Source organism: Pseudomonas umsongensis, from assembly GCF_012647205.1.
Classification (GTDB): Bacteria; Pseudomonadota; Gammaproteobacteria; order Pseudomonadales; family Pseudomonadaceae; genus Aquipseudomonas; species Aquipseudomonas umsongensis.
This window is the reverse complement of the sequence record NZ_CP051487.1, coordinates 5,254,307-5,311,977: the sequence shown is the minus strand read 5'-3', so window position 1 is coordinate 5,311,977 and position 57,671 is coordinate 5,254,307. Positions and strand designations below refer to the sequence as shown.

Genomic DNA, 57,671 nt, shown 5'->3' with positions numbered 1-57,671 from the left:
TGCTTCGCCATTGACCTGGACGGTGCCTGGTACGGCTGCAAGGCCGTATTGCCGCAGATGATCGAGCAGGGCATCGGCAGCATCATCAACATCGCCTCCACCCATTCCACCCACATCATTCCAGGCTGCTTCCCTTATCCGGTAGCCAAGCACGGCCTGCTCGGCCTGACCCGCGCCCTGGGTATCGAATACGCACCCAAGGGCATTCGCGTCAACGCCATCGCGCCGGGCTACATCGAAACCCAATTGAACGTCGACTACTGGAACGGCTTTGCCGACCCCCATGCCGAACGTCAGCGCGCCTTCGACCTGCACCCGCCGCGGCGCATCGGCCAGCCAATCGAGGTGGCCATGACCGCGGTGTTCCTGGCCAGTGATGAAGCACCGTTCATCAACGCTTCGTGCATCACCATCGATGGCGGGCGCTCAGTGATGTACCACGACTAGGTCATCCGGGTCTCAGGTGCAAAACTGCGCCTGAAATTCAATCATCATACGATATGACTATTGGCACTACGCTCAACAAAAACAACAAGGAGTCAGCTTATGAATCGTCGTCATGCCATCCGTTCCCTATGCTGCGCCGCCGTGGCGGTCAGCGCGTTCAGCCTGAGCAGCACGCTGCTGGCGGCTGAGGAAGTGAAAATCGGTTTCCTGGTCAAGCAAGCGGAGGAGCCCTGGTTCCAGACCGAATGGGCCTTCGCTGAAAAGGCTGGCAAGGAAAAGGGCTTCACCCTGATCAAGATCGCCGTGCCTGACGGTGAGAAAACCCTGTCGGCCATCGACAGCCTGGCGGCCAACGGTGCCAAGGGTTTCGTGATCTGCCCGCCGGACGTGTCCCTGGGCCCTGCAATCATGGCCAAGGCCAAGCTCAATGGCTTGAAAGTGATCGCCGTGGATGACCGCTTCGTCGATGCCAGCGGCAAGTTCATGGAGGACGTCCCTTACCTGGGCATGGCCGCCTTTGAAGTCGGCCAGAAGCAAGGCAGCGCCATGGCCACCGAGGCGAAGAAGCGCGGTTGGGAGTGGAAAGACACCTATGCGGTGATCAATACCTTCAACGAACTCGACACCGGCAAGAAACGCACCGACGGCTCGGTCAAGGCGCTGGAAGATGCCGGCATGCCCAAAGACCACATCCTGTTCGCGGCCCTGAAAACCCTCGACGTACCAGGCAGCATGGACGCCACCAACTCGGCACTGGTGAAGCTACCGAGCGCGGCGAAGAACCTGATTATCGGCGGTATGAACGACAACACTGTGCTGGGCGGCGTGCGTGCCACTGAAGCCGCCGGCTTTGCCGCGTCGAACGTGATCGGCATCGGCATCAACGGCACCGACGCCATTGGCGAGCTTAAGAAACCCGACAGCGGCTTCTACGGGTCGATGCTGCCAAGCCCGCACATCGAGGGCTACAACACCGCCAGCATGATGTACGAGTGGGTCACCAGCGGCAAAGAACCGGCGAAATACACCGCCATGGATGACGTGACACTGATCACGCGCGACAACTTCAAGCAGGAACTGGAAAAGATCGGCCTGTGGAACTGAGGGCCGGTTGATTTCATCGGTAACCCTGGCAGCAGGGTTGCCTGATCTGTGCGATGAGGTGGTTATGGCGCAAACACAAGTACAACAACACACCGGCAGCTCTTTGAGTGGCAGTGGCAGCTTGCGCTTCAACGGGATCGGCAAAACCTTTCCCGGTGTGAAGGCGCTGGACAACATTAACTTCGTCGCCCATCCGGGGCAGGTTCATGCCTTGATGGGCGAGAACGGTGCCGGAAAGTCGACCCTGCTGAAAATCCTCGGCGGCGCCTACACCCCGAGCAGTGGCGACCTGCAGATAGGCGGCCAGACGATGGCGTTCAAGTCCACGGCCGACAGCATTGGCAGCGGGGTCGCGGTGATTCATCAGGAACTGCACCTGGTGCCGGAAATGACCGTGGCGGAAAATCTGTTTCTCGGTCACTTGCCGGCCAGTTTCGGCTTGATCAATCGCGCAACTTTGCGCCAGCAAGCCCTGGCCTGTCTCAGGGGCCTGGCCGACGAAATCGACCCGCAGGAGAAAGTCGGGCGCCTGTCGCTCGGTCAGCGGCAGCTGGTCGAGATCGCCAAGGCTTTGTCCCGTGGCGCGCATGTCATTGCTTTCGACGAGCCCACCAGCAGTCTTTCGGCGCGGGAGATCGACCGCTTGATGGCGATCATCGGTCGGCTGCGCGATGAAGGCAAAGTGGTGCTCTACGTCTCCCATCGCATGGAGGAAGTGTTCCGCATCTGCAACGCGGTGACGGTGTTCAAGGACGGCCGTTACGTGCGCACCTTCGAAGACATGAGCGAGTTGACCCATGATCAGTTGGTCACCTGCATGGTCGGTCGGGACATTCAGGACATCTACGATTACCGCCCGCGCCAGCGCGGCGCGGTGGCGTTGAAGGTCGACCGCCTGCTCGGGCCAGGCCTGCGCGAACCGGTGAGTTTCGATGCGCACAAGGGCGAGATCCTTGGCTTGTTCGGCCTGGTCGGCGCGGGGCGCACGGAATTGTTTCGCCTGCTTAGCGGGCTGGAACGCAACAGCGCCGGCCGTCTTGAACTGCGCGGCCATGAACTGAAACTGCGCTCGCCCCGGGATGCGATTGCGGCCGGGATCCTGCTCTGTCCCGAAGACCGCAAGAAGGAGGGCATCCTGCCGCTGGCAAGCGTCGCCGAGAACATCAACATCAGCGCCCGTGGTGCGCATTCAACCTTTGGTTGCCTGTTGCGTGGCCTGTGGGAGAAGGGCAACGCCGACAAGCAGATCAAGGCGCTGAAGGTAAAAACGCCACACGCCGGGCAACAGATCAAGTTCCTGTCCGGTGGCAACCAGCAGAAGGCCATTCTCGGTCGCTGGCTGTCGATGCCAATGAAAGTCCTGCTGCTCGACGAGCCCACCCGTGGCATCGACATCGGCGCCAAGGCCGAAATCTACCAGATCATCCATAACCTGGCCGCCAGCGGCATTGCGGTGATCGTGGTGTCCAGCGACCTGATGGAAGTGATGGGCATTTCCGACCGCATTCTGGTGTTGTGCGAAGGCGCACTGCGCGGCGAACTGAGCCGCGAACAGGCCAATGAATCCAACCTGCTGCAACTGGCTTTGCCGCGCCAACGCGCTGACGGCGTGGCGAACTGAGAGGTGACTATGATGACAACCCAAAACGAAACCCTGCCGACTGCACGCAAACCCCTGGACCTGCGGCGCTTTCTCGATGACTGGGTGATGCTGCTGGCGGCCGTCGGTATCTTCGTGCTCTGCACCTTGCTGATCGACAACTTCCTCTCGCCATTGAACATGCGCGGCCTGGGCCTGGCGATTTCCACCACCGGGATCGCGGCATGCACCATGTTGTACTGCCTGGCGTCCGGGCATTTCGACTTGTCGGTGGGGTCGGTGATCGCCTGCGCCGGGGTGGTTGCCGCCGTGGTGATGCGCGACACCGACAGCGTCTTTCTCGGTGTCAGCGCGGCGCTGGCGATGGGGCTGATCGTCGGCCTGATCAACGGCATCGTGATTGCCAAGCTGCGAGTCAATGCGCTGATCACCACGCTGGCGACCATGCAGATCGTGCGCGGCCTGGCCTACATCTTTGCCAATGGCAAGGCGGTGGGGGTGTCCCAGGAGTCATTCTTCGTGTTCGGCAACGGCCAGTTGTTCGGCGTACCGGTGCCGATCCTGATCACCATCGTCTGCTTCCTGTTCTTTGGCTGGTTGCTCAACTACACCACCTACGGGCGCAACACCATGGCCATCGGCGGCAACCAGGAAGCGGCGCTGCTGGCGGGGGTCAACGTTGACCGGACCAAGATCATCATCTTCGCCGTACACGGCCTGATCGGTGCACTGGCCGGGGTGATCCTGGCATCGCGCATGACCTCGGGCCAGCCGATGATCGGCCAGGGTTTCGAGCTGACGGTGATCTCGGCCTGCGTGCTCGGCGGCGTGTCGCTCAGTGGCGGGATCGGCATGATCCGGCATGTGATTGCCGGGGTGTTGATCCTGGCGATCATCGAGAACGCGATGAACCTGAAGAACATCGATACGTTCTACCAGTATGTGATCCGCGGATCGATCCTCCTGCTGGCCGTCGTCATCGACCGCCTCAAGCAGCGTTAACCCCACAACTGATCATTCCCACGCTCCGCGTGGGAATGCCTCAAGGGACGCTCCGCGTTCCAGCTCTCGAAAGGGACGCAGAGCGTCCCGGGCTGCATTCCCACACAGAGCGTGGGAACGATCAAGCCGCACTCCCTTCTGTCATCTCCCGTAAATATTTCTTGCCCGTCGCAACTCGTTTCGGGTATCAATTTGTACATGATTAGACAGGTACGATTCGACAAGAAACAACGGGTGGTCGACGAACTCATCCGGCGCATCGAAAGCGGCCTCATGGAGGACGGTTTTCATCTGCCGGGCGAGCATCAGTTGGCTCAAGAATTCAAAGTCAGCCGAGGAACCTTGCGTGAAGCGCTAGCCGAGTTGAAACGGCGCAACTACATTGCGACGCAAAGCGGGGTCGGTTCCATCGTCACCTTCGACGGGGTGGTACTGGATCAGCGCAGCGGCTGGGCGCAGGCCCTTGCCGACAGCGGCGCACTGGTCAATACCGAAGTGTTGCGGCTGGAAGCCGTGAGCCGTCCCGACCTGCTACCGCGTTTCGGCACTGACCAGTTCATCACCCTGGACCGTCGCCGCCGCTCCAACGATGGCACGCTGGTCTCCCTTGAACGCTCATTGATGCCTGCTACCGGCGGCCTGGAAAGCCTGCCGCGGGTTGGCTTGATCGATAACTCGCTGACCATCACGTTGGCCGCCTATGGCTATATCGGCGAGCGCGGTGATCAATGGATCGGCGCCGAGCCGTTGAACGCCACCGATGCCGAACTGTTGGGGCGGCCGGTCGGCACGGTTTTCCTTAAGGCCTTGCGCACCACCTATGACCGGAAAAACCGTTTCATGGAACAGGTGGAAAGCCTGCTCGATCCTGTGCATTTTCGCCTGCACCTGCAATTCGGACCATCGAAATGACTGCGCTCGATCGTGCGCTAGGCGCGTTTTACGGCCTGGCCCTGGGCGATGCGCTTGGCATGCCGACCCAATCCCTTAGCCGCAGCCAGATTCAGGCGCGCTTTGGCGAGATCACCGGCCTTGAAGATGCCGGTCCCGATCAGCCGATCGCCGCCAATATGCCCAAGGGCTCGATCACCGACGACACCGAACAAGCCATTCTGGTCGGTCAATTGTTGGTCGAAGGTCAAGGCAACATCCAACCCGCGGTACTCGCACAGCGCTTGATCGAATGGGAAGCCGTGATGCAGGCCAAGGGCTCGCAGGACTTGCTCGGCCCTTCGACCAAGCGCGCGATCGAAATGATCCTCGCCGGCCACTCGCCCGAAGAAGCCGGTCGGTACGGCACTACCAATGGCGCGGCGATGCGGATCACGCCGGTCGGGATTGCCGCGGATGTGTCCAAAGCCGAGCGCTTCATCGATGCCGTGGTGCAGGCCTGCCAGGTCACCCACAACACCACGCTGGGCATTTCCAGCGCGGCGGCGGTGGCGGCGGTGGTGTCCGCCGGCATCAACGGCATGGACCTGGGCGAGGCGCTGAACCTCGGCCAGCAAATCGCCCAGCAAGCCGAAGGCCATGGTCACTGGGTAGCCGGCGGACGAATCGCTTCGCGCATCAGTTGGGCGCGCAGCATCAGCGTCGACAGTGACAAGGCGTTGCTCGCCGATGTGCTGTACGACGTGATCGGCACCTCGGTGGCGTCCCAGGAGTCGGTGGTGGTGTCGTTTGCCCTGGCCCAGCAAGTGGCCATAGGCGAAATGAGTGCCTTTGATGCACTGTGCATGGCCGCCAGCCTGGGCGGTGACACCGACACCATCGCGGCGATTCTGGGGGCGATGCTCGGGGCTTGCCTTGGGTTGGAGAGTTGGCCGGTGGCGATGATCGAGAAGGTCAAGGCGGTCAATGATCTGGAACTTGAACCCCTCGTCAAAGGACTCCTCACCCTGCGCTGAGGAGCCCCTGTAGGAGCTGCCGCAGGCTGCGATCTTTTGATCTTGGCGGCCTTGAGGTCGCTGAAAATCAAGGTCAAAAGATCGCAGCCTGCGGCAGCTCCTACAGGGGATTGTCGCGGGCCACCCAATATCTGAATTGCCCACAACCACAAAAATGGCAACAGGAGCATTTTTCATGAGTTCATCGAACGCCGGGCAACTGGAAACCCGCGGCATCGAACCGGTGCCGGAGGCCGAGTGCAATGGCCATCCGCTGCAGCTGTTCTGGGTGTGGTTCGCTGCCAACATTTCCATTCTCGGCCTGCCGCTGGGCGCGACCCTCGTGGCGTTTCGCGGGTTGGCGATCTGGCAGGCAGTCATCGTCGCGATCCTCGGTGCCGCCGGTTCCTTCGCGGTGGTCGGGATCATATCCATCGCCGGTCGTCGTGGCCGCGCGCCAAGCCTGACCCTGTCCCGCGCCATCTTCGGCGTGCGCGGCAATATTGGCCCGACCCTGGTATCGCTGATGTCGCGCCTGGGCTGGGAAACCGTCAATACCACCACTGCCGCGTTCGTTCTGCTGTCGCTGTGCTCGATCCTTTTTGGTTCGCCGGTAGAGGCCAAAAGCGCGCCACTGCTGACCCTTGTGTTCATCGCGATTTTCGTGCTGCTGACCTTGTCGGTTTCCGGTCTCGGTCACGCCACATTGCTGGTGATCCAGAAGTGGGCGACCTACGTGTTCGGGGCACTGAATATCCTGGTCGGCGGCTTTCTTTGCGCCACCATCGACTGGAGCGCGGTGTTCAACGCCACACCGGCACCGATGAGCGCGATGATCATCGGTATCGGCACCATGGCGGCCGGCACCGGGATCGGCTGGGCCAACGCTGGCGCGGACATGTCGCGCTACCAGCACCGCAGCGTGAAGGCCGTGCGCCTGGTGGCGTCAGCGGCGTTCGGCGCGGGCATTCCACTGGTGCTGTTGATCACCCTCGGAGGCCTGTTGTCGGTGGGCAACAACGACCTGGCCCAGGCCGCCGACCCGATCATCGCCATCCGCGACATGCTGCCGACCTGGATGGCCGTGCCCTACCTGATCACCGCGTTCGGTGGCCTGCTGCTGTCGAACAACCTGTCGGTGTACTCCGCCGGCCTGACCACGCTGACCCTCGGTCTTAAAGTCAAGCGCGTCTACGCCGTGGTGGTAGACATCGTGGCGATTTTCGCCGGTTCGATTTACTTCATGTTGATCGCCGACAGTTTCTACGGCCCGTTCATCACCTTCATTTCCCTGTTGGCGGTGCCGATCACGGCATGGGTAGGGATCTTCGTGGTCGATCTGATTCATCGTCACTATTACAGCCCCAAGGACCTGCTGGACGTCAGCCCGCTTAGTGCCTACTGGTATCACGGCGGCGTCGAGTGGCGCGCGTTCGGTGCCTGGGCGGTGGCGATCGTGCTCGGTTTCAGTTTCACCACCATCGGCACCACGGCAGAAAACGTCTGGTTCAAAGGCTTCCTGTCCGACTCGTGGCTGGGGCATAACGGTCTCGGCTGGATCGTGACCTTCGTGGTCGCCGGTGGCATTTATCGGGTACTTGGCGGGGCGAAGGATCGTCGGGCCGCGTTGATCGAGAATGCTCATGCCTAAGTTGCTGCACACCGGCCAGGTCATCATCGACCTGGTGATGGCCGTGGATAAACTGCCGCAAGCGGGGGGCGATGTATTGGCGCAGTCCGCGAGTTTCCAGGCTGGCGGCGGTTTTAATGTGATGGCAGCCGCCCAGCGCAATGGTCTTTCGGTGGTCTACCTCGGTCGCCACGGCACCGGGCGATTCGGCGACCTGGCGCGTGAAGCAATGAACGCCGAAGGCATCCGGATCGGCATTGCTGAGCGCGCCGAGCGCGATACCGGGTTATGCGTCGCCATCACCGACGCCTCGGCCGAACGCAGTTTCGTTTCCTACATCGGTGCCGAAGGCGAATTGACTGCGCAAGACCTGGGCAGCGTGCCGGTCGAGGCGGGCGATTATGTCTATGTCAGCGGCTACAGCCTCCTGCAGGCGGGGAAGGCGCGGGCGCTGGTGGATTGGGTGCTGGCGTTGCCGAACGGGATCAATGTGGTGTTCGATCCGGGGCCGTTGGTGGATTCCCCGGATGCGCCGCTGATGCAGGCGTTGCTGGCGCGCATCGACGTGTGGACCAGTAACAGCGCCGAAGCGTTGAAGATTACAGGCGCGACGAAAATCGACCAGGCGTTGGATCGTCTGGTCGAATATTTGCCGCGCGATGTGCTCATGGTCGTTCGCGACGGGCCGCAAGGATGCTGGATTCAGCAGCCGGGCGAACGTCGACATGTACCAGGCTTCAAGGTGCAGGCGGTAGACAGCAATGGCGCCGGCGATGCCCATGCCGGGGTGTTCGTGGCGGGGTTGGCGCAGGGGTTGTCTGCGCTTGATGCCGCGCAACGGGCCAATGCGGCCGCGGCGCTGTCGGTGACCCGGTGGGGGCCGGCGACTTCGCCTGGGGCTGCTGAGGTGGATGAGTTGATCCGCAAGAGTATCGGCGCCTGATCTACCGCTTTCGTCGGAACGCCTTCGCGAGCAGGCTCGCTACCACATTTCGACCGGATTCTACCTGAAGAAACGCGATCAAATGTGGGAGCGGGCTTGTTCGCGAAGAGGCCCTGGAATTCAACATATATCAGCCAGCCTTGCGCAACGCCTCGATCAACTCCTGCTTGCGCATGCTGGACCGACCCGGAATATTCTTCGCCCGGGCTTCTTTCATCAGGCTTTCGACGGTCTGCACCTCGCGCGAAGCCTTGCTGTTGCGCGAATGACCTTCACGGCTGAGCACCGCACGTCGCGACGATTCCTCTCGATCTTGCGCTTTGGCGCGGGCCGGCTTCTTGCGCCCTGAACCACCGGCACGCTCACCACCGCCGGACTGTTTGTTCACGGTCGCCCAGGCACGCGCTTCGGCTTCGTCCTTAGACACGCCTTTGCGCTCGTAACTGTCTTCGATATGTTCAGCCTTGCGTTTCTGCTCGGCGGTGTATTTGTCTTTGCTTCCACGAGGCATGGGATTTCTCCTGGCTTCTTGGTGGGTTCAAACATCCAGCTTGCGTGCCGCTTCAACGCCGGCAGCGCTGAGTTTGATCGGCAGGTTCAGCGAGTGTTCGCCGGCTTCGTTGCATTGCACGTTGCCGTGCTGGATCAGTCCACGCTCCTGCAGTGCAGCGAGGGTACTGGCCACGACTTTCTCCCCACGGTAATTGTCCAGCACCTCCTTGCCCAGACCGCTGGGGTGGGCGTGCAGCAGGCGGGTCAGGACTTCTTTTTCCAGGTTTTTATCGGCGTTCATGGTTACCTCTTCGTTGTGATGAGTCGGTAGAGTGGCGAGCTACTGGCTTGCGCCACCTATTGAGCCCGGGCTTTCGGTGGTGGTAGAACCTATGCCGGGGCTGGCTTTATCGGGCGTCTTGGTATCGGGCAGGTTCAGGCCGCCCTGGCGGCCTGCATCGTTGCCTTGGATCCGCGGATCGGTGCCGGTCGACGGCGGCAAGTTGCTGTCGACGCCCGTGCCGTTGATGTTGATCACGGGGGCGCTCTGGAGGGCGGGAACTCTGGGTGTTTCGACCGGGTTGGTCGGGCCGGTGCCGGACGCGGTCGTGGCAGCGATGACAAGCGGGGACATCAGGACAGCGAGGGCGAGGGCGGTCAACCTGGTCGGGAGCATGGCGCGGTGTCTCCATTGATTAAGAGTCCTTACCTGATGTTGGTCCGCCCCCGTTTTGAATTGGTGCCTGATCAGCGACGAACGGTCTAGACTCGTTGCATCGCCTGGGTTGAGCAGACGTGACGCCAGATCAATCGGCCCAGGGTGATCAGCCAATTGAGCAGGGCGATCGCGATGACGGTAAGTAGCAGGTTGGCCATGCCTTGTTCGACGATGATTTTCCCGGCGAGCAACGGAAAGCCGAACACGCCGATGAAGTACGACAGGCTGAACAAAAGCAAGGATTGCGCAGTGGTCCCGGTCGGCGCTTCATTGGCGGCGAGGCCATTGATCACCGAGTAAGTCAGCCCGTAGCCGACCCCGAGCATGGCCGCCGCGACCACGTAGCTCAAGCCATCATCGACCACGAAGCCGAACAGCAGGATCGAGCCCAGCATCAGGCCTGACAGCAGGCAGGAAGCGCGCAACGGATCACGCTTGACCACGAAACCTGCGATCAGCATGCGGCTGCTGATCGCCGCGCCCATGAAGCCCAGGAAGAACAGCGAATAGTCGAGCGAGCGCGCCGCTGCGTAGCTGGTCTGGAAACTCGACAGGCCACCGAAAACGCAACCGCCGAGGCCGACCATGATGATTGGAAACACCGCTCTGGAGGACAGCACCTGGGCCGTTGCACGCCAGGAAATCCGCGAAACCGCCGTCGATTCCAGCGATGCATTTTTCAGATGCCGATCGAGCTGCCAGAACAGCAAAACCCCGATCAGGCTGGCCAGTGCAGCGAGATAAAACGCGGCTGTCACCGGGAAGCCGAGGGCGCTTGCGACGCGACCCAGCAAGGGCCCGCTGCCGATCCCGGTCATCATGCTGCCCGACAGCAGTGCGAAGTATTTGGCCCGTTGCACGGGAGTGACCAGGCTCGCGACAATGATCGGCCCGAGGGTGTAGAACACCCCCCAACCCAACCCCAGCAATAGCCCGAAAAACAGCAGGAGATGGCCCAAGCCCGGCGTCAAGGCGAAGCCCAGGCTGGCCACTACCAGCAATAGGCCGAACAGCGCGACCGAACGTGCGGCACCGAGCAGGTCGGACAAGTGACCGGACGCAATCACCGCAGCAAAGGTGCTCAGCATCGCCGCCGAAATTACACTGCCGGCGTCGTGTTCGTTGCCGCCGCGCGAGCCGATCAGCAGCGACAGCAAAAAGGTCGAACCGTAGGACAGCGAGAGCAGGTAACTGGCCAGGCAAAAGAGGCCGAACAATTTGCTGGAGACTGGGGGTGTGGCAGTGGACATGTCGCGGTTCCTTGACCCGATAAATACGCAGGTCATCTATCTATCATGCAAGGCGTTCATGTTAGGTCTCAGGTTCGCGATGCCAGGGTTAGCGTGGACCGGAGTAAGGTGCATGGGGGTCGAGGGAGCCTGCTCCCTCGCCACAATTCTCGCGGCGCCTTAGTATGGCGTTTTCAACTTCTGACAAGGCACGTCCATGACGATCGAAATCCGCCCGGCAACCCCCAGTGACGCGCCGCAAATCCTCGCGTTCATCACTGAACTGGCCGACTACGAACGTGCTCGCCATGAAGTCATCGCCAGTGTCGCCGACATCGAACGCAGCCTGTTCAGTGAAGGGGCGACGGCCCATGGCCTGATCTGCCTGCGCGAGGGTGTGCCCATCGGTTTTGCGGTGTTTTTTTTCAGCTACTCCACGTGGCTGGGCAGCAACTGCCTGTACCTCGAAGATTTGTACATCACACCTGAACAGCGCGGTGGCGGTGCGGGTAAAACCTTGTTGCGTCACCTGGCGAAAATCGCCTGTGCCAACGACTGTGGGCGCTTCGAATGGAGCGTGCTGGAGTGGAACACCCCGGCTATCGACTTCTACAAATCCCTAGGCGCGCAGCCGCAGGAAGAGTGGGTGCGCTACCGCATGGACGGGGCCGTCTTGCGGGATTTTGCCGAGGGTAATTGATACCGTTTAAAAGATCGCAGCCTTCGGCAGCGCCATGAATCGCGTGTAAACCCGATTCTGTAGCTGCCGAAGGCTGCGATCTTTTTTTGTCTTGTCTCAATATATGGGATTGATATTTATATATTGAGATTTTGCGGCACCAAGGTTTATAGTCCGCCTCACTCACTGCCAAAAACAGAACAGGTGAAGCGATGCAGGCGCAATTAATCGCGCTCGATTGGGGGACAACCTCATTACGTGCCTACAAACTTGCCGCGGGCGGCCAGGTGCTCGAACAGCGCTCGCTGTCGTCGGGGATCATGCAGTTGCCCAAGGCTGCGCGAATGATCAACGGCCGAGAGTGCGTCGATGGTTTTGAACTGGCTTTTGACCAGGCCTGTGGCGATTGGCTCGACGAACAGCCCGACTTGCCAGTGATCGCCTGCGGCATGGTGGGCAGCGCCCAGGGCTGGCGCGAGGCGGCTTATCGCGACACGCCGGCGAACGTCGCCAATCTCGGCACTTCCCTGCAAACCGTTCGCAGTCTTCGCGGTGTCGATGTACACATCGTGCCGGGGGTGATCCAGCGTTCGCACTTGCCGAACGTGATGCGCGGCGAAGAAACCCAAGTGCTCGGCGTACTGCAGAACATCGCAGGCGAGGCGGGCGCCGATCTACTGATCGGCCTGCCGGGCAGCCATTCGAAATGGGTGGAAGTGGTCGACGGCTGCATCGTGCATTTCGATACCTTCATGACCGGTGAAGTCTTCGCCGTGCTCAGCGAACACAGCATTCTGGGGCGTACCCAGCAGCGCGGCGCGTCATTCGATGGCGATGCGTTCGATCGCGGCGTACAGGTGGCGTTGTCGACAGACGGCGAAATAGGCCCCTTGTCGACCTTGTTCAGCGCCCGCAGCCTCGGCCTGACCGGCGAGCTCAGCGCCACGGCGCAAGCGGATTACTTGTCCGGCCTGTTGATCGGCCATGAACTGTCGGCCCTGGCCTGCGTGCAACGGCGTCGACGCAACAGCGTGCACCTGCCTTCGATCATCCTGATTGGCAATTCCCAACTGTGCAGCCGCTACAGCCGCGCGCTCGATGCCTGCGGTTTTGCGCGGGTGACGTTGGCCGAACAGGCCACCGAACGCGGGTTGTGGCAGCTGGCACTGGCTGCCGGCCTGATCTCGCCCACGCCACATCGTTAACCCTGACTGGAGTCCTGACATGCTCAAACACGCACTGGCGCAAAACGGGCTGATCGCGATCCTGCGTGGCCTGCGCCCGCAAGAAGCCGCTGCTATCGGCGAAGTCCTGTATGAAGCCGGATTTCGCGTCATCGAAGTGCCGCTCAACTCCCCGGAGCCGTATGAAAGCATTCGCATCCTGCGCAGTACGTTGCCCGCCGATTGCCTGATTGGCGCGGGCACGGTGCTGACGCCGCAACAGGTCGAGCAAGTGAAAGCGGCCGGCGGCCAGGTGATCGTCATGCCCCACAGCGATCCGAAGGTTTTGCGCGCGGCGAAAGCGGCTGGCCTTTATCTGTCGCCCGGTGTCGCCACCCCGACCGAGGCCTTCGCGGCACTGGCCGAGGGCGCTGATGTGCTGAAGATGTTCCCGGCCGAGCAAATGGGCCCGGCGGTCGTCAAGGCCTGGCTCGCGGTGCTGCCGGCGGGAACGATCCTGGCGCCCGTCGGTGGCATTACCCCGGACAACATGCAGGTGTTTATCGACGCGGGCGTCAAAGGCTTCGGCCTCGGGTCCGGGTTGTTCAAGCCGGGCATGACCCCTGAGCAAGTGGCGGCCAATGCCAAGGCCTACGTGGCTGCCTGGAAAGCCCTTCGCTAAGACTTTTTTGGCGCTGCGAGCGCTGGATCTAACAAGAGAGACCGACAGATGAAAATCACCAAACTGACCACCTTCATCGTTCCGCCACGCTGGTGCTTCCTCAAGGTCGAGACCGACGAAGGCGTGACCGGCTGGGGCGAGCCCGTAGTCGAAGGCCGCGCTCACACTGTCGCGGCTGCCGTTGAAGAATTGTCCGACTACCTGATCGGCAAAGACCCACGCAATATCGAAGACATCTGGACCGTGCTGTACCGCGGTGGCTTTTACCGTGGCGGCGCCATCCACATGAGTGCCCTGGCCGGCATCGACCAGGCGTTGTGGGACATCAAGGGCAAGGCGCTGGGTGTGTCGGTCAGTGACCTGCTGGGTGGACAGGTGCGGGACAAGATCCGCGTGTATTCGTGGATCGGCGGCGACCGCCCGGCAGACACTGCGCGAGCGGCGAAAGAAGCGGTCAGTCGGGGTTTCACCGCAGTGAAAATGAATGGCACCGAAGAGCTGCAGTTCCTCGATACCTTCGACAAAGTCGACCTGGCCCTGGCCAACGTCGCTGCCGTGCGTGATGCGGTCGGGCCGAACGTCGGCATTGGCGTCGACTTCCATGGCCGGGTGCACAAGCCCATGGCCAAGGTGCTGATGAAGGAACTCGATCCGTACAAGCTGATGTTCATCGAAGAACCGGTGCTCAGCGAAAACTACGAAGCGCTTAAGGAGCTGGCACCGCTGACCAGCACGCCGATTGCCCTGGGTGAGCGGCTGTTCTCGCGCTGGGATTTCAAGCGCGTGCTCAGCGAGGGCTACGTCGACATCATCCAGCCGGATGCTTCACATGCGGGCGGCATCACCGAAACCCGCAAGATCGCCAATATGGCCGAAGCCTACGACGTGGCGTTGGCGCTGCATTGCCCGCTGGGTCCGATTGCCCTGGCGGCGTGCCTGCAACTGGACGCTGTCTGCTACAACGCGTTCATCCAGGAGCAGAGCCTGGGCATCCATTACAACGAGAGCAACGACCTGCTCGACTATGTGAAGGATCCACGGGTGTTCGACTACGACCAAGGCTTCGTGAAAATCCCGAACGGCCCGGGCCTGGGCATCGAGATCAACGAAGAATATGTGATCGAACGCGCCGCCGTCGGCCACCGCTGGCGCAACCCGATCTGGCGCCATGCCGACGGCAGTTTTGCCGAGTGGTAATGCCTGCGCGGTGATTGTTCCCACACTCTGCGTGGGAATACCTCACTGGACGCTCTGCGTCCGCTTTTGGGACGCAGAGCGTCCCTGGCTGCATTCCCACGCAGAGCGTGGGAACGATCACGACCTCAATAAACATAAAAAGAGGCACTCCCCATGCAACCGCAAACCCTCACCGGGCAGGCGTCGTTGGCGGCGCCCAGCCGCAAGCGTTTTTTCATCATGGTCCTGTTGTTCATCACCGTGGTGATCAACTACCTGGACCGCAGCAACCTGTCGATCGCTGCGCCAGCGCTGACCAGCGACCTGGGCATCGATCCAATACACGTCGGCCTGATCTTCTCGGCCTTCGGCTGGACCTACGCCGCCATGCAGATTCCCGGTGGCTGGCTGGTGGACCGGGTGCCGCCGCGCATTCTGTATACCGCTGCACTCCTGTTATGGTCGATTTCCACGGTCATGCTCGGTTTCGCGGGCAGCTTCATCGCCCTGTTCGTATTGCGCATGGCGGTCGGTGCCCTGGAAGCGCCGGCCTATCCGATCAACAGTCGCGTGGTTACCACCTGGTTCCCGGAGCGTGAGCGTGCCACGGCCATCGGTTTCTACACGTCTGGACAGTTCGTCGGCCTGGCTTTCCTGACGCCGGTATTGGCCTGGCTGCAGCATGAATTCGGCTGGCACATGGTGTTCGTGGCCACCGGCGCAGTGGGCATTCTCTGGGCGGTGATCTGGTACGCGGTGTATCGCGAGCCCCGGGATTTCAAAGGCGCCAACGACGCCGAAATCGACTTGATCCGCGAAGGCGGCGGGCTGGTGGACATCCAGGCCGAACAAGCCAGGGTCAAAGCCAAATTCAGCTGGACCGACCTGGGAATTGTCCTCACCAAGCGCAAACTTTGGGGCATTTACCTCGGCCAATTCTGCCTCAACTCGACCCTGTGGTTTTTCCTGACGTGGTTCCCGACCTACCTGGTGAAATACCGCGGCATGGATTTCATCAAGTCCGGACTGCTGGCATCGCTGCCGTTTCTCGCGGCGTTCGTCGGCGTGCTGTGCTCCGGTTTCTTCTCGGACTTTCTGATTCGTCGTGGTTACTCCGTGGGCTTCGCCCGCAAGTTGCCGATCATCAGTGGCCTGCTGATTTCCACTTCGATCATTGGCGCCAACTTCGTTGAGTCGACGCCGCTGGTAATTGCCTTCCTCGCGCTGGCGTTTTTCGGCAACGGCCTGGCTTCGATCACCTGGTCGCTGGTGTCGACCCTGGCTCCGGCGCGACTGCTTGGGCTGACCGGTGGGGTATTCAACTTCATCGGCAACCTGTCGGCCATCGCCACGCCGATCGTCATCGGCTTCCTTGCCAGCGGTGATTCCTTTGCCCCGGCCATTACCTATATCTCGGTCCTGGCGTTGATCGGTGCACTTTCCTACATCTTGCTGGTGGGCAAGGTCGAGCGTATCAAGTTGTAGTCGGGACCCGCGGGCGACCATAATGCCGCCCGTTCACTCGCTCAACGGTAAAGGCTGGATATGCAGGAAGACGCCCCAAAAATCGCCAAGGACGCCGCACCGACTGGCACCCAGACCCTGCTTCGCGGGTTGGGTGTGGTTCAGGCCGTGGCCAGTGGCGCCCGCGATCTCAAGGAAATCGCCCGGTTGATCGGCACCACGCGCAGCACCACCCATCGCCTGGCCAGTTGCCTGGTGGACGAGCGATATCTGCGGGTGGTGCCGCAGGTCGGTTACCTGTTGGGGCCCAAGTTGATCGAACTGGGTTTTCAGGCGCGTGAGGAATTGCCGCTGGTGACCCTGGCCGGGCCATATCTGGATGAGCTGTCGGCGTTGACCGGCGATACCATTCACCTGGCTATCCGCGAAGGCGATGAGGTGCTGTACCTGCACAAGAATCCGGGGCGCAACGGCCCGGAAATGCGCTCGCGGGTCGGCCATCGCATGCCCTTGGCGCGCACGGGAATCGGCAAGGCATTGATGCTCGATGACTCGCCGCAAGAGTGGCAGCGCTTGTACGAAATCAGCCTGCCGGTGGGTGGGAAAAACCAGTTCTGGCCGCAGCACCCCGAACAGTCGTGGGAACAGTTCCAGCAGCGCATGATCGAGTACGTGGCCGGCGGTTATGCCTTCGACCTGGAAGACAACGAACCGTCGATCCGCTGCGTGGCGGCACCGATCCGCGATGCCAGCAAATGCATCGTCGCCGGCATCAGCATCGCCAGTACCGTGCCGTACATGCCGCTGGAAAAAATGGCCGAGCTGATTCCTTTGATCAAAGGGGTTACGGCCCGGCTGTCGGCGGAACTGGGCGCCAAAATCTGACGGTATGCGGTAATCCTTGTGGGAGCGAGCCTGCTCGCGAAAGCGATTTATCATTCGATATGGGTATCGACTGACACACTGCTTTCGCGAGCAGGCTCGCTCCCACATTGGTTTAATGGTGTTGCCTAAATTGCAGGCAACAAAAAGGCCCCCATTCGGGAGCCTTGATGTTCAGTGGTTCGGCTTACATGTTCGGGTAAGTCGGGCCGCCGGCACCTTCCGGTGTCACCCAGGTGATGTTCTGTGCAGGGTCCTTGATGTCGCAGGTCTTGCAGTGAACGCAGTTCTGGGCGTTGATCTGGAAGCGCTTCTCACCGTCTTCCTTGGTCACCACTTCATACACGCCGGCCGGGCAGTAACGCTGGGCCGGTTCGTCGTAAAGCGGCAAGTTCTTGCTGATCGGGATGCTCGCGTCGGCCAGTTTCAGGTGGCAAGGTTGCTCTTCTTCATGGTTGGTCCCGGAAATGAACACCGAGCTCAGTTTGTCGAAGCTGATCTTGCCGTCCGGTTTCGGGTAGTCGATCTTCTTGCAGTCGGCCGCCAGTTTGAGGCACGCGTAATCCGGCTTGGTGTCGTGCAGGGTGAACGGCAGTTTGCCGCCGAAGATGTTCTGGTCCAGCCAGTTGAAACCACCGCCGACGATGGCGCCGAACTTGTGGATCGCCGGGCCGAAGTTGCGGCTCGCGAACAGTTCTTCGTACAGCCAGCTGTTCTTGAAGCTTTCGACGTAATTGGTCAGTTCATCGCCACCTTCGGACTCGGCGAACAGGCGATCGGCCACGGCGTCAGCCGCCAGCATGCCGGACTTCATCGCGGTGTGGCTGCCCTTGATCTTGGCGAAGTTCAGGGTGCCGAGGTCGCAGCCGATCAGCGCGCCGCCCTTGAAGACCATCTTCGGCAGCGAGTTCAGGCCACCCTTGCAGATGGCGCGGGCGCCGTAGCTGACGCGCTTGCCGCCTTCCAGGTACTGCTTGAGCACCGGGTGATGCTTGAGGCGCTGGAACTCGTCGAACGGCGACAGGTAGGTGTTGCTGTACGACAGGTCGACGATCAGGCCCACGACCACCTGATTGTTTTCCAGGTGGTAGAGGAACGAGCCACCGGTGTTCTCGGTGCCCATGATGTCCATCGGCCAACCGGCGGTGTGCACCACCAGGCCTGGCTGGTGCTTGGCCGGGTCGACTTCCCAGATTTCCTTCAGGCCGATGCCGTAGTGCTGGGCGTCGGCATCGCTGGCGAGGTTGAAGCGCTTGATCAGTTGCTTGCCGATGTGGCCGCGGCAACCTTCGGCGAACAGCGTGTACTTGCCGCGCAGTTCCATGCCTGGGGTGTACAGGCCTTCTTTTGGGTTGCCTTCGCGGTCAACGCCCAGATCGCCGGTGATAATCCCGCGGACCACGCCATTCTCGTCGAACAGCGCTTCCTGGGCGGCGAAGCCTGGGTAGATCTCCACGCCCAGGTTCTCGGCCTGCTGGGCCAGCCAGCGGCACAGGTTGCCCAGGGAAATGATGTAGTTGCCTTCGTTGTGCATGGTCTTGGGCACAAAGAAGTCTGGAATTTTTTGCGCGCTTTCGGCGTTTTTCAGCACGAAGATGTCATCGCGGGTGACCGGCGTGTTCAGCGGCGCGCCGAGTTCTTTCCAGTTCGGGAACAGTTCGTTCAGGGCGCGGGGTTCGAATACCGCACCGGACAAGATGTGAGCACCGACTTCGGAGCCTTTTTCGACCACGCAGACGCTGATTTCCTTACCGGCTTCGGCGGCCTTCTGCTTCAATCGGCAGGCAGCGGAAAGACCAGCGGGGCCGGCACCGACGATGACCACGTCGAATTCCATGTATTCGCGTTCCACAGGTTATCTCCTACTCAAGGCTCAACAGTTTTTTTTCTAATATGGAGGTTGGGTGTCGCATCCATGAATCCCTGCGCAACGCCGGGAGAGGACAATCGATTAACCACCTTTCTCTTTGGTGGCGCATTATATCTACACCACTCTCAGCGTCCAATACAAACGTTTGTTTGAAATGGCTCAAAGCCAGAGAAATCAAAGTCACCCGCCTTATGAACGGCCATTTTGGCGTATTGACCGGAATAGGTGTTCCGGTCAAGATACGGGCGGTTTTGCGCTCGCCGTAGGCTGACTGTTGGTTTCAAGAGCACCTCTAAAGACAGGGCGATGGCAGTAGAAGGTGATGCGCCGCGCGGGTTTGATGCGCAGTCTACACGTCACGATATTGAATGACTCGTCAGTCACTGCTGACAAACGGTCATCAGCATCATGAACGATGGTCACTTGACACTTTTGCCGGCGTTTTTGGAGGTGCCCTTGCGCCCGATGAGCATTATCCGCCAGGTTCGCCTAGGCGACTTTCTTTTCACCGGAGAGTAACGAGGAATCCATGAAGGTTCTTGTAGCTGTCAAACGCGTTGTGGATTACAACGTGAAAGTTCGCGTCAAGGCGGACAATTCCGGCGTCGACCTTGCCAACGTCAAGATGTCGATGAACCCGTTCTGCGAGATCGCCGTGGAAGAAGCCGTACGCCTGAAAGAGAAGGGTGTTGCGACTGAAATCGTCGTCGTCTCCGTAGGCCCGTCCACCGCTCAAGAGCAACTGCGCACCGCGCTGGCTCTGGGTGCCGACCGCGCCATCCTCGTCGAGTCCGCCGAAGACCTGACTTCCCTGGCCGTTGCCAAACTGTTGAAAGCTGTTGTCGACAAGGAACAGCCTCAGCTGGTGATCCTTGGCAAACAAGCCATCGACAGCGACAACAACCAGACTGGCCAGATGCTGGCGGCACTGAGCGGTTACGGTCAGGGCACGTTCGCCTCCAAAGTCGAAATCAGCGGCGATAGCGTAGCTGTTACTCGTGAAATCGACGGCGGCGCGCAGACAGTTTCCCTGAAGCTGCCGGCCATCGTCACCACCGACCTGCGTTTGAACGAGCCGCGCTACGCGTCCCTGCCAAACATCATGAAAGCCAAGAAGAAGCCTCTCGAGACGCTGACTCCGGACGCTTTGGGCGTTTCCACAGCCTCCACCAACAAGACCGTGAAAGTCGAAGCGCCTGCTGCACGCAGCGCGGGTATCAAGGTCAAGTCGGTGGCTGAACTGGTCGAGAAACTGAAAAACGAAGCGAAGGTAATCTAAATGACTATCTTGGTTATTGCTGAACACGACAACAAAGTAGTGGCCCCGGCCACACTGAACACCGTTGCTGCCGCTGCCAAGATTGGCGGTGACATCCACGTGCTGGTTGCCGGCCAGGGCGCTGGCGCCGTGGCTGAAGCCGCTGCGAAAATCGCTGGCGTGGCTAAAGTGCTGCTGGCCGACAACGCCGCTTACGCGCATCAGTTGCCGGAAAACGTTGCGCCTCTGGTTGCAGAGTTGGGCAAGGGCTACAGCCACATCCTGGCTGCCGCTACTTCCAACGGCAAAAACATCCTGCCGCGCGTTGCCGCTGCACTGGACGTTGACCAGATCTCCGAGATCATCTCGGTCGAAAGCGCTGACACCTTCAAGCGTCCGATCTACGCCGGTAACGCTATCGCTACCGTTCAATCGAACGCTGCAGTGAAAGTGATCACCGTGCGTGCCACCGGTTTCGACCCGGTTGCAGCTGAAGGCGGTTCCGCAGCTGTTGAGGCCGTTGGCGCTGCCCACGACGCTGGCATCTCCAGCTTCGTTGGCGAAGAGCTGGCCAAGTCCGATCGTCCGGAATTGACCGCTGCCAAGATCGTCGTTTCCGGCGGTCGCGGCATGCAGAACGGCGACAACTTCAAGCACCTGTACGCCCTGGCCGACAAGCTGGGCGCAGCCGTGGGTGCTTCGCGTGCTGCGGTCGACGCAGGTTTCGTACCCAACGACATGCAGGTCGGTCAGACCGGCAAGATCGTTGCTCCACAGCTGTACATCGCCGTCGGTATTTCCGGCGCGATCCAGCACCTGGCCGGCATGAAAGACTCCAAGGTGATCGTTGCGATCAACAAGGACGAAGAAGCGCCGATCTTCCAGGTGGCCGATTACGGCCTGGTGGCGGACCTGTTCGAAGCCATCCCTGAGTTGGAGAAGCTGGTCTAATCCGGCTGCTTCACTTATAAAGAGCCCGACCCTTTGGTCGGGCTTTTTTTTGCCTCTGTACCTGTAGGAGCAGGCTCGCTCCTACAGGGATATAAACGGTCTCAACGGGAGTGTGCTGCTATGGATCTGCGTCTCGCGTGGAGTTTTCTGGGTCTGGCGCTATTGCCAGCACTGTCCATTGCCGCTGGCAAATGCGAACGCCTGGTGGTCACCGGCAGCCCGGATGCGCCACCGTACCTGTGGCAAGACCCGCAGGATCCCAAGCACTTGATTGGCGCCAGTGCCGATTTGTTGCAGCAGGTAGCGGGGCAGTTGGGCATCAAGGTCCAGGTGCTCTACGCCGGCAAACGTTCCCAGGCACTGGACGAAGTGCGCAGCGGGCGCATGGACATGCTGGCGGACGCGCCGTTGACAGTTGGCGAGCTGGAATCCCTGGACTACATCCATCCGCCGCTGCTGGAAAACGATTATCTGGTGTGGACCCGCAAGGATTCGTCGCTGGTCTACAACGACGTCCAGGACTTGCACGGTCATCCTGGGGCGTTGTCGGAAAAGTCTCGATTGACCTCGCAATTCGCCACTTTCGCCGAGCAGCAATTGACCCTCACCCGTACGCCAAACCTGACCCAGGCCTTGCAGAAATTGCTCCTGGGGGAGGTAGAGTTTGTCTTGGCAGGGCGCTACTCCGGCATGGCCATGGCGCAGACACTGGGCATGGCCAATGACCTGGTCGCCCGTGTGCAGCCGGTCGACAAACCCGGGCTGTTTCTGGCGCTTTCCCACAACTCCGCCTGCAACGATCCGTGGTTGCGCGGACAGTTGGCCAAAAAGATGACAGAATTGCCCGCGTCCGGACTGACGGAAGCCGTGCTGCAACGCAATATCGAGCTTTGGAATGCGCAGCAGAAGCAACCTGTCAGTACCCCAAAACAGTAGGGATTTTTAGTGAGTATTCGACCTCTTTTCGCTGCCCTGGCCGTTCTGGCTCTGGCGGGTTGTGCAGCCGATCCGGCGCCGAATGAACAAATGCGCCTGACCGCACAGGCCGTCGAGCAAGCCCGTGCCGTGGGTGCCACTGCCGATGAAGTGCCGGAGATGAAACTGGCCGAAGACAAATACAACCGGGCCAAGGGCAGCATGGCTGACCAGTCTTTCAGGAATGCGCGGATGCGCGCCGAGCAGGCCGAGCTGGACGCGCGCCTGGCCGAAGCCCGGGTCCTGACCCTCAAGAGTGAAGAACAGCTGAACGTGCTCAATACCCGCATCGCCCGCCTGCAAAAGCAGTTGGGAGCAGCCCAATGAGCCTCAAGTCCAACATTTTCGGCGCTTTGATCCTGGCAGGAACCGTCAGCCTTGTCGGCTGCGCCGGCCAGCAAGGCGAAGCGGCGCTGCAACAGGCGGGCGCCGACTTCCAGAAGGTCAAGGAAGACTCCAACGTGCTGCGCATCGCCCCCAAGGACGTGATTCGCGCCGGTGAGTCCCTGGCCCGCGCCGACCGTTTGTCCACCTATTGGGGCAGCGGCTCGGATGTGGTGCATTACGCTTACCTGAGCCAGCGCTACAGCGAGATCGCCCGGGAGCACACCAATCAGGTGCTCAATGAAGAGCGCGCCGCCAAGCTCGAGCTGGAACGTCAGCGCCTGCAACTGGCCTTGCGCGAATCCAAGTTGCTCAGCGTGCAGCAGCAGGGCAAATGGCTGGAAGAGCAGATCCTGGCCCTGGCCACCACCCAGACCGACCGTGGCCTGGTGATGACCCTGGGTGATGTGCTGTTCGACACCGGCGAAGCAGAGCTGAAAAACTCGGCCAACCGCGTGGTGCTGAAGATCGTGCAGTTCCTGCAACTCAACCCCAAGCGCGTGGTGCGCATCGAGGGTTACGCCGACAGTACTGGCGGCAAGCAGGAAAACCTCAAGCTGTCCCGCGACCGGGCCCAATCGGTCGCGGATGTGCTGATGGACCTGGGCATCGACGACAAGCGCATCCTGGTTGAAGGGTATGGCGACGAGTATCCGGTTGACGCGAACGCCTCCGAACGGGGGCGGGCACAGAACCGTCGGGTGGAAATTGTGTTTTCCGACGAAAAAGGCCAGCTCGGCGCTGCCCGCTAATGAAATCACGCACTCCGTAGGAGCCGGCTTGCTGGCGATGCCATCACTGCGATTCATCTGAAACACCGCGGTTTTGCCATCGCCAGCAAGCCGGTTCCTACAAAGCCCGGCCTGGCAGACAGCGCCGGGTTTTTTTTCGCCTGCCGATTAGCGCACAAAACAGTACAGTTTTTGCTGACACTGCACTGTACTGTCGACTATTGTGGCAACTGTCCCAGTACACTTCTAAACTGTTCCGGTATTGTTTTACACAAGAATAAAATGCCCGTGAAATCGAGTGCTGCGTCATGACCAACCTCTTGCTCTATCAACGTATTGCTCAGCAACTGGCTGAAGACATCCGCCGAGGTGTCTATCAACCGGGAGAGCGCGTGCCTTCGGTGCGCAAGATGAGTTCGCAGCTCAATGTCAGCCATGCCACGGTGTTGCAGGCGTATGCCAACCTTGAAGACCAGGGGCTGATTCGCGCGCGGCCGCAGTCCGGTTATTACGTGCACCAGACCCCGGCGCTGACTGCGCCGACCCCGGACATCGCCCGTGTCGAACGTCCAGGCCTGGTGACCCGCAGCAGCATCATTCAACAAGTGTTGGTCGAGTCCCGCCGCGAAGGCGTTTTCCCGCTGGGTGCCGCGGTGCCCAGCGTCGACTATTTGCCGGTGCGTGCCCTGCATCAGCAATTGGCCAAGGTCACCCGGTTCCATAGCCCGCGGGCTTTCAGCTACATGTTCAGCCCCGGTTTCGAGCCCTTGCGTCGACAGGTGGCGATCCGCATGCGCGATGCCGGCGTGGTGGTCGATCCTTCTGAGGTGGTGATCACCCACGGCTGCGTCGACGCCTTGCAGATGTCCCTGCGGGTGCTGACCCGGCCCGGTGACCTGATCGCGGCCGAATCGCCGACTTACTACGGTTTGTTGCAATTGGCCGATCTCCTGGGCCTCAAGGTCATCGAAATCCCCAGCGACCCGTCCACTGGCATGAGCCTTGAAGCGCTGCAATTGGCGGCCAACCAATGGTCGATCAAGGCGCTGGTGCTGACCACGCGCTTGAGCAATCCGTTGGGCGGCACCATGCCTGAAGAGCGGCAGAAGCAGCTGTTGCGCCTGGCGTCGGACTTTGACATCCAGATAGTCGAAGACGATATCTACGGTGAGCTGATGTTTGAGCAAGGTCGCACCAAATCGCTCAAGGCCTATGATCGGCTGGATCGGGTGATTTATTGCTCGAGCTTCTCCAAGACCCTGTCGCCAGGGGTGCGGATCGGCTGGATGATTGCCGGCAAGTACCAGCAGGAGATCCAGCGCTTGCAGACCTTCAGTACCCATTCGGCCTGCAGCGTCACGCAGATGGGCATTGCCGCCTATCTGGAAAATGGTGGTTACGACCGCCATTTGCGTTATATCCGCCAGGAGTACCGCAAGAACCTCAGCGCTTTCCAACTGGCGGTGCAGCAGTATTTCCCCGAAGGCACGCAGATGACCCGGCCAACCGGCGGTTTCATTTTGTGGGTGAGCCTGCCAGGGCGGGTCAATACCCAGGAGCTGCATGTGCGAGCGTTGCAGCAGGGCATCAGTATCGCGCCGGGGCTGATTTTCAGTAACACCGAGCAGTTCAATCACTGCATTCGGCTCAACTGCGGCATCCCGTGGAACCGCGAAGCCGAACGTGCGTTGATGACCCTGGGCATGCTTGCCACCCAGCTCTGCCAGGAGATGGCCGGGGGCTTTTGACCAGGCGGTCTCCGTCCGTGCTTGTCACGGAGCGCGCAACAGGGGAGCATAGGCACCTCTGTCGTTTTCGCCGTTTGCATCGTTGGGTACATGAAGCCGATTTTTCCTGCCGTCTGGCTGTTGATCTGCCTGTTAGTGAGTGTTCAGCCGGCGTCCGTCAAGGCTGAGTCCGTGCAGGCAAAGCCCGCCGCCAGCGATGCCAAGGCAACCTCGAAAAAAACCGCACCGGTCAAAAAGCCAACCGCGGTAAAAAAGCGCCCACTGAATGCCGCCAAGTCAAAACCGGCCAGTGCGGTGGTGAAAACCCCGGTACCTTCAGCCAACCTCGATTTGAGCCTGCCCAAGGACATGGTCGAGGAGCTGAAACCGGTCGGTACCGTTCCATTGCCCAAGCGTGAACCGGTGCTGCCGCAAATGTTCGGCGACAAAAGCAGCCAGTTCCAGCTCAATGGCAGGCTGATCAACAACGAAATGCAGTTGCAAATGCGTAACGAAGAGCGCCATGAAGTCGAAGGCGCCGCCCTGGAATTCGAGTTCAAGCGGTAAATCCCGCCTTTGGCTGACCTGCCAGCAGACAGTTGGTCGGAGACTGGCCGGTCACGCCCGTTTGCAGGTAAATACCCAGGTAAGGGTAATTTAAAACAACTGTTTTAGCGGTTACTCTGTGCCCGTCCTTTAATACATTGCTCGTCGCGAGGAGCTTTTCGTCATGAAATGCCGTGAGGGCTGTGGCGCCTGCTGCATTGCCCCTTCCATCAGTTCACCGATTCCCGGTATGCCCCATGGCAAAGCCGCCGGGGAACGTTGCCTGCAACTGTCTGCCGAAAACCTGTGCAAGATTTTCGGTAAGCCCGAGCGCCCGGCAGTGTGTTCGGCGTTCGAGGCTGACGTTGAGGTGTGTGGCAACAGCAGCGAAGAAGCTATCCGGTTGATTGGCTGGTGGGAGCAGATGACCGCCGCGTGATGTGTTTACAGAACGGAACTTCAACAATAAGGAATAAGATTATGGGTTCGCTGCATCGTATCGCTGTGTTGTGTGGTTTGACGGCTGTTCTGGCCACTTCAGTTGCCCAGGCCGAAGACTGGAAAGTCGCCAGGAACGAAGACGGCATCAAGATCTCCCTGAGTGAAGTGGCCGGCTCCGACTACAAGGCCTATCAGGGCGTCACCCTGATGAAGACCACCGTGGCCAAGCTGCGTGCCCTGCAGGAAGACGTGGTCGGTGCCTGCACCTGGATTCACGAGTGCAAGACCCAGAAGTTGCTCAAGCAGGAAGGCGATCAGAACTGGACCTACACCCAGTTCAATACGCCATGGCCGGTCACACCGCGAGATTCGGTGCTGCATATCACCACGATCGCAGGCGCCGATGGCAGCCTGACGCGCAAGCTCGAGGGCGTGCCCAAATACCTTCCTGAAGAAAAGGGCTTTGTCCGGGTCGCCAAGGTCGATGGTTTCTGGAAGTTCGTGCCCAAGGGCGATCAGGTTGAAGTGACCTATCAGGTGCATACCGAGCCAGGTGGTAGCGTGCCATCGATGGTGGCCAACAAGTTTGTAGTGGATGCGCCGTTCAATACCTTGAAGAACCTGAAGGCACTGGCCGAGAAATAAAAGCAGGTGCCACCTGTTCCTTGTAGGAGCGAGCATGCTCGCGAAAAACGCCAGGACAATCCGGGCATGCAGACAACCCGCGTAATCGTTGACGTCCATCGCGAGCGTGCTCGCTCCTACAGAAGCCTTTATTGTGTTACCTAATATTCGCTGCACAGAATTTTCACAAAGCCTCCAAGACAATTCCCCCCGCGCGGCCATCGACGAACAGTAATCAATGGCAATGCTGCGATTGATCGTGCAACATTTGCGCACCGCGCGAACCCCGGGGCCGAGTACTGGCCAACAGAGGGCAGGGCGCAGCTGTATTTTTGAAACTTCAACTTCCAATGGGTCCTAAAAACGACATGGCTATTCCGGACGCCCTGAGTCAGAAGCGAGCATCGAGTCGCTTGCTGCAACCGACCGTCAAATCGCATCTGGCCTACACACTGTTGTGCGCCCTGGTCATGATGGTGATGTTTTCCGTGCTGCGCCTCGCGCTGCTCGTCTACAACCGCGAAATGATCCTCGACACACCGGCCGCGACCTTTTTCGAAGCATTCGCCAATGGCTTGCGTTTCGACCTGCGCCTGGTGGTCTACCTCAGCGTTCCGCTGGTGCTGGCGCTGTTCAGTGCCCGGGCCATGGCGGCGCGGGGGATCTTCCGTCTCTGGCTGACGGTGACCGCCAGCATCGCGCTGTTCCTGGGCCTGATGGAGATGGACTTCTACCGTGAATTCCACCAGCGCCTCAACGGGCTGGTCTTCCAGTATGTGAAGGAAGACCCGAAAACCGTGATGAGCATGCTCTGGTACGGTTTTCCGGTGGTCCGCTACCTGCTGGCCTGGGCCTTGGGCACCTGGATCCTGAGCCTCGCCTTCAAGGGTGCCGACCGTGCCACGCGTCCTCGTGGACCTTTCAGCGGTGGTAGCATCGGTACTCGGCAGGTTGCCCCCTGGTACGCGCGTGCGATGGTGTTCGTGGTGTGCCTGTTGATCTGCGTGGTCGCGGCCCGCGGTACCTTGCGTCAAGGCCCGCCAATGCGTTGGGGTGATGTCTACACCACCGATTCCAACTTCGCCAACCAGCTGGGCCTCAACGGTACCCTGTCCCTGGTCGCTGCCGCGAAGAGCCGGATGTCTGAAGATCGCGACAACATCTGGAAAGCCACGTTGCCACAACCGATGGCTCAGCAGACTGTACGCGACCTGTTGGTCATGAAGGACGACAAATTGGTGGATGGCGAGACCGCAGCAGTGCGTCGCGACTACACGCCACCCGTCGACAAGACCCTGCCGATCAAGAACGTCGTCGTGATCCTGATGGAAAGCATGGCCGGTCACTCGGTAGGCGCACTGGGCGCACCGGGCAACATCACGCCGTACCTCGACAAGCTGTCGAAGGAAGGCCTGCTGTTCGACCGTTTCTTCTCCAACGGTACCCACACCCACCAGGGCATGTTCGCCACCATGGCTTGCTTCCCGAACCTGCCGGGTTTCGAATACCTGATGCAGACCCCGGAAGGCAGCCACAAACTGTCTGGCCTTCCGCAGTTGCTCAGCGCCCGTCACTACGACGATGTGTATGTCTACAACGGCGATTTCGCCTGGGACAACCAGTCGGGTTTCTTCAGTAACCAGGGCATGACCAATTTCATCGGTCGCAACGACTTCGTTAACCCGGTGTTCTCCGACCCGACCTGGGGTGTGTCCGACCAGGATATGTTCGACCGTGGCCTGGTGGAACTCAAGGCTCGCGACGGCAAGGACAAGAAACCTTTCTATGCCTTGCTGCAAACCTTGTCCAACCACACGCCCTATGCGTTGCCGACCCCATTGCCGGTCGAACGCGTCACCGATCGTGGCAGCCTGAACGAGCATTTGACCGCCATGCGCTATTCGGATTGGGCGCTGGGTCAGTTCTTCGAGAAGGCGCGTAATGAGCCTTACTTCAAGGAGACCCTGTTCGTCATCGTTGGCGACCACGGCTTCGGTAACGAACGTCAGATCACCGAAATGGACCTGGGCCGTTTCAATGTACCGATGTTGATGATCGCACCGGGCATCCAGGAGAAATTTGGCACGCTCGACCACACCGTGGGCACTCAAGTCGACATCGTGCCGACCATCATGGGCCGCATCGGTGGTGAAGTGCGTCATCAGTGCTGGGGTCGTGACTTGCTCAACCTGCCAGAAGGCGACACCGGTTTCGGTGTGATCAAACCGTCGGGCAGCGAGCAGACCACTGCGATCATCACCGCGGACCAGATCCTGGTATTGCCGAAGGACAAGGACATGGCGCCGAAGATGTACCAGTACGAACTGGGCGCTACGCCTCGGGCGGAAGTGATTCCGGATGCTCCGCGCACCGCCGAGATGAAGCTCAAGCTCGAAGCGTTCCTGCAAACGGCGACCAAGAGTCTGATCGACAACACCGCTGGTGTGGTCGACGGCGTACCTGACTGAGTATTCAGTCAGGCTTTGCTGCCTGACCTTGGGCTACAAAAAATCCGATGCCTGCACAGGCATCGGATTTTTTTATGCTCGCCGTAAGGCGCTGTGCCGCACCCAAGGGGAAAACCTGTCAACTTTGACAGTAGACACCTCGGGGGTTTGGGAATCTTATACAGGTGCTTCGAGTACCTGACCCAACGTTTGCAACCGCGACGTTGAGAGCGGGCAGCGTTGCAAGGATGATGTCTGCCTGTTCCTGTCTCTATGGCGTTCGTGCCATGTTTTGGCCATGCAGTGGAACCGCGCTGGAAGACATTTCAATAGAAATGCCGGGGTTGGCTTAGGCTCTTTTTCGGCCTGCCACTTCGGTTCAGGTGGTTCGCCGCAGGACACTGAATTAACAGATTTGTCCGAGGGGTTGAACACTTGGCTGACGAGTGAGGCTCGCTTCATGAATAAGTCTGTCGGTGTGCTTCGTTTGCTGTGGTTCGTGGGGTTTGCGGCGCTCGCCGCTGTCGTCGCTTTAGTGGTGTACACCCGATCGTCGGAGTCAGCTCCATCACCTCAGTCCTGTACAGCGCCTGCTTATGAAAAGGGCGCGCTCTACGAACAGGGGCAGCAGGTTCAGCACGCTGGCCAGCTGTTGGAATGCTGGAAAGATGACGAGGCCCCGCTTGGCGTCGGCAGTTGGCAGTGGTGCAAGCTGCCGGTCTATGAGCCATTGGTTGTCGGCGGTCCGTGGAAAGACGCATGGAAAGAACTTGGCGACTGTGGTGGCTTCGAGGGCAATCGCCTGACGCTGAGCTTCTCCACCCTCAGCGGCAAAGCCCCTCTGAAACCGGCGGTGCCAGGTGTTGCTCGCGCAGATCAGACGGTCACCGGGACGTTGCGTTGCAAGGCCGAAGAGATTGCGATCAGCGCAAAGGCCAACGAAACGATTCACCTCGATAATCTAAAAGCTTGCGACTACCAGCTTGTAATGAACAGCGCTGATGGATACATCCCGCTGAACACCCCGCGCATTGTTTCATTCACGCAGGCGCAAGGGGCGGAGCAAACCGTGGCGGTGAAGTATCGGCCTCCGGTTGAGGTGAGCAAGCTCAATGGCTTGCCGGGGATAAAAATCGAGTTGTTTGCCCAGGGCCTTATCCAGCCCAGGCAGATGGCCATGGGCAAGAACGTCCTGTATGTCGGCTCCAGTGCCATCCCGTCGTACGTCTATGACGGAAAAATCGGCGACATGATCTACGCGTTGCCGCTGGACGGAGAGGGTAAGCCGACCGGCATTCATGTCATCGCCAAGGGCCTGGAAGAGCCTCACGGCGTGGCATACCGCGACGGTGATCTGTATTACTCGACCACAGGTGGTCTGTATCGCTTGCGTAACGCGGACGATCATTACAAAGACCCAAAACCCGAATTGGTTTTCAACTTTCCGGCAGACGGCAAGCTGTTTCCCTTGCCCCCGCTGTCGTCCGGCTCGAAGACTCGCATCTGGCACATGAAACACCCCTTGCGCTTCAACCCAGTCGATCCGTCGGACAAGTGGCTTTATACGGCGGTCGGCACTCCGTGCAACCTATGCATGATTCCCGCCGACAAGCGCTATGGGACGGTCTTGCGGTACTCCCTGGAGACGGGGGAGTCGGAGATCCTGGCCATGGGGGTGCGTAACTCTGTGGGCTTCGACTGGAATCCCAAGGACGGCAAAATCTGGTTCAGCGACAACAATCGCCAAGGCTTCCCCAACCCTGACGAGGTCAACGTCATCCGGGGCCCCGGGTTGCATTTCGGTGTGCCTTATCGGTTTGGCAGGGACACGCCCGGTTTCACTCAAGAGGAGTACCAGAACCCGGGCGTGATCCAGCCGCCGCTGGTGCCCGGTGCCATTGTGTCCGATAAGTCGCTCGAACAGATCAGCCCCGCTGACTATGTGCCGGCCGCTTTTGAGTCGGGTACCAACACTGCACCGCTCGGCGTCAAGTTCTGGTCAGGTTACCCGGCTGCGGCGGGTACCCAACGATTGCTGGTGGCCGTGCATGGTGCCGGCTCCACCGCCCGCCCGGGCATGGACATACAAATGCTGACCATCCAGGGCGGTACGCGCGTGGTCAACCAGATCCCGCTGATCAATGGATTTGTGCAGGATCCGGATCGATTTGATGTCTATTGCCTGGACAACTCCTGCATTGGTCGTCCCGTCGAGTTTCTCGAACTGGCGGATGGCAGCCTGCTGATCAGCGACGATGTCGCCGGGGTCATCTATCGCGTGCGCTATGACGCAACCGGGCTGCCGCAGACAGAATTGGCCCTGCGTCCAATGCTGTCACCCCCGGGCCTGGAAGACGAAATGATCAGTGGCTACCTGATTGCCCCCGACGGCAATAGCCGACTGGTGCAACTGTCATGGGATCCGTTAAGCAATGAGTCCGCACTGGTTCTCAAAGGGCTGGCGTATGGTGAGTATCAGTTGCGCCTCAATGATGTGAAAAAATGGGTTCCTCTGGTGCGAAACACCTCCGTCACGCTATCGCCAACCAACAAGAGTCAGGCCATCAACCTGGGATATCGCGAACGGCCGATCAAGCTAGAGGTCAAGATCACGATCAACGCGCCGAGCAAGCCTGCTTCTGTCACCGATGACCAATGGCGCATCAGTCTGGTTAACGAGGATCAGAGTCATGCTGAGCCGCTGCTCATACAGATTCCGTGGGGGGCAAGCACGACGCGTAACCTCGACTATGGCAAGTACAAGGTGATCTACCCGTTTTACTCCAAGGAAAAACCGGAGCCGGAACTGGAGCCGGTGGTGATTGATGAGTCCAGCGAGGACCGGCAGCTACCCCTCATCGCCTATCGACATGTCGAGAACCTGGGCGAGTCGGTCCTGGCGGGGGCCTGTACCAAGTGCCATTCCGTCGAGTATTTCGACAGCGCGAGCAAGGCCTTGCTCTGGAGCGTGGCGGGTCGGGAAGCGTTGGTCAAACAGATCAAGAGCATGCCGGTTTCGGGGCACTGCGACACCACCTGTGCGACCGAAATCAGCAACCAGTTGTTCGACGTCATCTGGAAACCCTACCTGGACCATGGCGAGACCTATGGTGCGCGGCAGTTGCGATTGCTCACGCCCAGTGAGTATGCCGCCAGCATCTGGGACATCCTGGGGGTCGAGGTCAATCCCGAGAAACTACCGGCCGACAAGTCGGAAAAAGATTTCAAATACCCAGGGGAAGCGAGCAAGGGCATTCTGCAGGCCGAGGACGTCAAGCTGTATTACGACATGGCGTTGTCGGTGGCAGAGAAGGTGGCACCTGCGCGCTTGAGTGCGCTGGCAACCTCTCGCACAGGCACCGACCTGGTCACTTCCCTGGGCTATCAGATGTTCCGTCGTCCCGTGACTGATGCCGAGCGTTTGCGGTATCAGAAAATACACGATGAGCAAGGGGCCCCGGCTGTGATTGCGGCTCTATTGATGTCGCCGCATTTTCTCTATCGCTCGGAGCTGGGGGTGGAGTCAGCCAGGGCAAGCAAGGTGTATAAGCTCACGCCGTTCGAGCTGGTAACAGCACTTTCTTACGGGTTCCTGGGCACGACACCGGATGTTGAACTGTTGGCCAAGGCGCAGCGCAATGAACTGCAGACTTCACAACAGATCTCCGCCGAAATTCAGCGGATGATGCAAACGGACCGCGGCATCAAGCAGTTCAACCGTTTCGTCGGCTACTACATCAAAACCGCACGCGGCGTTCAGGAAAAGCCGGGGCTGACCAAGCCAATGATTGCGCTGATGGCACAGGAGCAATACTTGCTGAGCAAAAGCATGCTGCTCGATTCAGGCACCCTGGATAAGTTGTTCAACCCCGGTTACACCTATCTGAATCAGGACCTGGCTGCGCATTATGGCATCAGCGGTGTCACGGGCAGCACGATGCAAAAAGTCACGGTGGACGACAAGCGGGGCGGGTTGTTGCACCTGGGGCTGACTCAGGCAGCCACGTCGGATTTCGAGACCACCTCACTGGTCAAGCGCGGAATCATGATTCGCGAGCAGATGTTCTGTCGTGAGTTCGGTGCTCCGGTTGAGCCAGATCCTACAGGTCCGGTTTTTCCTGCTCAGCCCATCACCACCCGTGAACGCTGGGATCTGGTCAACGGTGAGCAAGCGTCAGGAGGGCGCTGCTGGCAATGTCACCAATTCATGAATGACACCGGCGCCGCGATGGAGCATTACGATGCAGCTGGCCGTTATCGTACCCAGGAAAAAGCCTACAACTTTGACCAATATCCTCAGATGTTGCCAATCAAGGCCTCCGGTCCCTTTTTAAGTTCGACCGGCTCAGAGACCGTAAATGACGTTCGCGGTATCGCCAAAATCGTTCCCCGCCATCCCGCCTCCCAGTTCTGTATGGCCGACAGTTATTTCCGGTTTGTGTTCGGCAGCAAATCGGATGCATCGACGTCGGGAGCTGTGAAGGCGATTGCCGATGGCTTGAAAACTTCCGGCTCCCTGGCAGAGATGTTGCGAACCCTGGGGACTTCCAACGCGTTCATCTACAAAACCGAGAGGAACTGATCATGGGCATCTTGAAAAGTCGCCGGCGTTTTCTCGCGGGACTGGCTGCGGCAGGTGTCTATGGTCCATTGACCCAATTCGGATTGACGCGCATGGCATTGGCGGGGCAATCCGAGCAACCCTTGTTGAAGGTCGTGATTGTAGTAATACCCGACGGAACGGCAGTGGACTCCTATCAGGGTGGACCGTTTGGCGATGGGCGCGGTTTGTGGCATCCCACTGCACAGGGGATGGATACCACGGCTTTTACATTGAATGAAGTCAGTAAAGAGCTGGAGGCTTATCGCAACCAATCGTTGTACCTGCGCGGGATTGTCTCGGGGCCAGGTAACTCGGGCCATAACAACTGGAACTATATATTGCGTGATAGCGCACAGAGTCAGTCATCAATCGACGTCCTCTTGGGAAATGCACTGCCGGGTAATGAACCCTCGCATCGCAGCTTGTTTGCCGGGCCCCACGCAGGGATCGACGGTACGCCCTGGTTCGTGTCGTTTCAGGGCAAAGCGATTCGCACGCCCTACCGCGACCCCATGCTGATGGCTGAATCGCTGTTCAAGACGCCTGCTCAAGCTCGGCGCGCACTGGAGCCTGGAGCTGGAAAACTGTTAGAGGCATCCCTGGCGGATATCCAGGACATCAAAAACCGGCTCTCCCCCGGCCAGAGGCAAAAGCTTGATACCCATCTGGATTCAGTAGAGCAGGTCATCAAGGACCTTGAGGAAGCGCGGCCGCCCGTGGGGGGATGCGAGCCTGTGATGCTCGAGCCCCTGGATTACCAGTCGGCGGAGCACCGCACACGCATACAGGCCGACCACCATAAAGTGGTGGCCACCGCCTTGAGTTGCGGGATTACCCGCGTTGCGACCGTTCAGATCGGACGCTCGGCGGAGTCACTCAATATCATTGATGTCAGTCGCGACAAAAATCCCCATGATTGCGCTCACCGTTACGCCGGGGAAGCAGTCTGGAGAGGAACACGGCAATGGTATGTCCGGCAGGTCAGGGAATTGATGGATGAACTGTCCAGGCATGCAGACCCGGACATGCCCGGTCACAACTTGCTCGAATCTGTCCTGGTCATTGTCACCAGCGAAATGGCTGATGGAGCCCCCGAGCACTCGATTGATATGCCGCTGGTCATGATGGGCGGCGCGTGCGGATTGTTGAAAAGCGGGGAGGGCGCAGGACGGTACCTGAATATCACGACGCAAGCCGATAAGTCGCATCACACGGGGAACCCGGTTATCGGCAAGAACTTCGTCGACATGCAGCGGATCTGGGCAACCGTTGCCAAGGCCGCAGGAACCAGCGTGCCTTATGCAGGCAATGTTGATCCTGTCAGTGGAATTTTCACTAACGTGTGACGCAAACTTTGGAAAAAACGATGCCAGTCAGTTTTATCTGACTGGCATCGAAATTTCTGCAGCCTTTATTGGCTACTCAGAACTTCATATCTTCCCGAGTAACAACAGGATCAATATCACCACCAACACCACGCCGATGATACCGGACGGTCCATAACCCCAACTTCTGGAGTGTGGGAAGACCGGTAGACCACCGATCAGTAACAGGATCAGAATGATCAGAAGTATTGTGCCCATATCTGTTTCCTTGCTGTAAGTATTCAGGAATGACCTAGCCGTTATCAGTCAGCGGGAACGTCATTTATTCGAGCTGCTTAAAAAATCCGACCGCGGTGCAGGGCAAAAAATTCCAAGTTTTTTGCGGTTTTTCAAATCATCTACCGATAAATCTGTTGCCGCGTTAGTTGGTTGAGCCACGATTGCGGTTTGCTCGGGGCATTCAACAATCTGATAGAGCGTGGGGCGGCCAATTTCCTTCGCTACACTCGACGCATCTTCCCCGGAACAACAAGGCTGTTTGCTATGCAAAATCGCATGATGATCACTGGCGCGGGCTCCGGCCTGGGTCGCGAAATCGCGTTGCGCTGGGCGCGCGAAGGCTGGCAGTTGGCCTTGTCGGACGTCAGCGAACCAGGTCTGCAGGAAACCTTGAAACAGGTGCGCGAAGCCGGTGGTGACGGTTTTATCCAGCGTTGCGATGTGCGTGATTACAGCCAACTGACCGCGTTTGCCCAGGCCTGCGAATCGAAGTTCGGTGGTATCGATATCATCGTCAACAACGCGGGGGTTGCCTCTGGCGGATTCTTCAGCGAACTGTCCCTGGAAGACTGGGACTGGCAGATCGCAATCAACCTCATGGGTGTGGTCAAGGGCTGCAAGGCCTTCCTGCCGTTGCTGGAGAAGAGCAAGGGCAAGATCATCAACATCGCCTCGATGGCGGCGTTGATGCAGGGGCCGGCCATGAGCAACTACAACGTGGCCAAGGCCGGCGTGGTGGCGTTGTCCGAAAGCTTGCTGATTGAACTCGCGCATCAGGAAGTCGGCGTGCATGTGGTTTGCCCGTCGTTTTTCCAGACCAATCTGCTGGACTCCTTCCGCGGCCCGACGCCGGCCATGAAAGCCCAGGTTGGCAAGTTGCTGGAAAGCTCGCCCATCAGTGCCACCGATATTGCCGATTACATCTTTCAGCAGGTCGCTGTCGGCGAGTTCATGATCCTGCCCCACGAACAGGGCCGCCAGGCCTGGGCGCTCAAGCAGAAGAACCCGCAACTGCTCTACAACGAAATGACCCTGATGGCCGACAAGATGCGCGCCAAGGCCAAGCAATCCGCAAACTGAACTTGCCCGCACACGACAGCCTCGTTAGGGTGGCCGCCATCGGCCATCCTCGCGAGACGTTCGCATGCTCAATTACCTGTGGTTTTTCCTCGCCGCGTTGTTCGAAATCGCCGGTTGCTTCGCCTTCTGGATGTGGCTGCGCCAGGGTAAAAGTGCCTTGTGGGTGGTGCCAGCGTTACTCAGCCTGACGTTGTTCGCGTTGTTGCTGACGCGCATCGAGGCGACTTATGCAGGCCGTGCCTATGCCGCTTACGGCGGTATCTACATCATTGCTTCGATTGGTTGGCTGGCGGTGGTCGAGCGGATTCGTCCACTGGGTTCCGACTGGCTAGGCGTGGCACTGTGCGTGATCGGGGCAAGCGTTATCCTGTTTGGCCCGCGCTTCTCGGCCTCCTGACGTAGCGGCCCTTGATTAAGGCGGCGTGTCAGGCATTTCCTTCAGCAAGGCAGCCGCGTGGCTGTAGGTTTGGTCTGGATTACCGTGGCTGTCTTGTAGGCCCGTCGTGCACCGGGCATCTTCAAGGCCCGGTAACCCTGAAGGACCAAAGCCATGCTTGTACTAAGTCGTGTAGTCGGCGAGATGATTTCCATCGGTGACACCATTTCAGTGCGCATTATTGCCGTCAATGGCGGTAACGTGCGCTTCGGCATCGAAGCCCCGAACCATGTCAATGTGCACCGCAGCGAGATCTACGAGCGAATCCAGCGCAAGCTTTCGCGAGACAAAAAATCAGTCGAATAAATGCTTGGGCACGTCATGCTTGAGCATCAGCTGGCACTGCTCGCTCTCCGGATCGAAGACAATCAGGGCCTGGCCCTTGATCAATGCCTGGCGAACACGCAATACACGGGTCTCCAGCGGCGTGTCATCGCCATTGTCGGTGCCGTCTCGGGTCACGAAATCTTCGATCAGGCGGGTCAGGGTATCGACTTCAAGTTGGTCGTGTGGAATCAGCATAGGCACCTCGGTCAAATCAATGACGAGATGCTACGGCGGTTATGACCACATCACCAGTAGGAGCTGCCGCAGGCTGCGATCTTTTGATCTTTGTTTTTTAAGATCAAAAGATCGCAGCCTGCGGCAACTCCTACTGGATCGCATTTCGTTAGATGTCGCTGCGTTGGCCCACCAGGCTATCCACCGACGGCACTCGCGTATCGCTTTCCATCTGCGTCTCGTGTTCGATCTGGTGACTGAACCGGTCCAGCGAGCCTTTGGCCGGCTGCGCGTCGCTGGCGAACACCGGCGGGCTGAGGATGTAGGCGCCGAGCAGGCGGCTGAGGGCGGCGAGACTGTCGATGTGGGTGCGTTCGTAGCCGTGGGTGGCGTCGCAGCCAAAGGCGAGCAGGGCGGTGCGGATGTCATGGCCGGCGGTGACCGCCGAGTGAGCGTCGCTGAAGTAGTAGCGGAACAGGTCGCGGCGTACGGGCAACTCGTTGTCACTGGCCAGGCGCAGCAGGTGGCGCGACAAGTGATAGTCGTACGGCCCGCCGGAATCCTGCATCGCAATGCTCACCGCGTGTTCGCTGGAGTGCTGGCCGGGAGCGACGGGCGCGATGTCGATGCCAACGAATTCACTGACGTCCCAGGGCAATGCCGCCGCGGCGCCACTGCCGGTTTCCTCGGTGATGGTGAACAGTGGATGACAGTCGATCGCCAGCTCTTCGCCGCTGTCGACGATCGCTTTCAATGCGGCCAGCAGCGCCGCGACACCAGCCTTGTCGTCCAGGTGACGAGCGCTGATGTGGCCACTTTCGGTGAACTCCGGCAGCGGGTCGAAGGCGACAAAATCACCGACGCTGATGCCCAGCGAGTCACAATCGGCGCGGGTCGCGCAATAAGCGTCCAGGCGCAATTCGATGTGGTCCCAGCTGATTGGCATTTCATCCACGGCGGTGTTGAACGCGTGCCCGGAGGCCATTAGCGGCAACACGCTGCCACGGATCACGCCGTTGTCGGTAAACAGGCTGACGCGGCTGCCTTCGGCAAAACGGCTGGACCAGCAACCCACGGGGGCCAGCGTCAGGCGGCCGTTGTCCTTGATGGCGCGCACGGCGGCGCCAATGGTGTCCAGGTGCGCGGAAACGGCGCGGTCCGGGCTGTTTTTCTTGCCCTTGAGGGTGGCGCGGATGGTGCCGCGACGTGTCATCTCGAAGGGAATGCCCAGCTCTTCGAGCCGTTCGGCGACATAGCGCACGATGGTGTCGGTGAAGCCGGTGGGGCTGGGAATGGCGAGCATTTCCAGCAGGACTTTCTGCAGGTAGGTCAGGTCTGGTTCCGGGTATTGGCGGGTCATGGAAACTCCTGATGAGTTGAGGGATCGTTTTCACGCGCAGCAAAGGAATGAATCAACGGACGCTCTGCGTTCGGCTCTTGAGGGACGCGGAGCGTCCCGGGCTGCATTGCCACACAGAGCATGGCAACGATCGGGCGCTACACGGCCGGCTGACTGTGCGGAAACAACAGGTCTACAAACCGCTCGGCCGTCGGCTGCGGTTCATGGTTGGCCAGTCCGGCGCGCTCGTTGGCTTCTATGAATACGTACTGCGGTTGATCGGCGGCAGACACCATCAGGTCGAGTCCGACCACGGGAATATCCAGCGCCCGCGCCGCGCGCACCGCGGCGTCCACCAACGTGGGATGAAGCATCGAGGTGACATCTTCGAGAATCCCACCGGTATGAAGATTTGCCGTGCGCCGCACGAAAAGGTGCTCGCCCGGCGGCAGTATGCTGTCGTAGTCGTAGCCCGCTGCCTGCACGGTGCGCTCGGTCTCAGGGTCCTGCGGGATCTTGCTTTCGCCGCCTGTAGCCGCCTGGCGCCGTCGACTCTGGGCTTCGATCAGCGCGCCGATGGAGTGCTGGCCATCGCCCACCACCTCGGCGGGCCGTCGAATCGCCGCAGCGACCACTTCAAAACCGATCACCAGAATTCGCAGGTCGAGACCTTCATGGAAGCTTTCCAGCAGCACGCGACTGTCGTACTGACGGGCGGCTTCGATGGCGTTCTGGACCTCTTCGATGGTCTGCAGATCCACCGCCACGCCTTGCCCCTGTTCACCGTCCAGTGGCTTGACCACCACTCGCTGGTGTTCGTCGAGAAACGCCAGGTTGTCATCGGCGTTACCCGCCAGTTGCTGCGCGGGCAGGTTCAGGCCTGCCGCCGTGAGCGCTTTATGGGTCAGGCTCTTGTCCTGGCACAGGCTCATGCTGATGGCACTGGTCAGGTCGGTCAGTGACTCGCGGCAACGTACCCGCCGTCCGCCGTGGCTGAGGGTAAACATCCCCGCCGCGACATCATCGACCTGCACATCGATGCCGCGACGATGGGCTTCCTCGACGATGATCCGCGCGTAGGGGTTGAACTTGGCTTCAGGGCCGGGACCGAGAAACAACGGCTGGTTAATGCCGTTCTTGCGCTTGATCGCAAAGGTCGACAGGTTGCGAAAACCGAGCTTGGCGTAAAGATTTTTGGCCTGGCGATTGTCGTGCAGCACGGACAAGTCCAGGTAACTCAGCCCACGGCTCATGAAGTGTTCAATCAGATGCCGCACCAGCACCTCACCGACACCGGGCCGCGAACAGTGCGGATCGACGGCCAGGCACCAGAGGCTGCTGCCGTGTTCCGGATCGTTGAACGCCTTGTGATGATTGAGGCCCATGACGCTGCCGACGACTGCGCCGCTGTCCTCGTCCTCGGCCAGCCAGTACACCGGGCCGCCCAGATGACGGGGGGTCAGCAAGCTGGCATCGATCGGCAACATGCCGCGTGCCTGATACAGCTGGTTGATCGCCTGCCAGTCGGCATCGCCTTGCGCGCGACGAATGCGAAAGCCGCGAAACACGCGGGTCGCCTGACGGTAATCGCTGAACCACAACCGCAAAGTATCGGAGGGGTCGAGAAACAACTGGGCCGGCTCCAGCCCCAGTACTTGCTGGGGCGCGGCGACATACAGGGCGATGTCGCGCTCACCCGGTCGTTCATTGAGCAACGCCTGGGCAAGGCTCGTCGGGTCGGGGAACGTATGGCCGATCAACAACCGGCCCCAGCCGCAATGCACGGCAATCGGCGCAGTACTGAGTTCACTGCCGTCTTCGGCCAGGCGTGCCTGCAAGCGTTCGTAAGAAGGCGCCTGACCGCGTAACAAGCGTTGGTTATACGCCGTGGCTTGAGGTTTCATCGATCAGATTCCTTGTTCACTGAGCCACAGGTTCAGCGCCGCCAATTGCCACAGCTTGGAGCCGCGCAACGGAGTCAATTGGCCTTGTGGGTCCGTCAGCAAGCGGTCGAGCATCGCCGGGTTGAACAGGCCACGATCCTGGCTCGGATCCAGCAGCAATTCACGTACCCAGTTCAGCGTGTCACCCTGCAAATGCTTGAGACCCGGCACCGGGAAGTAACCTTTTTTGCGGTCGATGACTTCGCTTGGAATGACCAGGCGCGCCGCTTCCTTCAGGACTTGCTTGCCTCCGTCAGGCAGTTTGAATTTGCCCGGCACCCGGGCTGACAATTCCACCAGGCGATAGTCGAGAAACGGCGTGCGCGCCTCCAGGCCCCAGGCCATGGTCATGTTGTCGACGCGTTTGACCGGGTCATCCACCAGCATCACCGTGCTGTCCAGACGCAAGGCCTTGTCCACCGATGCATCGGCGCCGGGTTGTGCGAAATGTTCCTTCACGAAGTCACCAGCGGCGTCATTCGCGGTCAGCCATTTCGGCTGGACGGTGGCGGCGTAGTCCTCGTAGCTGCGGTCGAAGAACGCATCGCGATACGCCGTGTAGGGATCGGCTGCGCCATCCACTTGCGGATACCAGTGATACCCGGCGAACAGTTCGTCCGCACCCTGGCCGCTTTGCACCACTTTGCAATGCTTGGCCACTTCGCGCGATAACAGATAGAAAGCGATGCAGTCATGACTGACCATCGGCTCGCTCATCGCGCGGAAGGCGGCGGGCAGTTGCTCGATGATCTCTTTTTCGTCGATGCGCAATTGATGGTGTTGGGTGCCGTAATGCCTGGCGATCAAGTCCGAATACTGGAACTCGTCACCGCGCTCGCCACCGGCATTCTGGAAGCCGATGGAGAAGGTCGACAGGTTTTCCACACCGACTTCACGCAACAGGCCGACGAGCATGCTCGAATCGACACCACCCGACAGCAGCACGCCAACATCCACCGCCGCCCGTTGACGAATCGCCACCGCATCGCGGGTGCTGTCGAGTACGCGGTCACGCCAGTCCTCGAGCGTCAGATTGATCTCGTCGGCACGTGGGCCGTAGGGCAGGGTCCACCAGGTTTTCTGTTCGGTTCGGCCATCCGCGTCAATGCGCATCCAGGTCGCCGGTGGCAGTTTTTCGATGCCGGCCAGCAGAGTGCGTGGCGCTGGGACCACGGCATGGAAATTCAGATAATGATTCAGGGCCACCGGATCGAGAATCGGGTTAATGTCGCCGCCCTTGAGCAGCGCTGGCAAAGCCGAAGCGAAGCGCAGGCGCTGGCCGGTGCGCGACAGGTACAGCGGCTTCACACCGAGACGGTCACGGGCGATGAACAGGCGCTTGGCGTCGCGTTCCCAGATAGCGAAGGCAAACATGCCGTTGAGCTTGGGCAACAGCGCTTCGCCCCAGGCGTGGTAGCCCTTGAGCAACACTTCGGTGTCGCCGCCGGAATAGAAGGCATAACCGAGGTTTTCGAGTTCGCTTCGCAGCTCCGGGAAGTTGTAGATCGCGCCGTTGAAGGCCAGGGACAGGCCCAGTTGGGTATCGATCATCGGCTGTGCCGAGCCGTCCGACAGGTCCATGATTTTCAGGCGACGATGGCCCAGGGCAATCGGCCCTTGGCTATGAAAACCCCAGGCGTCAGGGCCTCGAGGCGCCAGGTGATGGGTGATTCGCTCAATGGCTGCAAGGTCTGCAGGTTGATTGTCAAAACGTAACTCGCCAGCTAATCCGCACATAAATTCCTTACCGGTTTTTCCGTTGGGGAGGGTCAATCCGCACCATGCCAGAAGGGCAGGTACTCAGAAACTGACCCGCCTCGCTTGTGGGAGTTTTAGAACGATAAGTTATAAGAAGGAATTGCGGGACGAATGGCAGGCACGGCAGAAACGCTCTTGGCCGTGGCGGTAACTATTGATGGGATGCATAGAAGTAGCTGCTTGGATGGGGGGCGATCCAACCCGGTATTCGAATTATCAATTGCCTGCGGTGCTTCCTAAACTGAGCGTCTTTTAACGCAATAAGGATATTGCTCATGCAGGCTACGACTTCCAAACCCGCCCCCGTCGCGGTGCCACTGACATCGGCACAACGTCTCGAAGCCTTGTTGGAACACACGGGCGACCTGGACAAGGCGCAAGTGCTGCAAGCGTCTATCGCCCCTTGGTTGGCAACCGCGGATTTGAGCGTGGTGCAGGCTTTGAAGGCGGCGTTCGAGCAGTCTTTTGTTACCCAGGGCAAGGTCACGGAGGCGCTCAAAAAGCTCAAGCCTCTGGACGAATTCTGCAAAGAGCAACTGACCGCATTCCTCAAGGGTAAATGGACGGTCGATTTCGACGTCGAGCGGGACATGCTGGACATTACGAAAACACTGTACACGTCCACAGGCGTGCTCCCCGTCTTCGGATCCGCTGGTCGAGTAACCACCACATCACGCAGCTTGCTTCAGGCCGCCATGGAAAACTTTACGGCTAAGGAAGCCACGAGCGGCGGTTTTTCAGCGGACTCGGTTATACGCATCAATGAACAAGCCCAATCAGGCGCTGAAATCATCCCTGTAAAATTCGCCGCCCTGTCGCGTGAGCTCGACCTGGGCGCCCGCTATCAGCGCCATATTGACCAGGCTTTGGCCTTGCCGCCCAGACCCGCCAATGATGCGCCTGCCGATGATCGGCCCAGCATCGCGGATATCCGGCGGCTGAAGATGCTGGATATGCGCGTCGCCCTGCACATGGCCTCCCTGAAAAAGGACATCACTGCCGCTGCCTACACGATGCTGCTGAGTGTGATCGATCAGGATCTCCCGGCAGCTCAAGCCAGCGGCGTGCTATTCGATGGTGGGCCTGTGCAGTGGCAGGGCTTGATGATTCATGACGCCTGCATCTGTGGGGCACTGGTCTTCAGCAAAGTCTCCATCGATACCGAGCCGAAGGCCCGGTGTGTGGTTTACATGCCGAACGAACCCCGACGACCGCTGTATGAATACGCTTCGCTGGATGACTTCAAGGTCTACCTGACCCTCCACTTGCAAAGCAAAAGCTACAGAAAGTCTTTCGCCGAGCAGTACCTGCATGGCCAGGATAAAACCGGTTTTTTTACCGAGTTTGACAAGGATAAGACCCTGGGCACACTCGTTGCCGCGCCTGGCGACACTTGCCTTGGTGATTTTTTCTTCAGCACTTTTGTCAGTACGACTCAAAAAAATGCACGAATGCTTGCGGTGCCGACTGCAGACGTCGATGAGCAAGAGCGGGAAAAAAACCTTCAGGCATTGCTCGATGGTGGTCTTCTGCTGTTGAACGCAGCCGCTTTTTTTGTACCGGTGATCGGCCAGTTCATGCTGGCTACGGCTGTCGTCGACATCATCAGTGAAGTGTATGAAGGCGTGGTTGAGTGGACGCACGGAGAGCGGACCGCTGCTTTGTCCCATTTGCTGAGCGTTGTGGAAAACGTCGCGCAGTTGGCAGCGTTTGCCGTCGGCGGGAAAATTATCGCGACCACTATCGGTAAGGGCGTAAAGGAGCAGGGAGCATTCTTCGACGGTTTCGAGGCCGTCACTTGCGCTGATGGTCGAGCCAGATTGTGGAAGCCCAACCTCGACACCTATGAACAGACCACGACTCTGCCAATCGGCGCGCAACCTGATGTGCAAGGCCTCTACCGGCATGCCGGGCAGACGTCGATCGTCATCGAGGGAGTTCCTTATCGAGCCACCCGCAACGCCGCCGGATCGGCATGGACGCTCAATCATCCTGTGCGCACCGACGCATTCGCGCCTGCCGTCGAGCGAAATGTGGAAGGGGGCTGGCGGCATGTTCATGAGCACGCGCACGAGTGGCACGACGGTGCTTATGCATTGGGGCGCACGGATCCGCGCCTGAGTGATCTGGGCAGTGATCTGGAAGCGATTGCCGACATCATCGACATGACGCCTGACACGTTGCACCAGCTTCATCAAAGCAACCTCAAGTTACCGCAGCGGCTGAAGGACTGTGTCGAGCGCTTCAGGATTGACCGGCGCATCACTGCGATGGTCACGGCAATGGAAGAGGGAGAGAGCGCAAACAAGGACTTCATCCAGGAGCAACTGCATACACTGCCGAGGTTGCCAGGCTGGCCGGCGGAACGCTTCATCGAAGTGCGCGACGAGGCGGACCTGGTAGTGTCCCGCTTCCCCGAGACAGGGCCACACGAGGATGAAAACGTCAACAGCGTGCTTGTTTATCAGTCGGATCTGGAGTCTGGGAAACTGCTCGACAAAGTCATCGGTGGTCTCTATCCGGCAGAGGTGCAGGGCATCATCGCAAGCACAACCACGGAATCGAAATCGCAGCTGTTGGCGAAGAAGATCGCGACGAGCCTCAAGAGTAATCGCCAACCGCTGTTTGACTGGCTCTATAAAACCTGGGACGGCACCGCCACCGGTGACGTTGCGACGCTGGGTGAACACGCCGCAGACCTTCCCGTTCGCGTGCGCCAGGAATTGCTGGATAACGCCTCTGGCAACGATCGCAGCTTTCTGCGTGACCGCAAGATCCTCGGCATGGATCTCGCGGGGCAGGTCAGCGAGGCACAGGCACTGCTCAGGCAGGACCGTGCGCTCACCGGGTTACACCTGCCGCATTTGGCTAATGCCGATACCAACAGACTGACGCTCTGGCTGATGGAAAGGGTGCACGGCTGGGATGAAAGCTGTCGGCTTGAAGTGCGACAGGGGCGAGCAACCGGCACCTTGCTGGACAGCGTCGGTGCAGTGGATGCAGAGTCGCTCGGTATCATTGTAAAGACGCCCACCGGCTACCAGGTCACTCAAACCAATGGCAATTTTTCCTCCACGTTGATGAGCGACACGCTGGTCACGTCGATACTTGACGCTTTGCCAGCCACCCAGCGCACTCGCATGGGGCTCACGGGCGATGGTGTGCAGGACGTCCGTGCTCTTCGTTCAAGACTGTCGAAGGCCGGCGCCGGCGATCCGGCGCGTACCGGGCGCGTGTTACGGGGAGAGCGCAGTGATACTCCCAAACACCTGGCTGCCTGTGTACTGGCAGATCCTCCCGCTGCGGGCACTTATGCAAGGGGCTTGATTCGTAAAGTCAAAAAGCTTTATCCACTGTTCTCCGATGCCCAGGCTTCGGTGTTTCTCGACAGCGCCGGCACTACCCAGCTGCAGCGGGTGAATCGAATCAAGGCGCTGGAGCTGCAACTGAAAAAACTGCTCGATGTGCTGCACGCCTGGCGTGACGATGAAGTGGCAATGAAGAAACTGCCGGGGCAGCTCAATGACATCCGTGTCAGCCGTCGACAGGTGGCCAATGCCATCGAACGATGCTGGCGCCGGATAGCATGGTCCACTCAGGGTTCTACAACGCTCACGCTGGAGCGCAACTTTGTAGGCCCATTGCCGACGCTGACCGAGCAAGATGTCGCCCATGTGCGCAGTCTTTCCGTCAAGGACATGCAGGCTGGCGATGAGTTGGCGTACTTCCTCAAGCCTTTTAAAAAGCTGGTCACTCTGAAACTGGACCGCAATAAGCTCACACGATTGCCTGAAGTGCTGTCGCACATGCCCGATCTCAGGCATTTGAGCCTGGAGGATAATCAGATACAGCTGACCGAACACACCTTGCGCAAACTGGCGGACATGCGCAATTTGCGTGCGTTGGGGCTCAATGGCAATCGCCTGGGGGCCACGATTGACATCAGCAAAATGCTGAACCTGAAAGAGCTGTTACTGCGCGATACTCATGCGACGGAATTGCCTGTCGGACTTTCCCGTTTGCCGTATCTGGACTTTGTGGACCTGCGGGGAAACCTGATTCGGGAACTGCCGGAGTTGCTGTTTCAACTCCCTCAGCGATTCGCCCTGGCGATCAACTTGCGCCATAACCCCGTATCCGCGTCTAGCCGAACGAGGCTTGCGGCCTATCATGTTCGTACGGGCATCGGGATGGGGCTGCTGCCAAATGATACCGCTGTGCTCAATGATCAAAGGGCTCGAGACCTGTGGATGCCCAAACTGGTTGAAGAGACCTATGCCAGTCGTAATCGTGCTTGGCTGGCGTTGAAGCACGAACCCGGATCGAAAGCATTCTTTGAGTTGCTGGCAGAAGTTGGAAATTCGGCCGATAGCCGTTATGTGAATGAAGACATGACCCGGCGGGTCTGGAGTGTCATTGAGGCGACCCAGGCTCACTCGGCATTACGTACTCAATTGCTGTCAATGGCAGTCAAGGCCCATTGCGCTGATGACGCGGCGACGATCTTCAGTAATCTCGAGGTCGCCGTCGAAATTGACAGGGTGGTTCGGCTGTCCGCCAACGCCCATGATCAGGCCGCTCGGTTATTGAGACTCGGGCGAAGTCTGTTTCGCCTGGATTACCTTTCCAGAATTGCTCGGGAAAAGTCCCAGGTCAATCCAGCACTCGATGCGGTGGAAGTGGAGTTGGCTTATCGCACCGGCCTGGCCGACAGGCTTGACCTGGTCGGCCAGCCCCAGCACATGCGTTATGCATCGCTCAGTGGCGTCAAGGCAAATGACCTGGAGTTGGCCTACAACAAAGTCCTTGCCGCGGAAATTTCACCTGAGCTATCGACCTATATCACTGGCCGTACGTTCTGGAGCGACTTTTTGCGACAGCAACATGGCAAACAATTCACCGACCTGACCGCCCCCTTTCACGTGCGGATGGAAACGGCCTTTGAAAACGAGGCAACGCTGGGTGCGGATTATCGCGCCACAGTCGACGGCATCGCCGATGAGTTGCACAACGCCGAGGCCGCTTTGTTGAAGCGTCTGACCGAGGCGGCCATGGAAGCTGACGAGTCAAGGACTTGCTTTGCGCTGGATTGATCGCTTTACGCCTTGCCTCGAATCAATCGGCGCAAGGCGAAACGGTTCGGATGGCAAGCCTCGGCGACGGTCCTGGGCAATGGCAGCGGTTCGTTATCCAGCCACGCGGCGATCAATTCGCCTGACAGTGGCGCTGTGATCAGTCCTCGCGATCCGTGGCCGCTATTGACGTACAAGCCATCCAGCCAGGGGCAAGGGATGTCCGGGGTTTGTCGGGCATCCTTGCTCAAGGCGCTGTAGGCGTCGGCGAATGCCTGGCTGTCGGCCAGTGGCCCGACAATCGGCAGGTAATCCGGGCTGGTACAGCGAAACGCTGCACGACCTTCAAGTTCATCGGCTTGCAAGGTGTGCGCACCGAGCCGAGCGACCAGATCCAGCGAGATTTCTTCGAGCATCTGCAAGTTACCCAAATGCTCGGCAGTGGTCGGGGTCAGGTCGTCGCTGTTGAAATCGAAACTCGCCCCCAGCGTGTGTTCGCCCAGGCGTGCCGGCGCGATATAGCCTTCGGCGCACACCACGGTATTCAGCGTCCGGCTTTCGGTCGTTTGGGGCAAACGGGTGATTTGTCCGCGAATGCGTTTGAGCGGCAACTCGCTGCTGTAGGTGAATCGCTTGATCTCGGCGGCACCGGCCAGCACCACGGTGGGTGCGTCGGCCAACAAGCTGTCGCCATCCCACGCTTGCCAACCGCCGTCCACGCGGCGCAGCTCCAGCACATCGTGATGGGTTAGCAGTTCAACGTTCGATTGCCCAGCCTGCCATTGGCACAGCGCAGGCGGGTGTACCCAACCGCCTTCGGGGTAAAACAGGCCCCCCGATGGCAGTGCGATACCGGCGCGAGCCTCGGCGTGTGCCTGATCGAGTGTGTGCAGTAAGTCACTGGGGAACGCCGTCGCCAATTGCGCCTGACGCTCGGTTTCCTTGGCATTGAAGGCCAGTTGCAAGACGCCGCAATCGTCCCAGTCAACGCCCCGTTGCAAATGCTCAAGCAAGCGCCGGGTGTAACCGAAGCCGCTGACAATCAATTGCGACAGCGCTGTGCCGTGGGCGGAAAGCTTGAGGTACAGCACGCCCTGGGGATTGCCCGAGGCTTCCTGCGCCAGCGCATCGTGACGTTCCAGCAGACTCACCTGCCAGCCGCGAGCAGCGAGGCTGGCAGCCGTGGCACAACCGGCCAACCCGGCACCGATCACCAGCGCGCGACGCTCAAAGGTGAGCGAGGCCGGGCGGGCAAACCAGGGTTTCGCCGCAGCGGGTGCCGTGTTTTCCGCAGGCCAGCCGAGGAAGGTGCCGCGCAGGATTTCCCATTTGTGGCCGATGCCAGGCGTTCGTTTCATTTTGAACCCGGCGGCATTCAACAGACGACGCACCCAACCCGTGCTGGTGAAGGTGCTGATGGTTGAACCGGGCGCCGCCAGTCGGGCCAGCTCGGCAAACAGTTCGGCGGTCCACATGTCGGGGTTTTTCGCTGGGGCGAAGCCGTCGAGAAACCAGGCGTCGATCTGCGCGTCCAATTGCGGTAGCAACGCCAGTGCATCGCCAATCAGCAAGGTGAGCGTGACGCGGCCGTTATCCAGGACCAGGCGCTGGAAGCCCTGGTGGATCGCCCTGTATTGCGCCAGCAGTTGATCGGCCAACGGCTTGAGTTCCGGCCACAACGCCAGCGCTCGTTGCAGGTCGGCAAGACTCAGCGGGTACTTTTCGACACTGACAAAATGCAACCGTGCACCGGCCGCAGCGTGCTGCTCGAACAACTGCCAGGCGCACAAGAAATTCAATCCGGTACCGAACCCGGTTTCGCCAATCACCAATCGACCGCCCGCTGGAAGCGCCGCGAAACGCTCCCCCAAGGCATTCTGTTCCAGGAACACGTAGCGGGTTTCGTCCAGCCCTGACAGGTCGGAAAAATACACATCGTCGAACACCCGCGAGCGCGGGAGCCCTTGTTCGTCCCAGTCGATCTGGGCGTGGGGCATTACAGGTTTCATGGCAGGCTCGGTAACGGCAAGGTCGCCATTCTATCCGATCGCGGCAGGGGGCATGATCCATGGCAAGACCTGCAATCACCCATGCGATGAAAATGGGATTTCTCCCCCGCAGGAGAGCTCAATCCACTAGTCTTGCTCACATCTGCCAGGGAGCCGCTCATGTTCGAATCCGCTGAAATCGATCACGCCATTGATAAAGAAACTTTCGACGCCGAAGTGCCGGCCTTGCGTGAAGCCTTGCTTGAAGCGCAATTCGAACTGCGCCAGCAGAGCCGGTTTCCGGTGATCATCCTGATCAACGGCATCGAAGGCGCCGGCAAGGGCGAGACGGTCAAGTTGCTCAATGAATGGATGGACCCGCGCCTGATCGAGGTCCGCACCTTCGATCAGCAAACTGACGAGGAGCTTGCGCGGCCACCGGCCTGGCGCTATTGGCGGATGCTTCCGGCCCAGGGCCGCATGGGCATTTTCTTCGGCAACTGGTACAGCCAGATGCTGCAGGCCAGGGTTCACGGCGTGATCAAGGACCCCAGGTTCGATCAAGGCATCAACGGCGCCGAACGCCTGGAAAAAATGCTTTGCGACGAAGGCGCATTGATCTTCAAATTCTGGTTCCACCTCTCCAAGAAACAAATGAAGGCACGCCTCAAGGCGTTGGCCGACGACCCGCTGCACAGCTGGCGCATCAGCCCGCTGGACTGGCAGCAGTCCGAAACCTACGATCGCTTCGTGAAATACGGCGAGCGCATCTTGCGGCGCACCAGCCGCGACTATGCACCGTGGCATGTGATCGCCGGAAAGGATGCGCATTATCGCAGCCTGGTGGTGGGGAAGATTTTGCTCGAAGGCTTGCAGAACGCCCTGAATCGACCGCAAATCCACCCGGAAAAAGTCAACGTCGCGCCTGTGTTTCCCAGCGTTGATCAATTGAGCCTGCTGGACAGCCTTGATCTGACCTTGCAGTTGGCCAAGGGCGATTATGAAGAGCAACTGATTACCGAGCAGGCCAGGTTCTCCGGCTTGATGCGGGACAAACGCATGCGCCGACACGCATTGATGGCAGTGTTCGAAGGCAATGACGCGGCGGGCAAGGGTGGGGCGATTCGCCGCGTGGCTGCGGCCCTGGACCCGCGCCAATACAGTATCGTGCCGATTGCCGCGCCCACCGAAGAGGAACGGGCGCAGCCGTATCTCTGGCGTTTTTGGCGGCATGTTCCTGCCCGGGGCAAATTCACCATGTTCGACCGTTCCTGGTACGGCCGGGTGTTGGTGGAACGCGTCGAAGGATTCTGCTCCCAGGCCGACTGGCTGCGTGCCTACGGTGAAATCAACGACTTTGAGGAGCAACTGAGCGACGCCGGGGTGATTGTGGTCAAGTTCTGGCTGGCCATCGACAAGCAGACGCAACTGGAGCGTTTCCAGGAGCGTGAAGAGATTCCGTTCAAACGCTTCAAGATCACCGAAGACGACTGGCGCAACCGTGAAAAGTGGGACGACTATCGCAGCGCCGTCGGCGACATGGTCGACCGCACCAGCACCGAGATCTCGCCCTGGACGCTGGTGGAGGCCAATGACAAGCGCTGGGCGCGGGTCAAGGTGTTGCGCACCATCAACCGCGCCCTGGAAGAGGCGTTCGAAAAATCGGGCAAGCGCAAGGGCAAGTAGTCAGGCGATGGTTGCGCATACGCGAGGTGAATGATTGTCGCGGTCGGTTATTGGGTGGGCTTATGCTCGATCCACTCTCAACCGACAACAACAATGAGGTATGCCATGCGTGAAGTGGTGATCGTCGACAGCGTGCGGACCGGCCTGGCCAAATCCTTTCGCGGCAAGTTCAACATGACCCGTCCCGATGACATGGCGGCGCATTGTGTCGACGCCTTGCTGGCGCGCACCGGCATCGATCCGGCCAGTGTCGAGGACTGCATCGTCGGTGCCGGCTCCAACGAAGGTTCCCAGGGCTATAACATCGGGCGTAACGTCGCGGTATTGTCGCGCCTGGGCATCGGCGTCGCCGGCATGACCCTCAACCGCTTCTGCTCCTCGGGCTTGCAGGCGATTGCCATTGCCGCCAACCAGATCGCCTCCGGTTGCAGCGACATCATCGTTGCCGGTGGCGTCGAGTCCATCAGTCTGACGATGAAAAGCATCAACACCGATCACCTGATCAATCCGCTGCTCAAGGAGCAGGTGCCGGGCATCTACTTTCCGATGGGCCAGACCGCCGAAATCGTCGCTCGACGTTACAACGTCAGCCGTGAAGAACAGGATTTGTACGCACTGCAAAGCCAGCAGCGCACAGCCCAGGCACAGGCGGCGGGGTTGTTCGACGATGAAATCGTGCCAATGCCGGTGAAGTACCGGGTTGAAGACAAGGCCACAGGCGAAGTGCAGATTCTTGAAGGGGTCGTGGATCACGATGACTGCAACCGTCCCGATACCACCCTGCAAAGCCTGGCCGGGTTAAAGCCGGTATTCCTCGAAGACGGCTCGGTCACCGCCGGTAACTCCTCGCAGTTGTCCGACGGTGCCTCCATGACCCTGGTGATGAGCCTGGAGAAAGCCCTGGCGCTGGGCTTGCAGCCCAAGGCGTTCTTCCGCGGATTCACCGTGGCCGGTTGCGAACCGGACGAGATGGGCATCGGCCCGGTGTTCTCGGTACCCAAACTGCTGAAGGCCAAGGGCTTGCACCTGGGTGACATCGATTTGTGGGAACTCAACGAAGCATTCGCCTCGCAGTGCCTGTACGCGCGCAATCGGCTGGAGATCGATAATGACAGGTACAACGTCAATGGCGGCTCGATCTCCATTGGCCACCCATTCGGCATGACCGGTTCGCGTCAGGTCGGGCATATCGTTCGCGAGTTGCAGCGGCGCAATCTGCGCTACGGCGTCGTCACCATGTGCGTAGGCGGTGGGATGGGGGCTACCGGGTTGTTCGAGGCGGTACGTTAGTCGCCTGCTCGACTGGCCAGCGGCATGCTGCGACCTGCACAGTTTCATTCGCGGCCAAGTGGTAACTGTCCCTGTGTGCGACGCGGCACAGCGCCTAGAATGGTGCGACTTGTTTCCGGATTGGGGTTCGCATGCACATTTCATCGGGTCGCTGGGTTTATGGGCTGTTGCTGGCCTTGCTGACCGCGCTGTTGTGGGGAATCCTGCCGATCAAACTCAAGCAGGTGCTGCTGGTGATGGACCCGGTCACGGTGACCTGGTTTCGCCTGATGGTGTCCGGTGGCTGCCTGTTCATTTACCTCGCGGCGACCGGGCGCCTGCCGAGCCGCAAAGCGCTCGGGCCACGGGGCGGCTGGCTGGTGCTGATGGCAGTGCTTGGCCTGGTGGGCAACTACGTGCTGTACCTGATGGGGTTGAACCTGCTCAGCCCAGGCACCGCGCAACTGGTGGTGCAGATGGGCCCGATCATGTTGCTGATCGCCAGTGTGTTCGTGTTCAAGGAGCGGTTCAGCCTGGGGCAGGGGATTGGCTTGTTGGTGTTGTTGATCGGCTTTGCGCTGTTTTTCAACCAGCGCCTGAGTGAGTTGCTGACCTCGTTGAGCGACTATACCGCCGGTGTGCTGCTGGTGTTGCTGGCCTCCACGGTCTGGACATTTTATGCGCTGGGGCAGAAGCAGTTATTGACCGTGTGGAATTCGTTGCAGGTGATGATGGTGATCTACCTGTTTTGCGGGCTGTTGCTGACGCCTTGGGTGCATCCGCTGGAAGCCCTGCAACTTAACCCGTTGCAAGGTTGGCTGTTGCTGGCGTGCTGCATGAACACCCTGATCGCCTATGGCGCCTTTGCCGAGGCGCTGGCGCATTGGGAGGCGTCGCGGGTGAGTGCGACGCTGGCCATTACACCCTTGGTTACTTTTGGCGCAGTGGCACTGGCCGCCTGGTGGTGGCCGGAGTACGTGCACGCCGAAACCATCAATGGCCTGGGTTACGGCGGGGCGGTGTTGGTGGTACTGGGTTCGGCATTGGTGGCGTTGGGGCCCTCGTTGATGGCCGGGCTCAAGGCTCGCAAGGTGCGCATGGCGGCCAGTTAGACCGCGTTATCATTCTTCGCGAGCAGGCTCGCTCCCACAAGGATTGGCGCCGGTAACAAATATTGCAGTCGACACAAAACCTGTGGGAGCGAGCCTGCTCGCGAAAGCGGACTATCAGGCACTAAAGAACTCAACCCTTGGCCCCGGCCTCCAACATGTTCTCCGGCCGCACCCAGGCATCGAACTCTTCATCGGTCAGATACCCCAGCTGCAACGCCGCCGCACGCAATGTCAGCCCTTCGCTGTAAGCCTTCTTGGCAATCTCCGCCGATTTGTCATAACCAATGTGCGGGTTCAACGCTGTCACCAGCATCAACCCTTGTTCCAGATGCTCAGCCATTTTCCCCGCGTCCGGTTCCAGGCCGGCGATGCAGTGCTGCTGGAAGTTGCTGCAGCCATCGGCCAGCAAGCGGATCGATTGCAGCAGGTTGTGGATGATCACCGGCTTGAACACATTGAGCTGCAAGTGACCCTGGCTCGCCGCGAAGCCGATGGTCACGTCGTTGCCCAAGACCTGGCAGGCCAGCATCGACAGTGCTTCGCACTGGGTCGGATTGACCTTGCCCGGCATGATCGAGCTGCCCGGTTCGTTGGCCGGCAGTTTCACTTCGGCGAAGCCGGCGCGCGGGCCGGAGCCCAGCAAGCGCAAGTCATTGGCAATTTTCATCAGCGTCACGGCGAGGGTTTTCAGCGCGCCGGACAGTGAAGTCAGCGGCTCATGGCCGGCCAGGGCCGCAAACTTGTTGGGCGCGGTGATGAACGGCAAGCCGGACAGGGCGGCAATTTCCGCGGCGATGGCTTCACCGAAGCCGTGGGGGGAGTTCAGCCCGGTGCCGACCGCCGTACCGCCCTGGGCCAGTTCACAGACCGCAGGCAGCGCGCTGCGGATCGCCCGTTCGGCGTAATCGAGCTGGGCGATGAACGCCGAGACTTCCTGGCCAAAGGTGATGGGGGTGGCGTCCATCATGTGGGTGCGGCCGGTCTTGACCAGTTTCATGTGGCGGGCTGACAGCTCGGCCAGGCCACCGGACAGCTCACTGATCGCCGGCAGCAAGTGTTGTTGCACCGCCTGTACGGTGGCGATGTGCATGGCTGTGGGAAAACAGTCGTTGGAACTCTGGGAACGGTTGACGTGATCGTTGGGATGCACCGGGGACTTGCCGCCGCGCGGGTTGCCGGCCAGCTCGTTGGCGCGCCCGGCGATCACTTCGTTGACGTTCATGTTGCTCTGGGTGCCGCTGCCGGTCTGCCAGACCACCAGCGGGAATTGATCGTCATGCTCGCCGTCGAGCACTTCATCGGCCGCCTGTTCGATCAGCCTGGCAATGTCGGCGGGCAAATCGCCGTTACGGTCGTTGACCCGTGCCGCCGCTTTCTTGATCAGTGCCAAGGCGTGCAGTACCGCCAGCGGCATCCGTTCGTCGCCGATGGCGAAGTTGACCAGCGAGCGTTGCGTTTGAGCACCCCAATAGGCCTCATCCGGGACTTCCACCTGGCCCAGGCTGTCGGTTTCGATTCGGCTCATCATGCACACTCCTGTAGGTCTGATTGCGCAGTTTAGGCCGTGATCGCCGGCCGTGGTTCCATCAGTCTGGAATCTGCTGATTCAACCCCTCTAAATCAGGCGCGACAAGGCTTGGGGTTGAGCGACAGAGTTTTTTAGGCGCAGAATGGACGTCCTTGGGGTTTTACCTCGCCTGCTAGAAAAGGAAACTCGATGACTCGTCTTCGTGCCATCTGTACCGCGGTTGCACTGGTCTGCGCCAGCGGCCCTGTTTTTGCCGATACCGCCAGCCACAACGCCAGTGCCGAGGCTTTCCTGACCCTGGCGCATGCCGACAAACTGGGTACTCCGGTGTACATGCAAGTACAGCAGATGTTTGCCCAGCGCTTCCAGCAAACCAAAGCCCCCGAATCGAAAAAAGCCGTACTGGAAACCTACCAGGCCAAGGCCAACGCTGCTCTGGACCAAGCCATTGGCTGGAACAAGCTGAAACCGGACATGGTCAAGCTCTACACCACCAACTTCACCGAGTCTGAGCTCAAGGACCTGGTCGCGTTCTACCAGTCGCCACTGGGCAAGAAAGTCCTGGAGAAAATGCCGCAGCTGACCCAGCAGTCGGCCCAGATGACCCAGGCCAAGCTGGAAAGCGCGGTGCCTGTGGTCAACAAGCTGCTGGCTGACATGACCGCCGAGCTGGAGCCTAAAGGCGCCGCTCCCGCCAAGAAAAAGCCTTGAGCCGGAGTTGGGAATGACCATGCAACAACGCATTGAATCGACACTGGGTTTGCTACAGCCCGAGTATCTGCAGGTGCTTGATGAAAGCCACATGCACAGCCGTGGTTTGCAAACACACTTCAAGGCCGTGGTGGTCAGTGCGCAGTTCGAAGGCTTGAACCGGGTCAAGCGCCACCAGAAGGTCTACGGCACGCTTGGCGAGCTGATGGGCGAGTTCCATGCCTTGGCGCTGCATACCTACACGCCTGAGGAATGGGCGCAAATCGACGCGGCCCCGGCCTCGCCGACTTGTGCCGGTGGCAGCAAACACTGATACCCCCCTTGTAGGAGCCAGGCTTGCCGGCGATAGCATCACCGCGGTTCTGCTGAATCACCGCGGTGACGCTATCGCCAGCAAGCCGGCTCCTACAGGGATTGCGTTATTTTTGTTAGAATGTTCAGCGCGTCGCTCCTGCGGCGCGTTTTTTTTCGCATCCGGTTCACCCCTTACGAGGGTAGCCACCTGGAGATTTACCCATGACACAACAGATTGTCGTGGCGGCACTGTATAAGTTCGTCACCCTGCAAGATTACGTCGCCATGCGCGAGCCCCTGCTCAAGGCCATGGTCGACAACGGCATCAAAGGCACGCTGCTGATCGCCGAAGAAGGCATCAATGGCACCGTGTCCGGCAGCCGCGAAGGCATCGACGGGCTGATGGCCTGGCTCAAGAACGACCCGCGCATGGACGACATCGACCATAAAGAGTCGTACTGCGACGAGCAGCCGTTCTACCGCACCAAGGTCAAGCTCAAGAAAGAGATCGTGACCCTGGGCGTTGAAGGCGTGGACCCGAACAAGAAAGTCGGCACCTACGTCGACCCGCAGGACTGGAATGCGCTGATCAGCGATCCGGAAGTCCTGTTGATCGATACCCGCAACGACTATGAAGTCTCGATCGGCACCTTTGAAGGTGCAATTGACCCGAAAACCACCAGTTTTCGCGAATTTCCCGACTACATCAAAGCCAACTTCGACCCGGCCGTGCACAAGAAGGTGGCGATGTTCTGCACCGGCGGCATTCGTTGTGAAAAAGCGTCGAGCTACATGCTCAGCGAGGGCTTCGATGAGGTCTACCACCTCAAGGGTGGCATCCTGAAATACCTCGAGGAGGTGCCTCAGGAAGAAACCAAGTGGCAGGGCGACTGCTTCGTGTTCGACAACCGCGTGACGGTTCGCCACGACCTTAGCGAAGGCGACTACGATCAATGTCATGCCTGTCGCACACCGGTCAGCGTCGAAGATCGCGCCTCCGAGCATTATGTGGCCGGGATCAGTTGCCCGCATTGCTGGAATACGCTGAGCGAGAAAACCCGTCGCAGCGCCATCGACCGGCAAAAGCAGATCGAACTGGCCAAGGCACGCAACATGCCGCACCCGATCGGCTACAAATACAAGCAAGCATCCACCGAGGCCTGAACCATGTCTGCACGCCTGCTCTATGTGATGGACCCGATGTGTTCCTGGTGCTGGGGCTTCGCGCCGGTGGCCAACGCGTTGGTCGAGCAGGCGCAAGCCGCAGGCGTGGACGTGCACCTGGTGGTAGGTGGTTTGCGCACCGGCAGTGGTTCGGCCCTGGAGCCGACCACCCGCCGTTATATTCTGGAGCACTGGCAGGCGGTCAACGAGGCCACGGGGCAACCCTTCAAGCTCGACGGCGCGTTGCCCGACGGCTTCGTCTATGACACCGAGCCGGCCTGCCGGGCGTTGGTGACGGCACGCGGCCTGGCACCGGATTGCGCGTGGAAGCTGCTGGGATTGATCCAGCATGCGTTTTACGCCGAAGGCCGCGATGTCACCCACGCCAGCGTTCTGGTGGAGTTGGCGGAACAGGCCGGGCTGCCGCGCATCGAGTTCGCCGCCGCTTTCGACCGTGCCGATACGCACGCCGCGACGGCTGCCGATTTCACCTGGGTCCAGGACCTGGGCATCGCCGGTTTCCCGACGTTGC

Annotated in this window: 49 protein-coding genes (2 of these 49 running past the window's edge); 37 read left to right on the top strand and 12 right to left on the bottom strand. The window is 59.7% G+C overall.

What is annotated here, in order from left to right; translation table 11 throughout:
- The 8 genes from HGP31_RS23855 to HGP31_RS23820 form a co-directional block, all read left to right on the top strand.
- Positions 1 to 447, top strand: partial view of an SDR family oxidoreductase gene (locus tag HGP31_RS23855; RefSeq protein WP_020799948.1) — the 3' portion only. 372 nt of this gene lie to the left of the window's left edge; the window shows 447 of its 819 coding nt (coding positions 373–819); its start codon lies beyond the left edge, outside the window; the stop codon is at positions 445 to 447.
- 99 nt (positions 448 to 546) lie between these two features.
- Complete coding sequence (locus HGP31_RS23850) at positions 547 to 1,551, top strand: substrate-binding domain-containing protein (RefSeq protein WP_083349643.1); 1,005 nt, start codon at positions 547 to 549, stop codon at positions 1,549 to 1,551.
- A 64-nt stretch (positions 1,552 to 1,615) separates the two neighbouring features.
- Entirely contained in the window at positions 1,616 to 3,172 is a 1,557-nt protein-coding gene (araG, locus tag HGP31_RS23845; RefSeq protein WP_033043754.1) for an L-arabinose ABC transporter ATP-binding protein AraG, read from the top strand.
- Positions 3,173 to 3,184: 12 nt separating this feature from the next.
- Complete coding sequence (gene araH, locus HGP31_RS23840) at positions 3,185 to 4,153, top strand: L-arabinose ABC transporter permease AraH (protein ID WP_032832152.1); 969 nt, start codon at positions 3,185 to 3,187, stop codon at positions 4,151 to 4,153.
- 198 nt (positions 4,154 to 4,351) lie between these two features.
- Positions 4,352 to 5,065, top strand: a complete 714-nt coding sequence (locus tag HGP31_RS23835; protein ID WP_020799951.1) for a GntR family transcriptional regulator — start codon at positions 4,352 to 4,354, stop codon at positions 5,063 to 5,065.
- Positions 5,062 to 6,060 carry an ADP-ribosylglycohydrolase family protein gene (locus tag HGP31_RS23830; protein ID WP_168758792.1) on the top strand — a complete coding sequence of 333 codons (999 nt, stop codon included), beginning with the start codon at positions 5,062 to 5,064 and terminating at the stop codon, positions 6,058 to 6,060. Before HGP31_RS23835 ends, HGP31_RS23830 begins: the two co-directional genes overlap by 4 nt.
- A 175-nt stretch (positions 6,061 to 6,235) precedes the next feature.
- Entirely contained in the window at positions 6,236 to 7,690 is a 1,455-nt protein-coding gene (locus HGP31_RS23825; RefSeq protein WP_168758791.1) for a purine-cytosine permease family protein, read from the top strand.
- The gene (locus HGP31_RS23820; RefSeq protein ID WP_020799954.1) at positions 7,683 to 8,612 is read left to right on the top strand and encodes a PfkB family carbohydrate kinase; all 930 of its coding nucleotides are present in this window, start codon (positions 7,683 to 7,685) and stop codon (positions 8,610 to 8,612) included. Before HGP31_RS23825 ends, HGP31_RS23820 begins: the two co-directional genes overlap by 8 nt.
- Positions 8,613 to 8,742: 130 nt before the next feature.
- Here the strand turns inward: HGP31_RS23820 and HGP31_RS23815 are convergent, their stop codons facing one another.
- The 4 genes from HGP31_RS23815 to HGP31_RS23800 all read right to left on the bottom strand — a co-directional run bounded on the left by HGP31_RS23815 (position 8,743) and on the right by HGP31_RS23800 (position 11,072).
- A complete protein-coding gene (locus HGP31_RS23815; protein ID WP_033044174.1) occupies positions 8,743 to 9,123 on the bottom strand; it encodes a Rho termination factor N-terminal domain-containing protein in 381 nt (126 codons plus the stop codon).
- A 27-nt stretch (positions 9,124 to 9,150) separates the two neighbouring features.
- The gene (locus HGP31_RS23810) at positions 9,151 to 9,405 is read right to left on the bottom strand and encodes a hypothetical protein (RefSeq protein ID WP_020799956.1); all 255 of its coding nucleotides are present in this window, start codon (positions 9,403 to 9,405) and stop codon (positions 9,151 to 9,153) included.
- 39 nt (positions 9,406 to 9,444) lie between these two features.
- Positions 9,445 to 9,780 carry a hypothetical protein gene (locus tag HGP31_RS23805; protein WP_033044175.1) on the bottom strand — a complete coding sequence of 112 codons (336 nt, stop codon included), beginning with the start codon at positions 9,778 to 9,780 and terminating at the stop codon, positions 9,445 to 9,447.
- An 86-nt stretch (positions 9,781 to 9,866) separates the two neighbouring features.
- The gene (locus HGP31_RS23800) at positions 9,867 to 11,072 is read right to left on the bottom strand and encodes an MFS transporter (protein ID WP_020799958.1); all 1,206 of its coding nucleotides are present in this window, start codon (positions 11,070 to 11,072) and stop codon (positions 9,867 to 9,869) included.
- Positions 11,073 to 11,268: 196 nt separating this feature from the next.
- Here HGP31_RS23800 and HGP31_RS23795 point away from each other — a divergent pair, with 196 nt between their 5' ends.
- From HGP31_RS23795 to HGP31_RS23770, 6 genes are all read left to right on the top strand, one after another.
- Positions 11,269 to 11,751, top strand: coding sequence for a GNAT family N-acetyltransferase (locus HGP31_RS23795; protein WP_008065853.1), 483 nt, complete (start codon positions 11,269 to 11,271; stop codon positions 11,749 to 11,751).
- 191 nt (positions 11,752 to 11,942) lie between these two features.
- Complete coding sequence (locus HGP31_RS23790) at positions 11,943 to 12,935, top strand: 2-dehydro-3-deoxygalactonokinase (RefSeq protein ID WP_168758790.1); 993 nt, start codon at positions 11,943 to 11,945, stop codon at positions 12,933 to 12,935.
- A 19-nt stretch (positions 12,936 to 12,954) separates the two neighbouring features.
- Positions 12,955 to 13,575: a 2-dehydro-3-deoxy-6-phosphogalactonate aldolase gene (locus tag HGP31_RS23785; RefSeq protein ID WP_020799960.1), complete on the top strand. Its 621-nt coding sequence runs from the start codon at positions 12,955 to 12,957 to the stop codon at positions 13,573 to 13,575.
- A 48-nt stretch (positions 13,576 to 13,623) separates the two neighbouring features.
- On the top strand, positions 13,624 to 14,772 hold the full coding sequence (gene dgoD / locus HGP31_RS23780; protein WP_020799961.1) for a galactonate dehydratase: 1,149 nt from the start codon (positions 13,624 to 13,626) through the stop codon (positions 14,770 to 14,772).
- 153 nt (positions 14,773 to 14,925) lie between these two features.
- Positions 14,926 to 16,236, top strand: a complete 1,311-nt coding sequence (locus tag HGP31_RS23775) for an MFS transporter (protein ID WP_168758789.1) — start codon at positions 14,926 to 14,928, stop codon at positions 16,234 to 16,236.
- Positions 16,237 to 16,296: 60 nt separating this feature from the next.
- Positions 16,297 to 17,100 (top strand): IclR family transcriptional regulator, encoded by an 804-nt coding sequence (locus tag HGP31_RS23770; RefSeq protein ID WP_168758788.1) that lies wholly within the window; start codon positions 16,297 to 16,299, stop codon positions 17,098 to 17,100.
- Positions 17,101 to 17,284: 184 nt separating this feature from the next.
- Here HGP31_RS23770 and HGP31_RS23765 read toward each other — a convergent pair whose 3' ends face one another.
- On the bottom strand, positions 17,285 to 18,949 hold the full coding sequence (locus HGP31_RS23765) for an electron transfer flavoprotein-ubiquinone oxidoreductase (RefSeq protein ID WP_020799964.1): 1,665 nt from the start codon (positions 18,947 to 18,949) through the stop codon (positions 17,285 to 17,287).
- Positions 18,950 to 19,496: 547 nt separating this feature from the next.
- Between HGP31_RS23765 and HGP31_RS23760 the strand changes: the two genes are divergently transcribed.
- The 12 genes from HGP31_RS23760 (at position 19,497) to HGP31_RS23705 (ending at position 35,000) form a co-directional block, all read left to right on the top strand.
- On the top strand, positions 19,497 to 20,246 hold the full coding sequence (locus HGP31_RS23760; RefSeq protein ID WP_008017740.1) for an electron transfer flavoprotein subunit beta/FixA family protein: 750 nt from the start codon (positions 19,497 to 19,499) through the stop codon (positions 20,244 to 20,246).
- Positions 20,247 to 21,176, top strand: a complete 930-nt coding sequence (locus tag HGP31_RS23755) for an electron transfer flavoprotein subunit alpha/FixB family protein (protein ID WP_020799967.1) — start codon at positions 20,247 to 20,249, stop codon at positions 21,174 to 21,176. It abuts the gene before it with no gap.
- Positions 21,177 to 21,296: 120 nt separating this feature from the next.
- The gene (locus HGP31_RS23750; protein ID WP_020799968.1) at positions 21,297 to 22,112 is read left to right on the top strand and encodes a substrate-binding periplasmic protein; all 816 of its coding nucleotides are present in this window, start codon (positions 21,297 to 21,299) and stop codon (positions 22,110 to 22,112) included.
- A 9-nt stretch (positions 22,113 to 22,121) separates the two neighbouring features.
- Positions 22,122 to 22,478, top strand: coding sequence for a DUF4398 domain-containing protein (locus HGP31_RS23745; RefSeq protein ID WP_008060823.1), 357 nt, complete (start codon positions 22,122 to 22,124; stop codon positions 22,476 to 22,478).
- Positions 22,475 to 23,287, top strand: a complete 813-nt coding sequence (locus tag HGP31_RS23740; protein ID WP_020799970.1) for an OmpA family protein — start codon at positions 22,475 to 22,477, stop codon at positions 23,285 to 23,287. Before HGP31_RS23745 ends, HGP31_RS23740 begins: the two co-directional genes overlap by 4 nt.
- A 287-nt stretch (positions 23,288 to 23,574) precedes the next feature.
- On the top strand, positions 23,575 to 25,014 hold the full coding sequence (locus HGP31_RS23735; RefSeq protein ID WP_020799971.1) for an aminotransferase-like domain-containing protein: 1,440 nt from the start codon (positions 23,575 to 23,577) through the stop codon (positions 25,012 to 25,014).
- Between the two features lie 90 nt (positions 25,015 to 25,104).
- Positions 25,105 to 25,560: a translation initiation factor 2 gene (locus HGP31_RS23730; protein WP_168758787.1), complete on the top strand. Its 456-nt coding sequence runs from the start codon at positions 25,105 to 25,107 to the stop codon at positions 25,558 to 25,560.
- A gap of 163 nt (positions 25,561 to 25,723) precedes the next feature.
- Positions 25,724 to 25,978 carry a YkgJ family cysteine cluster protein gene (locus tag HGP31_RS23725; protein ID WP_020799973.1) on the top strand — a complete coding sequence of 85 codons (255 nt, stop codon included), beginning with the start codon at positions 25,724 to 25,726 and terminating at the stop codon, positions 25,976 to 25,978.
- Between the two features lie 41 nt (positions 25,979 to 26,019).
- A complete protein-coding gene (locus HGP31_RS23720; RefSeq protein ID WP_151143118.1) occupies positions 26,020 to 26,625 on the top strand; it encodes an START domain-containing protein in 606 nt (201 codons plus the stop codon).
- 347 nt (positions 26,626 to 26,972) lie between these two features.
- Positions 26,973 to 29,072, top strand: a complete 2,100-nt coding sequence (locus HGP31_RS23715) for an LTA synthase family protein (protein WP_020799975.1) — start codon at positions 26,973 to 26,975, stop codon at positions 29,070 to 29,072.
- A gap of 439 nt (positions 29,073 to 29,511) precedes the next feature.
- Positions 29,512 to 33,633 carry a DUF1592 domain-containing protein gene (locus HGP31_RS23710; RefSeq protein ID WP_240963506.1) on the top strand — a complete coding sequence of 1,374 codons (4,122 nt, stop codon included), beginning with the start codon at positions 29,512 to 29,514 and terminating at the stop codon, positions 33,631 to 33,633.
- 2 nt (positions 33,634 to 33,635) lie between these two features.
- A complete protein-coding gene (locus HGP31_RS23705) occupies positions 33,636 to 35,000 on the top strand; it encodes a DUF1552 domain-containing protein (protein WP_168758785.1) in 1,365 nt (454 codons plus the stop codon).
- An 84-nt stretch (positions 35,001 to 35,084) separates the two neighbouring features.
- Here the strand turns inward: HGP31_RS23705 and HGP31_RS23700 are convergent, their stop codons facing one another.
- Positions 35,085 to 35,237, bottom strand: a complete 153-nt coding sequence (locus HGP31_RS23700) for a DUF3309 family protein (protein WP_008060837.1) — start codon at positions 35,235 to 35,237, stop codon at positions 35,085 to 35,087.
- A 285-nt stretch (positions 35,238 to 35,522) separates the two neighbouring features.
- Between HGP31_RS23700 and HGP31_RS23695 the strand changes: the two genes are divergently transcribed.
- The 3 genes from HGP31_RS23695 (at position 35,523) to csrA (ending at position 37,080) form a co-directional block, all read left to right on the top strand.
- The gene (locus HGP31_RS23695) at positions 35,523 to 36,338 is read left to right on the top strand and encodes an SDR family oxidoreductase (RefSeq protein WP_020799978.1); all 816 of its coding nucleotides are present in this window, start codon (positions 35,523 to 35,525) and stop codon (positions 36,336 to 36,338) included.
- Positions 36,339 to 36,402: 64 nt separating this feature from the next.
- A complete protein-coding gene (locus HGP31_RS23690; RefSeq protein ID WP_020799980.1) occupies positions 36,403 to 36,735 on the top strand; it encodes a YnfA family protein in 333 nt (110 codons plus the stop codon).
- Positions 36,736 to 36,888: 153 nt separating this feature from the next.
- On the top strand, positions 36,889 to 37,080 hold the full coding sequence (gene csrA / locus HGP31_RS23685) for a carbon storage regulator CsrA (protein ID WP_020799981.1): 192 nt from the start codon (positions 36,889 to 36,891) through the stop codon (positions 37,078 to 37,080).
- Here csrA and HGP31_RS23680 read toward each other — a convergent pair.
- The 4 genes from HGP31_RS23680 to HGP31_RS23665 form a co-directional block, all read right to left on the bottom strand.
- Complete coding sequence (locus tag HGP31_RS23680) at positions 37,069 to 37,296, bottom strand: YheU family protein (RefSeq protein ID WP_008060849.1); 228 nt, start codon at positions 37,294 to 37,296, stop codon at positions 37,069 to 37,071. The genes csrA and HGP31_RS23680 overlap by 12 nt on opposite strands.
- A gap of 148 nt (positions 37,297 to 37,444) precedes the next feature.
- Positions 37,445 to 38,635 carry an osmoprotectant NAGGN system M42 family peptidase gene (locus HGP31_RS23675; RefSeq protein ID WP_033043117.1) on the bottom strand — a complete coding sequence of 397 codons (1,191 nt, stop codon included), beginning with the start codon at positions 38,633 to 38,635 and terminating at the stop codon, positions 37,445 to 37,447.
- A gap of 137 nt (positions 38,636 to 38,772) precedes the next feature.
- Positions 38,773 to 40,518, bottom strand: a complete 1,746-nt coding sequence (gene ngg, locus HGP31_RS23670; protein ID WP_168758784.1) for an N-acetylglutaminylglutamine synthetase — start codon at positions 40,516 to 40,518, stop codon at positions 38,773 to 38,775.
- Between the two features lie 3 nt (positions 40,519 to 40,521).
- The gene (locus HGP31_RS23665) at positions 40,522 to 42,294 is read right to left on the bottom strand and encodes an N-acetylglutaminylglutamine amidotransferase (RefSeq protein ID WP_168758783.1); all 1,773 of its coding nucleotides are present in this window, start codon (positions 42,292 to 42,294) and stop codon (positions 40,522 to 40,524) included.
- A 296-nt stretch (positions 42,295 to 42,590) separates the two neighbouring features.
- Between HGP31_RS23665 and HGP31_RS23660 the strand changes: the two genes are divergently transcribed.
- A complete protein-coding gene (locus HGP31_RS23660) occupies positions 42,591 to 47,408 on the top strand; it encodes an NEL-type E3 ubiquitin ligase domain-containing protein (RefSeq protein ID WP_168758782.1) in 4,818 nt (1,605 codons plus the stop codon).
- A gap of 5 nt (positions 47,409 to 47,413) precedes the next feature.
- On the opposite strand, the gene mnmC is transcribed toward HGP31_RS23660, so the two are convergent.
- Positions 47,414 to 49,396 carry a bifunctional tRNA (5-methylaminomethyl-2-thiouridine)(34)-methyltransferase MnmC2/FAD-dependent 5-carboxymethylaminomethyl-2-thiouridine(34) oxidoreductase MnmC1 gene (gene mnmC, locus HGP31_RS23655; RefSeq protein WP_168758781.1) on the bottom strand — a complete coding sequence of 661 codons (1,983 nt, stop codon included), beginning with the start codon at positions 49,394 to 49,396 and terminating at the stop codon, positions 47,414 to 47,416.
- A 159-nt stretch (positions 49,397 to 49,555) separates the two neighbouring features.
- On the opposite strand from mnmC, the gene pap reads away from it, so the two are divergent.
- The 3 genes from pap to HGP31_RS23640 all read left to right on the top strand — a co-directional run bounded on the left by pap (position 49,556) and on the right by HGP31_RS23640 (position 53,442).
- Positions 49,556 to 51,061, top strand: a complete 1,506-nt coding sequence (pap, locus tag HGP31_RS23650) for a polyphosphate:AMP phosphotransferase (RefSeq protein ID WP_033043109.1) — start codon at positions 49,556 to 49,558, stop codon at positions 51,059 to 51,061.
- 105 nt (positions 51,062 to 51,166) lie between these two features.
- Positions 51,167 to 52,351, top strand: a complete 1,185-nt coding sequence (locus HGP31_RS23645) for a thiolase family protein (protein ID WP_033043107.1) — start codon at positions 51,167 to 51,169, stop codon at positions 52,349 to 52,351.
- A gap of 131 nt (positions 52,352 to 52,482) precedes the next feature.
- A complete protein-coding gene (locus tag HGP31_RS23640; RefSeq protein ID WP_020799989.1) occupies positions 52,483 to 53,442 on the top strand; it encodes a DMT family transporter in 960 nt (319 codons plus the stop codon).
- Positions 53,443 to 53,572: 130 nt separating this feature from the next.
- On the opposite strand, the gene HGP31_RS23635 is transcribed toward HGP31_RS23640, so the two are convergent.
- Entirely contained in the window at positions 53,573 to 54,967 is a 1,395-nt protein-coding gene (locus tag HGP31_RS23635; RefSeq protein ID WP_033043106.1) for a class II fumarate hydratase, read from the bottom strand.
- Between the two features lie 192 nt (positions 54,968 to 55,159).
- On the opposite strand from HGP31_RS23635, the gene HGP31_RS23630 reads away from it, so the two are divergent.
- From HGP31_RS23630 to HGP31_RS23615, 4 genes are all read left to right on the top strand, one after another.
- On the top strand, positions 55,160 to 55,681 hold the full coding sequence (locus HGP31_RS23630) for a DUF2059 domain-containing protein (RefSeq protein WP_020799991.1): 522 nt from the start codon (positions 55,160 to 55,162) through the stop codon (positions 55,679 to 55,681).
- Positions 55,682 to 55,694: 13 nt separating this feature from the next.
- Complete coding sequence (locus HGP31_RS23625; RefSeq protein ID WP_020799992.1) at positions 55,695 to 55,994, top strand: BolA family protein; 300 nt, start codon at positions 55,695 to 55,697, stop codon at positions 55,992 to 55,994.
- A gap of 203 nt (positions 55,995 to 56,197) precedes the next feature.
- The gene (gene trhO / locus HGP31_RS23620) at positions 56,198 to 57,139 is read left to right on the top strand and encodes an oxygen-dependent tRNA uridine(34) hydroxylase TrhO (RefSeq protein WP_168758780.1); all 942 of its coding nucleotides are present in this window, start codon (positions 56,198 to 56,200) and stop codon (positions 57,137 to 57,139) included.
- A gap of 36 nt (positions 57,140 to 57,175) precedes the next feature.
- On the top strand, positions 57,176 to 57,671 hold the 5' portion of the coding sequence (locus tag HGP31_RS23615; protein WP_173667180.1) for a DsbA family protein. Its footprint extends 107 nt past the window's final position; only the first 496 of its 603 coding nucleotides appear in the window; it begins with the start codon at positions 57,176 to 57,178; its stop codon lies off the right edge, out of view.

Excerpts from the sequence above, each read along its gene's own strand:
- HGP31_RS23850 (WP_083349643.1), top strand. The coding sequence starts at position 547 with ATGAATCGTCGTCATGCCATCCGTTCCCTATGCTGCGCCGCCGTGGCG.
- araG (WP_033043754.1), top strand. The coding sequence starts at position 1,616 with ATGGCGCAAACACAAGTACAACAACACACCGGCAGCTCTTTGAGTGGC.
- araH (WP_032832152.1), top strand. The coding sequence starts at position 3,185 with ATGACAACCCAAAACGAAACCCTGCCGACTGCACGCAAACCCCTGGAC.
- HGP31_RS23835 (WP_020799951.1), top strand. The coding sequence starts at position 4,352 with ATGATTAGACAGGTACGATTCGACAAGAAACAACGGGTGGTCGACGAA.
- HGP31_RS23830 (WP_168758792.1), top strand. The coding sequence starts at position 5,062 with ATGACTGCGCTCGATCGTGCGCTAGGCGCGTTTTACGGCCTGGCCCTG.
- HGP31_RS23825 (WP_168758791.1), top strand. The coding sequence starts at position 6,236 with ATGAGTTCATCGAACGCCGGGCAACTGGAAACCCGCGGCATCGAACCG.
- HGP31_RS23820 (WP_020799954.1), top strand. The coding sequence starts at position 7,683 with ATGCCTAAGTTGCTGCACACCGGCCAGGTCATCATCGACCTGGTGATG.
- HGP31_RS23815 (WP_033044174.1), bottom strand. The coding sequence starts at position 9,123 with ATGCCTCGTGGAAGCAAAGACAAATACACCGCCGAGCAGAAACGCAAG.
- HGP31_RS23810 (WP_020799956.1), bottom strand. The coding sequence starts at position 9,405 with ATGAACGCCGATAAAAACCTGGAAAAAGAAGTCCTGACCCGCCTGCTG.
- HGP31_RS23805 (WP_033044175.1), bottom strand. The coding sequence starts at position 9,780 with ATGCTCCCGACCAGGTTGACCGCCCTCGCCCTCGCTGTCCTGATGTCC.
- HGP31_RS23800 (WP_020799958.1), bottom strand. The coding sequence starts at position 11,072 with ATGTCCACTGCCACACCCCCAGTCTCCAGCAAATTGTTCGGCCTCTTT.
- HGP31_RS23795 (WP_008065853.1), top strand. The coding sequence starts at position 11,269 with ATGACGATCGAAATCCGCCCGGCAACCCCCAGTGACGCGCCGCAAATC.
- HGP31_RS23790 (WP_168758790.1), top strand. The coding sequence starts at position 11,943 with ATGCAGGCGCAATTAATCGCGCTCGATTGGGGGACAACCTCATTACGT.
- HGP31_RS23785 (WP_020799960.1), top strand. The coding sequence starts at position 12,955 with ATGCTCAAACACGCACTGGCGCAAAACGGGCTGATCGCGATCCTGCGT.
- dgoD (WP_020799961.1), top strand. The coding sequence starts at position 13,624 with ATGAAAATCACCAAACTGACCACCTTCATCGTTCCGCCACGCTGGTGC.
- HGP31_RS23775 (WP_168758789.1), top strand. The coding sequence starts at position 14,926 with ATGCAACCGCAAACCCTCACCGGGCAGGCGTCGTTGGCGGCGCCCAGC.
- HGP31_RS23770 (WP_168758788.1), top strand. The coding sequence starts at position 16,297 with ATGCAGGAAGACGCCCCAAAAATCGCCAAGGACGCCGCACCGACTGGC.
- HGP31_RS23760 (WP_008017740.1), top strand. The coding sequence starts at position 19,497 with ATGAAGGTTCTTGTAGCTGTCAAACGCGTTGTGGATTACAACGTGAAA.
- HGP31_RS23755 (WP_020799967.1), top strand. The coding sequence starts at position 20,247 with ATGACTATCTTGGTTATTGCTGAACACGACAACAAAGTAGTGGCCCCG.
- HGP31_RS23750 (WP_020799968.1), top strand. The coding sequence starts at position 21,297 with ATGGATCTGCGTCTCGCGTGGAGTTTTCTGGGTCTGGCGCTATTGCCA.
- HGP31_RS23740 (WP_020799970.1), top strand. The coding sequence starts at position 22,475 with ATGAGCCTCAAGTCCAACATTTTCGGCGCTTTGATCCTGGCAGGAACC.
- HGP31_RS23735 (WP_020799971.1), top strand. The coding sequence starts at position 23,575 with ATGACCAACCTCTTGCTCTATCAACGTATTGCTCAGCAACTGGCTGAA.
- HGP31_RS23730 (WP_168758787.1), top strand. The coding sequence starts at position 25,105 with ATGAAGCCGATTTTTCCTGCCGTCTGGCTGTTGATCTGCCTGTTAGTG.
- HGP31_RS23725 (WP_020799973.1), top strand. The coding sequence starts at position 25,724 with ATGAAATGCCGTGAGGGCTGTGGCGCCTGCTGCATTGCCCCTTCCATC.
- HGP31_RS23720 (WP_151143118.1), top strand. The coding sequence starts at position 26,020 with ATGGGTTCGCTGCATCGTATCGCTGTGTTGTGTGGTTTGACGGCTGTT.
- HGP31_RS23715 (WP_020799975.1), top strand. The coding sequence starts at position 26,973 with ATGGCTATTCCGGACGCCCTGAGTCAGAAGCGAGCATCGAGTCGCTTG.
- HGP31_RS23710 (WP_240963506.1), top strand. The coding sequence starts at position 29,512 with ATGAATAAGTCTGTCGGTGTGCTTCGTTTGCTGTGGTTCGTGGGGTTT.
- HGP31_RS23705 (WP_168758785.1), top strand. The coding sequence starts at position 33,636 with ATGGGCATCTTGAAAAGTCGCCGGCGTTTTCTCGCGGGACTGGCTGCG.
- HGP31_RS23700 (WP_008060837.1), bottom strand. The coding sequence starts at position 35,237 with ATGGGCACAATACTTCTGATCATTCTGATCCTGTTACTGATCGGTGGT.
- HGP31_RS23695 (WP_020799978.1), top strand. The coding sequence starts at position 35,523 with ATGCAAAATCGCATGATGATCACTGGCGCGGGCTCCGGCCTGGGTCGC.
- HGP31_RS23690 (WP_020799980.1), top strand. The coding sequence starts at position 36,403 with ATGCTCAATTACCTGTGGTTTTTCCTCGCCGCGTTGTTCGAAATCGCC.
- csrA (WP_020799981.1), top strand. The coding sequence starts at position 36,889 with ATGCTTGTACTAAGTCGTGTAGTCGGCGAGATGATTTCCATCGGTGAC.
- HGP31_RS23680 (WP_008060849.1), bottom strand. The coding sequence starts at position 37,296 with ATGCTGATTCCACACGACCAACTTGAAGTCGATACCCTGACCCGCCTG.
- HGP31_RS23675 (WP_033043117.1), bottom strand. The coding sequence starts at position 38,635 with ATGACCCGCCAATACCCGGAACCAGACCTGACCTACCTGCAGAAAGTC.
- ngg (WP_168758784.1), bottom strand. The coding sequence starts at position 40,518 with ATGAAACCTCAAGCCACGGCGTATAACCAACGCTTGTTACGCGGTCAG.
- HGP31_RS23665 (WP_168758783.1), bottom strand. The coding sequence starts at position 42,294 with ATGTGCGGATTAGCTGGCGAGTTACGTTTTGACAATCAACCTGCAGAC.
- HGP31_RS23660 (WP_168758782.1), top strand. The coding sequence starts at position 42,591 with ATGCAGGCTACGACTTCCAAACCCGCCCCCGTCGCGGTGCCACTGACA.
- mnmC (WP_168758781.1), bottom strand. The coding sequence starts at position 49,396 with ATGAAACCTGTAATGCCCCACGCCCAGATCGACTGGGACGAACAAGGG.
- pap (WP_033043109.1), top strand. The coding sequence starts at position 49,556 with ATGTTCGAATCCGCTGAAATCGATCACGCCATTGATAAAGAAACTTTC.
- HGP31_RS23645 (WP_033043107.1), top strand. The coding sequence starts at position 51,167 with ATGCGTGAAGTGGTGATCGTCGACAGCGTGCGGACCGGCCTGGCCAAA.
- HGP31_RS23640 (WP_020799989.1), top strand. The coding sequence starts at position 52,483 with ATGCACATTTCATCGGGTCGCTGGGTTTATGGGCTGTTGCTGGCCTTG.
- HGP31_RS23635 (WP_033043106.1), bottom strand. The coding sequence starts at position 54,967 with ATGAGCCGAATCGAAACCGACAGCCTGGGCCAGGTGGAAGTCCCGGAT.
- HGP31_RS23630 (WP_020799991.1), top strand. The coding sequence starts at position 55,160 with ATGACTCGTCTTCGTGCCATCTGTACCGCGGTTGCACTGGTCTGCGCC.
- HGP31_RS23625 (WP_020799992.1), top strand. The coding sequence starts at position 55,695 with ATGACCATGCAACAACGCATTGAATCGACACTGGGTTTGCTACAGCCC.
- trhO (WP_168758780.1), top strand. The coding sequence starts at position 56,198 with ATGACACAACAGATTGTCGTGGCGGCACTGTATAAGTTCGTCACCCTG.